Here is a 55,682-nt window from a genome sequence, read left to right on the forward strand (position 1 = left end):
AACGACGCCGGAACTGTGGAGCAGCTCGGCTTGATAGCTGGTGCCCACACATGAGGGCCTTCATCTACACCCGCAATGCAGAACCCAACCCAGCACAACGACACCGGCAGTATGAGCAGTGCAAGACAGTCGCCGAACAACACCATTACCAGGTGGTCGGCACAGCACACGACGACGGTCACGCGCGCTCAGGACTGGCCATGCTCATCGAGCGGCTTCGCGCCCACGATATCGACATCGTCCTCACCACCGACCACGCCCGCCTGGGACCCACGATCACTGCTCTGGCCGCGATGGTGGACGAGATGCACCGCGCTGGCGCTCAGTTGAGCACCTGCGAGGAACCCCCTATGCCCAACACGATCGCGAATATGCTCCTAGCATTCGCGCGGCACGGAGACTTCTCATCCGAGGCAGACTCGATTTCATGACCGCTCTCTCGTCGGTAGCATTTGTCATCAGCTGACAGAGCCCCTCTAGCCCCCCATTAGCACCCGCTATTACACGCAATCGAACTGTTCGCCGCTAGGTGCACTTTCCATTGGACGCCTCGTCGCGGGAGTTGTTCTACGTAGCGTTGACGCGCGGCGAACGCTGCAGCCACGCCTACGTGATCATGCCCGACCCTCATGAGGTCGATCCGCATCTCGACCAGCCCGAGTCGATGACTCTGACCGACCGGCTCGCCGAGGTGCTCGCCCGCAGCGTCGCCGACCTGTCTGCCACCGAAACCCTCGCACTCAAGGTAGACCGTCACGCCCTCACTGCCCACGCTGCTGGTCGAGTACGGCGTGCTCGCCCGCGAAGCACAGATTCACCGCTGGGCCCGCGCTACTCGATGTCGGACCGCTCCCCGAGAACGTGGCCGACGACGTTCTTACCAGCCCCTACTACGAACGTCTCGAAGCAGGCGACGAACAGACCGATCCAGCCGCGCGGCTCGCGACCATGCTCGACCAGGCGACTAGTCAACTGACACCGGGCAAGAACCGCAGGCGACGGGTCGCCGAATAAGCGCGCGCCCTCGGGGGTCAGTCCGTTGGAGCCGATGTTGATCAGCCGGCCGGGGAGCAGCGGTCTGCGCCCGGTTCGGAGTACTCCGCGCAAGGGCGTCGCGGCTTGCTCGCGCGCCTCCTCATTGACCTCCTTGAACACCGGCGATTCTTTCATTGTGCGCCGGATGATGTGGGCCGCGACGTTGACCAGGATGCTGGAGAGGAAGGTGAGCCCCCAGCCCCAGTCCTGGAGGGCCTCGGGAGACTTCATGCTCTGGACCAGCATCCAGACCAGCGCGGCGGTGACGAAACCAAACGCTGCGCCGATCCAGACCATAGAAGCAGTGCGTCCTCGACGGCCGGCAGGTGCGAATTCGGTCAGCAGCACGACTGCGCTCGCCATCTCCGCACCGGCCACGAAGCCTGCAGGAATCGGCACGCGACCAGCAGCAGCGGGGCGAGCAGGCCCACCTGCTCGTAGGTGAACAGCAGCCCCATCGCGAACGTGGCCATCCCCATGAGGTAGAGCCTGGTGACCATGACGAACCTGCGGCCGAGCCGGTCCCCGAAGAACAGTCCGCCCAGCGGGCGCGCCGAATCCGATCGCGAACGCCGCGAAACTCGAGATGTAGCCACGGCCGGGTCGAGTTCGGGAAGAACGCGCGGTTGAAGATGAGCCCGGAGGCCGTGCTGTAGACGACCCTGTCGAAGTTCTCGAGGAAGGTTCCCACGAACCCTGCCCAGCGGGCTCGGCGGAGGTCTCTGGCGGACGGGGCCGAAACCTCCGGGGAGGGGGAGGCCGTTGTGGCCGAGCGCGGTGGCCCGCCCTGTGGAGGAGTCGTGGCGTCAGACGTCGTCGTCGAATTCGCTTTCAGTGTTGGAGGAGGAGGGGTCCGAGGTTCTGGCGTGTCGGATCAGACCCGGCGACGGAACCGCTCGGAAGTCCGGGTCGCGGGGAGGAGGGTGTCCGCCTCCTCGAGGGAGAGCCCGTTCGTCTCGGGGAGGAAGAGCCAGACGAAAGCGATCGACACGGCTGCGAAAAAGGTGAAGATCCCGTAGGCTAGTCCAAGAGATATCCCCGCGACGACGGGGAACGAGGTGCTGACGAGGAAGTTGGCGATCCAGTGCATCCCGGCGGCAACTCCCATGGCCTTCGCGCGGAGCTTGTTGGGGAAGATCTCGCCGAGAAGGACCCAGAGCACCGGGCCCCATGTCGCGCCGAAGCACACGACGTAGAGGTTCGCCGCGACGAGCGCGACCGGGCCCCAGGCGCCGGGCAGGGACGGCGCTCCGGCGATCTCGATGGACTGGGAGAACGCGATCGCCATCGTCCCGAGCGTCAGCAGCATGCCCACGGATCCGATGAGCAGGAGCTTGCGCCTGCCGATCCTGTCGATGAGTGCGATTGCGATGAACGTGACGGCGATGTTGATGAGCCCGGTGAGCACGGAGATTCGGAATGAGTCCGACTCCGTGAAGCCGACCGACTGCCAGAGGGTCGTGGAGTAGTAGAAGATCGCGTTGATCCCGAGGAATTGCTGGAGCATGCCGGCGGCGATGCCGATCCACACGATCGGCTTAAGCCCGAGCGCGCTGCCTCGGAGCGTGCTGGTGCGCGCTACTTCTTCGTGGACCAGCGCCTCACGGATGTCGCGCAGTTCCCGGTCCATCTCCTCAGGAGTGACCATTCTGGACAGCACGGCTCGGGCCTTCGCCTCGTCTCCTTTGAGCATGAGGTACCGCGGGGACTCCGGGATCAGCAGCGCGACGACCCCATACAACACTGCTGGGAGTGCCTCGGCCATGAACATCCATCGCCAGGCGGCGAGGCCGAGCCACAACTCTTGCGCCGCGCCGGCTGCGATGTCGGCGAGGAACGCGTTGGTCAGGAGCGCTGCAAAGATGCCGACGGTGATGGCCAGCTGCTGCAGAGAAGCGAGGCGGCCACGGATCTTGCGCGGCGCGATCTCCGCGATGTAAGCGGGAGCGGTGACGGATGCGATGCCGATTCCGAGTCCGCCGACGACGCGCCAAAAGATGAGGTCCCAGACCCCGAACACGAGGCCGGATCCGATGGCCGAGACGAAGAAGAGGGCGGATCCGAGGAGCATCACGGGGATGCGACCCCACCGGTTGGAGAGCTGACCGGCGAAGTAGGCGCCCACGACGCATCCCAGGAGTGCGCTCGCGACGGCGAAGCCCGTGATCGCGGGACGCAGGACGAATTCGCCCTCGATCGCGTTGACAGCCCCGTTGATGACCGAGGAGTCGTAGCCGAAGAGGAAACCGCCAAGGGCTCCGGCAATCGCGAGAACCAGGACGCGGGTCTTGAGAGCGCGCGGCGACGGCTCGGACCGGGCTGGGGTAGCAGGTTGCGATGCGGCGCTGCGATGGGTGTCAGAGTTCACGGGTCATCTCCGGGTTGTGGTCGGTGCATAGCTGTGCGGCGTACCGGTCTCGGATGCGGGTCCGATCGGGGTAGGAGCTGTGCTCCAGCGCTCCTCGGCGCGTCGCTGCGGCTGTTGGGCGTCGTCACTTCGTCGTGCTCCTGACGCGCCCGTGTTCCATTCAGGTTAAGCGGACTGATTGTGATGGGCATCATGTGGTAACTATCACCTAACATGTGGTGGTCGCCACTTCAGTTGCTGAGTGAGTTTACCGGTGAACTGTTAGCGAGAGCCGAACGCTTTGATGGGATGGTAGCGACTGCAGACCCGGGCTCCGTACGGTCGGAACTTGGTACTCACACCGCCCCCTGTCTGCAGGTCGCCCCTCGTCGCCGTCGACATAGACGGGACGCTCCTGCGCTCCGACCACAGCCTGTCTCCGGCGGTCATCGCCGCGGTCGGCCGAGCCCGCGCCGCGGGGGTCGCGGTGGTGCTCGCCAGCTCGCGCCCGCTGGCCGGGATCCTTCCTTCGTTGAGGGTCCTGGGCCTGACGTCGGGTGATCTGTTCGTCGCCTGCCAGGGGGGGCGCTGATCGCATCGGCCTCGGGCGGGGCAGTCCGATAGCTCCGCGCGACGCCGCTCCCTCGCGAGTCCGCGCTTCGCGCTGCGGCGATCGCGGGCGGCCGGGGCCTGGCGACGAATTGGTACGCGGGTCAGGAGTGGTACGTGGATCGGATGACCGAGGCCGTCGAGAGGGAGACGGGGATTCTCGGGATCGCTCCGACCGTCGTCGACCGAGTTGCCGAGTGCCCCGATCCCGTCAAGCTGCTGCTGATCGCCCACGACGGGGCTGATGCGCCTGTCGTCGTTTCCGAACTAGACGACGATCTGAACGTCGCCACGTCCAACCCCACCTACATCGAGGTGACGCCCCAGGCGTAGACAAGGCGCAGGCTGTGGTCGAGGCGGCCGGCCTGCTGAGGATCGGGATGGAGCGTGTCGCAGCGATCGGGGACGGACGCAACGACGTGTCGCTGCTGCGCGCCTCGGGGTACGCCGTGGCGATGGGGAACGCGGCGGCCGACGTTGCTCGGGAAGTCGATGCGGTAACGACCTCGAACGATGAGGACGGCGTCGCGTTCGCGCTGGACGCGATGGTCAACCGTAGCCGCGGGACGGGCCCGGATCCATATCGTGTTGACTGCGGATCGGGTCGATCCGGCCCCAGTCAGCGGCGCACGGGGTCGGCCTCGGGCTCGGACAGCGCTGCGATGTCGCGGAGGCGCGGTGCGCCCTCCCAGTCGCCTGGGCTCATGCACGCATGGGCTCCGCAGGCGTTCGCTCGGTCAAGGCGCGCCTGGACATCCAGCCCATCCAGCCGGGCGCTGAGGTAGCCGGCGACGAAGGCGTCCCCGGCCCCGACAGTGTCGAGCACTGGAACCCGGTGCGCGGGCGACGAGGCGAGTGCCCGCTCGATGAGTGCCAACGCGCCGTGCTCGCCGCGCTTGCATACGCCCTCAGAGACGCCTGCCTCGGCGAGAGCGCGCAGCAGATCCTCCGCCGACGAGGGAGCGACGACGTCGGGCGAGCTCCCGAGGCCCTCTACCACGAGGGCGAGCTCGGCCTCCCCGCCGAAGACGATGTCCGACCGCGCGGCGATCTCTGCGAAGACCGGCGCGGCGTCGGCGCTGGTGGCCAGGGCCGTGCGGTGATTGACGTCGAAGCTGACGATCGTGCCGGCCGTGCGGGCTCGCTGGATCGTGTGGAGGACGGTGCGTCGCGCAGAGCTCGACAGCAGCGGGGTGATGCCAGTGAGGTGGAGCAGTTCGGCGTTCTCGATCATCCCGGCCGGGATATCTGCGGGATCGAGCGCGGAAGCTGCAGAACCGGCGCGGTAGTAGCTCACCGCGGTCGTGCCCGTGGTGGCGTGGGACTTGATCATCATCTGTCGGCCGGGCCGGGTCGGTGACTCCGACGACGTCGACGTCCTCCGCGCGGACTTCGCGCAGTATCCGCTCTCCAAGCTCGTCGTCGCCGACCCGCGTCACCCAGGCGGAGGCGACGCCGAGTCGGCTCAGTCCGATCGCGACGTTGCTCTCGGCCCCTCCGACGCCTATCTCCATGCTGGGAAGGTGCGCGAGAGATCCCACGGAGATGGATCGCAGGAGCACCATGGTCTCGCCGAAGGTGACAGCGCGGGCCGGCCTCATGCCCCGCCTCCCGCACCACAGACCTCGACGAACCGCTTAGCACGAGCAGCGAGCTGTCCGAGATCGCCGCCGTCGAAGGCATCTTCCAGTATGGGGCCTCCGACCGATACGGCGTCGGCGCCGGCGTCGAGCCATGCCCGGGCACCGTCCAGATCGACGCCGCCGGAGGGGATGACCCGCATCTCCGGGAACGGTCCGCGGAGGTCCTTGGTGTAGGCGTGGCCGACGACGCGTGCGGGGAACACCTTCACCGCGCTTGCGCCGTGGTTCCAGCTGCTGTGCAGCTCGGTCGGGGTCAGGCCTCCGGGGACGATCGCGACGCCGTTGTCGGTCGAGATGCGGATCAGCTCGGGGTCTGTGACGGGGGTGACGATGTAGGACGCACCGCTCCGGCAGGCCCGGATCGCCTGGCCGACCGTGGTCACCGTCCCGACGCCGATGTCGGCGCTCGAGCCGAACTCGTGCACGAGCGAAGAGAGCGACGCGAGGGTATCGGGGGTGGTGAGCGTCAGCTCCATGCTGCGCACGCCGGCCGAGATGAGGGCCTCGATGACGTCGAAGTACTGGGTGGCATGGTTCCCGCGCAAGACGGTGATGAGGCGAGTGGACGCGGTGAGTTCAGGCAGAGGGAGTCGGTAGACCACGGGGAGTCCTCGGGTTGAGTGGGTAATGTCTGGGGCAGGCGCGGGATCGTCGCGGGTGATGAGCTCAGACGGGGAAGGCCCCGGTCCGCTTGCCCGTACGGATGCTGATGCTCTTCAGCTCCGTGAACTCCTCGAAGCCGGCCTCGCCCATTTCGCGGCCGACGCCGCTGGCCTTGTACCCGCCGAACGGCATTTGCGGAGGAGCGTCGATGGTGGTGTTGACGTAGACGGTCCCGCTGCGCAGGGCCTTCGCGGTGTCCAGCACGGTGTCGGTGTTCTTGGACCAGATGGTGTTGGACAGGCCGTACTCGACGCCGTTCGCGAGCGAGATCGCCTCCTCCCGGGTGGAGAAGCGCAGGGCCCCGAGCACGGGCCCGAAGACCTCCTCGGTGAAGAGCGGGACATCAGCCCTGGTCAGCTCGACGACGGCCGGGGCCATGAACTGTCCGGCGCTCAGCGCGTGATCGGTGAGGGGCGCTGCGCCGGTGAGCACTGTTCCGTCATGCTCGGCGGCGTCCTCGACGTAGCCGCGGACCTTCGCGAGGTGGTCGGCGTGAATCAGCGCGCCGAGTTGGGTCTGCGGGTCCAGCGGCTGGCCCACGCGGATCCGTTCCATGCGTCGGACAACCTCGGCGAGGAAGTCGTCGGCGACCTGGTCCTCGACCAGGAGACGGGGCTGTCCCACACAGCATTCGCCGTTGTTGAACGTAGCTCCGTGTGCGACGGCCGCGGCGGCGTCCTCGAGGTCGGCGTCGGCGAAGACGAGCTGCGCCGCCTTCCCGCCGAGCTCGAGGGAGAGCTTCTTGAGGTTCCCGGACGAGGCCTGGACGACCTTGCGCCCGGTAGCAGTCGAGCCGGTGAAGGAGACGAGGTCCACGGCGGGCGACTCGGACAGCAGCGCCCCGGCGCGGCCGTCTCCGGTGACGAGGTTGGCCACACCCGCGGGCAGTCCGGCCTCGGCGATCAGGCCGAAGATCAGGCTCGCGCTGGAGCTGGTGAACTCCGAGGGCTTCACGATCGCGGTGCAGCCGGCGGCCAGGGCGAAGGGGAGCTTCTGGCTGAGGATCAGCGCGGGGAAGTTCCACGGGACGATGAGGGCGACGACGCCGATTGGCTCGCGCAGTACGAGGCCGGTGTGGTCGGGGCCGCCCTCGGTGAAGGTCTGGCCCTTCATCGTCATCGCGAGCGCCGCGGCGTAGCGCCAGAGGCCGGCAGCTCCGCCGATGTCGCCCCGGGCGGTGGTCAGGGGCTTGCCGACCTCCTCGGCGTCGAGGCGGGCGAGCTCCTCGGCGTGGTCGTCAATGAGGTCGGCGACGCGGTGGAGGAACGCCGCGCGCTCGGCGACCGTGGTCCGCGGCCATGGTCCCTCGTCGAAGGCGCGGCGGGCGGCGGCGACGGCAGAGCCGACCTCCGCAGCGTCGGCGGCCATGACCTGGCTGACGACCTCGTCGGTTCCGGGGGCGCGGCGGTCGATGGTCCGCCCTGCGGAGGCCGCCTCGACGCCGTCGATGACGTGACCGATGATTCGCGGGCCAGTGGCAGGGGTGGTGTGGGTGGCGTTCATGTCAGTGGTCTCCTTCACAGGGCGCGGCGGTAGAGGTCGGTGAGGTCCTGCAAGGACGCCTCACGCGGGTTGCCGGGCAGGTCGGCCTGTCCGAGGGCGTCCGCGGCCAGCGCCGGGATCGCGTCTTCGGGGATGTCGAGCTCGGTCAGAGTGCGGGGAACGGCGGTCTCCTCGGCGAGGCGGTGGACGCGCTCGGAGGCCCGGCGCGCGGCGTCCTCCGCCGAGAGGCCGGCGACGTCCTCGCCGAGTGCCTGCGCGATGCGGGCGAAGCGTTCCGGGGCGGCGGGGAGGTTGAAGTCCATGACGTAGGGGAGGAACAGCGCATTCGCGGTGCCGTGGTGGATGCCGAAATGACCGCCGAGCGTGTTGGCCAGGGCGTGGACGGCTCCGAGTCCGGCGTCGTGGAACCCGATGCCCGCCATGGATGAGGCCACGAGCATCTGGTAGAGCGCCTCCGGGTCGCCCTGGGAGGCGGGGACGAGGTTCTGGCCGATGATCTCGATCGCGCCGAGGTTGATGGCGTCGGTGACGGGGTTCGCGCCCTTGGCGACATAGGCCTCGATCGCGTGGGTGAGGGCATCCATGCCCGTGGTCGCGGCGATCCGTCCGGGGAGCCCGGCAACGACCCGCGGGTCCAGGATCGCGATCCTGGCGAACATGAGGTCGGAGACGATGACCATCTTGACGTGGGTGTCAGGGTCGGTAATGACCGCGCCCTTGGTGACTTCGGAGCCGGATCCGACCGTGGTGGGGACCACCAAGACCGGCAGCGGCGGGGTGGAGAAGCGGTCCACTCCCTCGTAGTCGCCAATACGGCCGCCGTTGGTGGCGATCACGGCCACGGACTTTGCGACGTCGATGCTGGACCCGCCGCCGATGGCGACGACGATGTCGGAACCGGCAGCCGCGCGGGCGGCGTCGGCCTTCTCGACGGTCGCGATGTCAGGGTTGCCCACGACCTCGGAGAACGTGTCGATCGGCAGGCCGCTGTCGGTGAGGATGGCGTGCACCTGATCGTGGATGCCGGCGGCGACGATGCCGGGGTCGGTGACGATGAGGACCTTCGTGCCCAACGAGGGGAGCTGCGTGGCGGCGGTCTCGAGGGCATCCTCGCCCATGATCAGACGGGGCGGGGAGGAGAAACTGCGGCTCATGACGGGTCTGCCTTTCGTACGGAGGACTTCTTGCGGTTCAGGAATGCTTCGACGGCCTCGCGCTGCTCGGGCGAGCTGCAGCGCTGGCCGACGAGCTCGGCCTCGCGGCGCAGTCCGCACTGGATCCCGGAGAGCTCTCCGGTACGGACGGCGTCCTTGGCGGCGGCGACGGCTCCAGGAGCATGGCGGGTGATCCGACTGGCCAGGGCGAGGGCCTCGGCCAGGGCGTCGTCCCCGACGGCGTTGACCAGGCCGCAGGCGAGGGCAGCCTCGGCGTCGATCGGATCGCCGGTGAGGATCATCTGCAGGGCGCGCCCGCGGCCGATGAGGCGGGGGAGGCGCTGGGTGCCGCCCCAGCCGGGGATGTTGGCCAGCGTGATCTCGGGCTGACCCAGGCGGGCGGCGCGGGAGGCGGTGCGGAGGTCGCAGGCCATGGCGAGCTCGAGCCCGCCGCCGAGCGCGACGCCGTTGAGGGCCGCGACAGTGACCAGGGGGAGTTCCTCGATGCGATCGAAGACGTCCTGGCCGTGGGTCATCTGGCGGCGTGCCTGGTCGGCGGTGAGGCCGCGCAGGGTGCTGATGTCCGCGCCGGCGGAGAACGCGCGGTGCCCGGAGCCGGTGATGATAAGGACGCGGGTCTGCGAGGGGTTTTCGTGCAGGCGCGCTGCGAGCTCGCCCAGGGCGTCGATCGTGGGCGTGTCCAGGGCGTTGCCCTTGGCAGCGCGGTCGATCGAGGCGACCAGCACCCCGTCTGCGTGCTCGGCGAGGGCGACGGTCATCGTGCGTTCTCCTTCTGCTCGGTCGCCGGCAGCCGTAGCGGGAACGATCCGTCGGTGAAGATGGCGGGGTCCATCTCGCACAAGTCGGGCGAGATGACAGGTCGGAAGCCCATGCGGGCGATGACGTCGCGCTCCGCGTCGAGCCCGGGGGCCACCTCGGTGAGGACAAGGCCTTCGGGTGAGAGGGCGAAGACGGCCCGCTCGCTGACGTAGAGCACGTCCTTGCCCTGTTCGGCGGCGAGGGCTCCGGAGAAGCTGATCTGTTCGACTTCCGCGACGAACTTGCGGGTCCCGCCGCCGTCGATCTCGATCGCCCCCTTCCCGTCCAGCCGCGGGGGAGCGCCGGCCTCGAAGGTGCCGACGAACACGACGCGCTTCGCGCCCTGGGAGATGTTGACGAAGCCGCCGATCCCGGCCAGGCGGCGGCCGAAGCGGCTGACGTTGACGTTCCCCGCCGCGTCGACCTGAGCGAAGCTCAGGACCGCGAGGTCCAGGCCGCCGCCGTCGTACCAGTCGAACTGCGCGCCGGCGTCGATGGAGGACTGGTGGTTGCGGGTCAGGCCGAAGTCGGAGCCGCCTGCAGGGACGCCGCCGACGTGGCCCTGCTCGACGGTGAAAGTCACTTCCTGGTCCAGTCTGGCCTCGGCCAGGACCGCGGCGACGCCGTCGGGCATCCCGAAGCCGAGGTTGACGATCTCCTGGGCCCTGACCTGCTGCGCTGCGCGGCGGGCGATCACCTTGCGCACCGTGAACGGGATCGGGGGGATCTCGATCGCCTCTGCCCGCTCGCGGCCCTCGAGCAGCGCGTCCCGGTCGGTCGCGTGCGAGAGGCGCTGCTGCGGGTCGACGATGATCGCGTCTACCAGGACCCCGGGGATCCGCACCGTGTCGGCGGCGATCTCACCGTACGGGACTCGGGTGCGGACCTGGACTATGACGAGGCCTCCGGAGGCCTTCGCGGCCTGCGCGGCGGCGAGGGTCTCCGCGAGAAGGCCCTCGCCCTCCATAGATATGTTCCCGCGCTCGTCCGCTGTGGTCCCACGGACAATGGCGACGTCGATCGGGAACGATGGGGTGTGGATCCATTCCTTCCCACCGAGCTCGACGATCTGGTTGACCGGGTCGACGGCGGAGCGGTTCAGCCTGCCGCCGTCCAGCCGCGGGTCCACGGATGTGCCCAGGCCCACTTGGGACAGAGGGCCCGGGCGGCCGCCGGCGATCTCGCGCAGTAGGTGGGACAGCGTCCCCTGCGGGAGGCAGTAGGCCTGGATTTTCTCGTCGACCGCGAGCTCTTGCATCCTGCGCGACCATGCCCAGTGCCCGCCGATCACCTTTCGGGTCAGGCCCTCGTGGGCGAGGTGGTCGATGCCATCGGCGTTGCCGGATCCCATGCCGGAGACGTGCAGCACGGTGAGGTCGCGGGGAGCCGCGGTCTCGAGGAACCGCCGCTCGAGGGCGGCGAGGACGGTGGCGGGCTCGTTCACCCCGCCGCCCGAGCCGTCGACGAGCACAGTCGCGGCGTCGGGGACTAGCGACACTGCTTCGTCGGCTGTGAGGAACTGCATCGTCGGTGTCCTTCCCTGCGCATTATGCGCCGCGGTGGGTGTCTTGGAGCCGGTCATCGCTGCCTGCCTCCGTGGATAACGTGGTGGAGAGCCTCGACGAAGTAGTGGTCGCCCCACATGACGCTCTCGTCAACACCCACGCCGTTGTTGTAGTGATAGGTGCCGTGCTTCAGCACGCCCTCCCAGCCCGATCCCGGCGAGGCGAGGAATTCGGGCCCGCAGAGCGCCGCGAGCAGGCGGAGCGCGTAGCGGCGGTATCGCTCCGTGTTCGCCGGGTCGGCGTCGCCGAGGCGGAGCAGGGCGGCCGCGGCGATCGCGCCGGCGGAGGACTCGTGCGGCAGCGGGGGCTGCGGGTCCTCCCAGTCGTTCGGGGGAACGAGAGCGTCTCCCGTGCGGTCTATGTAGGTGTCAGCGAGGAGACGCGCGGTGTCGAGCATGTCCGGGTCACCTGTCCAGACGAAGGCGTCGGTGAAGCCGTAGATGGCCCAGGAATGCCCTCGCACCCAGCTGGAGTCGGCGCGGTACCCCTGATGCGTCGCCGTGCGCTCGAACACGCCGGTGTCGGGGTCGAACCACCCCTCGTGCACGCTGGTCCCGTCGCCGCGAACGAGGAACCGGCGAGAAGTGCGGGCGTGTGCGTGGGCGATATCCGCGAGCTCGGCATCTCCGCTGAGCTGCGCGGCCTGGAAGATCACCTCGATGTTCATCATGACGTCGATGAAGGTGCTCCCGGGGGCGACCCAGGTGCTGAGGTAGCGGCCACGAGGGTTGTAGCGCTGGGCCATCGTCCGGCCGGCGGTGATGAGGACGTCGCGGGTGCGATCGTCCGGGAAACGTTGGTGCCAGCGGCCCCAGCTGGGGGTGAACAGGAAGCCGATGTCATGGGTGCCCGTGTCGTGCTTGCGAGGCTCCAGCAGGCCGCTGTACTCTTCGGCTCGCTCCCGCCACCACCCCGTGCCGTCGCTGTCGGAGAACATCCATAGCATGCCGGTGAGGAACCCGGCCGACCATGTCGGGGCCCACGGGTCCTCCTCGAAATCCCACCGCCCCGAACTGGTGAAGGTAGGGAAAGCCCGGGGGTACTCGTTGACCAGGCGGCGCACCTGGTGCCGGGCAGTGCTGTAAGCGGCTCCGAAGACCCCGCTCCCGGCGCGGTCGGCCGCACGGCCTCGGTCAAGTGCCAGTTCGCTCACTGCTGTGTGCCTCGCTTCGTTGTGTCGTGTGGGGCGCCACCCCCTCTGAGTCGGGGCAGCATGGGATCTCCTTGAAGGCTATTCTGATCAGCCCTTGCAGGTAACGAGTATCAGCGAATAGTGTTAGCGAACAGCTAACGGAGGAGGGGTCGTGAGTACTGCCGCTGTCAGCACCGCCGACGACGGGTACGCTGCGAAGTACGCGCCGAGGACCGTGCGGTCGGTGTCTCATGCCATCGAACTAGTGAGGATCCTGGCAGGGTCCGCCGAGGCGAGGACGCTGAGCGATCTGTCCCGCCGCGTAAGCCTCAGCAAGCCCTCCGTGTATGGACTCCTCAACAGTCTCGTCTCCGAGGGCCTCGTCCGGCGCGACGAGTGCGGGCACTACCGCGTCGGCTGGGGTGCTCTCGAGCTCGCCGCGCAGGTCGAGGAGCCGCGCGCCCTGGAGGCGGGCGCGCGGTCCGTGCTCAGCGACCTGGCCGGTGCGACGCGCGGTGCAGCACTACTCTCAGTCGCCAACCGGAAGCACGTCCTGTATGTTGGTCGCGAACAGCAGGACTGGTCGTTCGACACTGTCGCGACGATCGGCCATCGTTCGCCGTGGCACGCCACGGCATCGGGAAAAGTCCTCCTTGCCCACCAGTCGTCAAAGGTCCTGTCGCACGTGTTGGCGGAGCCGCTCACCCGGAGCACGTCCTCCACTCTCACTGAGCCGGGCGCGCTGCGCAGAGAGCTCGCGCGGGTGAAGTCGCACGGTTTCGCTACCTGCTGGGGAGAGCACGAGCCTCTGTTATCGAGCCTCGCGGTCCCAGTCTTCGACCGCCGGGGGACGATGCGGGCGGCGCTGGCCGTGGCGGTTCCGACCGAGTTCCTGCGTAAGGTCCCGGCGACCCGCGTGGTCAACCGGCTCCGCTCCGCTTCGCGGACGATCCGGGAAGCGCTGAACTGAAGGGGACGAACGGGAGACGACGAGGAGATGAGATCGATGGCCACCACAGAGACCGCCGCCAGCGCAGCCTCATCGCCGCGCACCGTCCAGTCCGTGACGCGGGCCGTGCGTCTCCTCAAGGAGATCGGCCGAGCGGCTGAGCCGAGCGCCCTGAGCGATCTGGCCCGCGAGGCCGGGCTGAGCAAGCCGGCCGTATACAACCTGCTCAAGACCCTCGAGATCGAGGGCCTCGTCCGTAAGGGCTCCGACGCCCGATACTCGCTGACCTGGGGGATCTACGAGCTCGGGACCGCGGCTCTGCGCGGCGTCGACGTCAGTCGTATTGCGCGCTCGCACCTGGACAGTCTGGCGGCGCGGACCGGCGAGGCGACGCTCCTGGCGATCCTCGAAGACGATGCCGTGCTCTACCTCGACCGCGGCCAGTCCGCGGAAACGTTCTCGATGATCGCGAACGTGGGACGGCGGTCGCCGCTGCACACGAACGCCTCGGGGAAGGTGCTCCTCGCGGGGCAGGACCCGATCGTCATCGATCGGATCCTGGACGGCCCGCTCGAGCGCAGCACGCCCTGTACCCATGTCGACCGGCGGGAGATCCTCAGCGAGCTGGAACTCGTGCGCCGCGAGGGCTTCGCCCTCTGCTCCCAGGAGCAGGAGATCGGGCTATCTAGTGTCTCGGTCCCGATCAGGGACCACACCGGATCCGTGCACGCTGCCCTCACCGTTGCCGGCCCGTCTACGCGAGTCGATAGGCGCGCGAAGCTCGACCTCGTCGACACACTTAAGTCGGAGTCCGCAGTGATCAGTGAGAAGCTCGGCGCACCGCAGCCGTAGGGCGATTCAGTGGCTGGTCAAGTCCCTGGAAGTGGTGCATCGATCCTTCGCTGAGGGGCAGGCGGTCAAGGGGGCAGGGAACTCGTTGTCACCTTCAAATCTCCGGCGTCGGAGACGACGGCGTGTTGGCAGCGGGCGAGGACAGTGAGGCCGAGGCAGCGGCGTGCATCAAGCCATTCATCGGCCTGTTCGGCCAGGACCGCGCCGACAAGACGGACGAACGCGTCCGGGGTCGGTCCGTCGGTGGATCTTCCTGTTTAGCCGTTCGGTGGGGCTGTTGGACCAGGTCTGGACCACACCTCTTTGCGAGCGCGATGAAAGCGAGGAGGTCCGCGCGGGCGGCGTCGAGGCTTTCGGCCCTGGCTGGGAGCTTCGCGCTGACGTAGTTCAGCGGTCGCTCGAACATGGCTTTTACCGGGGCGGCGTTGGGGTGGTCATAGACGTTGTGCAGCATCGCTTCCACCGCCGGCCGCATACCCTTCGGCGTTTCATGGCCATGAAGTTCGCTGCGAAGTGAGCGCGGCACCGCTGCCACAACGCGCCGGGCAGACGCGCAGCGATCGCCTCGACCAGCCCGACCTGAGCGTCGGAGGTGACCAGGCGGACGTCTGCACAACGCTCACGCTGTATACAGGAGTCAGTCGGGTAGACTCGGAGAGCGTGTTCATGATCTGCTGTGACGGTTGAACCGGCCCTCGGCGGGAGTGGCGCGCAGGAGGCACGGGTTGCCGATTGGGCCGCAGTATCTGCGAGATTGCAGGCTTCTCCTTAGAACTGGTACAAGTGACCCGAATCGTTGGTGACCCTTGCTATGACCGGTTGCTGGCCAGCCTGCCGCACCGTGCCGCCTACCGGCGTGCTCTGGGGTGGCCGATGGCTGTTCGCTGGTGGTGGTCTCATCCACCTGGGGGCCGCACTCCCTGCTCGGCCACGACTTGAGCCTGCCGGCCGCCGTGGCGGGTGCTCTTCCCTCACAGCACTACAAGGTGGTGACCGTTCCCCACCCGGTCATGTGGGCCTGGCACGGTCACCGGCAGGTCCGGGCGTGGCTTTCCCAGGCGCAACGGCAAGGATCGGGGCTGCTACCTCCGGAAGAAGGGTGGAGGGCAGCACTTGTCGCCTCCGACCTGGTCATTGGTGATCACGGGTCGGTGACGCTGTATGCCGCGGCCCTGGGCCGGCCGGTCCTGCTCGCGGCGTTTCCGCATGAGGAGGTGTATCCGGGCTCGGCCATTGAGCTGATGGGCCGGGCAACACCGCCCTTGGAGCGCGGCTCGGCGCTGGAGCCCCAGATACGCCAGGCCATCGACGGGCACGCCCCGCAGCGGGGCGACTGGTATGCCCCCCTGGTGTCGTCGGTGCCCGGGCAGGCGGCGGCCCGCCTCCGCGGACTCATGTACCAAATGATGCGGCTGACCGAGCCGGACACGGCAGCGCAGACCTCGCCGGTCCCGCTCCCCCGGCTCCTGCCGCGCCTGGAAGGGGAGCCGCGATGACGCCTACCGTAGCGCTTCGCGGTGCGCTGAGGGTGCTCGGGACTGGTTGCGCTGGTGTCGGTCCCACCGCCCACGGCGTGCGCCGCGTCATCGACGACCTCCTGTGGACACAGGCCAGTTCCTGTGGGCACAGGCCAGCGATGGCGCCGTTGGGCTCGGCACCGCCGATGTCATCACCCTCGACACAGATAGGCGGCGGTCGGCCCGGTCGGCCGCTGCCCACCTGCTCGAGGTGTGGCCTGGCTGCATGGCTGTGGCGGTGCCCGGCGACAACGGTGCGCTGGTGGCTGTTCGCGACCATGGTGAGCTGAGTGTGCCCGCACCGGTTGGCGAGGCTCAGTTCGTGCTCGTGTTGTCGTTGGTGCACACCTGGGTGGCGGCCGGGTACCGGGCGATGGAACTGGCCGACGTGGCGGGGGCACTGACCCCTGCCGTGCTCGATGCCATCAGGGCGGCCCTTCCTCAGGGGGTTCCTGGTCGCTCTCGCGCTCCAGCCCGGCAAGGTGTCCTCGTATGGTTTCGGCTTCGGGGGCGCCCAGTTCGCTATAGCGTGAGAGGGCTTGGTGCAGGTGGTGCCGCGATGGTGGAACGTGGCCACGGAGCATGTGCAGCTCCCCCAGCATCTGGTGCACTCGGGCGATCTCCATTCGTGCCCTGGCCCGCTGGCTGACCTGGAGGGCCTGCTCAAGCGTGCTCCCCGCCTGGTCCAACTCACCAGCCTTGATGTGGCAGTCCGCCAGGCCCACCAGGATTCGGCTGGTCACATAGTCGTCGTTGGTGGCGATGAAGTACTCGCAGGCGTGGGAGAGGTAGCGAATCGCGGTGTCGTGCTCGCCGGCGTCGCGGTGCGCCTCCTCCAGTCGGCGGTTCATCATGGCCACACCGCGCGGTTCGTCCTCCTCTTCGAAGATCCGCAGCGCCTCGGCGAAGCGGAGGATGGCGCAGCGCGGGGTGTTGCGGATGATGTCGGTGACGCCCAGATACTCCAGGGCCGCGGCCTGGCCAAGGCGGTGGCCGGCACGCACCCAAAGGTCGTGGGCCCGTTGCACGAGCTGGGCTGCGGTTTCGACCTCGTTGAGGTTGAGTCGGGCCACAGCCAGCGCCACCAACATCCGGGCCTGGGGCGCGGGCTCGCCCAGCTCCTCTGCGGCGGCGAGGCCGGTCGTGTGCGTCTCCAGCCACACGTCGTAGTGCCGGTGCAGGCTGAACAGTTCCCACATCGCTTCGCACAGCTGCCAGGCGGTTTCGTTACGGCCGCTGGTGCGGGCCAGCTCCACCAGCGCGCGCAGGGTGGGCAGCTCGGTCTCCAACCACGCGAGGGCCTCCTCGCGGCCGTCGAACACCGCGGGGCGCTCGCGGGCGGCCTCGAACATGGGGTTGAGGTGCCAGCGCCCCGGGCCCAGTGTGAGATCGGCGGCCACGGCGGTGCGCAGGTAGTAGCCGAGCAGGCGATCCAGGGCCGCCGCGCGCTCATGGGCGGGCTCGTGCTCGTGGGCCCGGTCACGTGCGTGGATGCGCACCAGGTCATGAAAGGCGAATCGGCCATCGCCGCGCTCGCCCAGCAGGCTCGCCGCGACCAGGTACTCCAGCTGCTCCTCGACATCGAAGACGTCGATGTCGGCCAACGCCGCCGCGGCTGAGGCATCGAAGCCGGGCCCTGGGTGCAGCCCCAGCAGGCGATACAGCCGCGCAGCGCTACGGGGAAGCGTGGAGTAGGAGACGTCGAAGACCGCCCGAACCGACGTCTCCTCTTCATATCGACTGAGCACCGCCAGCCGTCGCCGTTCCTCACCGAGTTCGGCCACCATGTGCTCGGCGGAACGCTGTGGGCGCATGACCAAACGGCCGGCTATCGCACACAACGCCAACGGGAGGCGCCCGCCCAGCTCGGCCAACTCCCGCGAGGTGCGCGCGCTCAGCGTGGCACGCCGCCCCGCGAGGAGGCCGTTGATCAGGCTGATGGCCGCCGCAGCCTCCAAGGGATGAATATCGATGAACTCGGGCCTGTGATCGATAAGCCCGGTCAGCCGCAACCGCGTGGTGACAACGACCAGGTGTGCGCCCTCACCGGGCAGCAACGAGCGCACCTGGGCCGAGGAGATGGCGTTGTCGAGAAGCAACGCCATGCGGCGATCCTTGGTGTGCTTGCGAAACAGCGCGGCGCGGGCAGCGAGTCCGTGCGGAATCTCGGCTGGAGCAACACCGAGCGCTCGCAGGAAGGTATCCAGCGCTTGCTCAGGCTCAACGGCCTCCGCCGGAGAAAACCCCGCAAGATCGGCATAAAGCTGACCATCGGGAAAGTCCGCCACCGTCTGACGCAGGAACGTGGTGGCCAGCGCGGTCTTTCCCACCCCACCGGTGCCAGTGACAATGACCAACCGTGACTGCCGACGCTCCTCGACCTCCGCACCGATGCGGGTGAGCAGGCGCAACTCCTCATTCCGGTCAGTGAACCCAGAAGGGGCCAGCGGGAGTTGACACAACACCCTCTCCCCGTGCTCTGGCCGGTGGATGTGCACACCGCCATAAATAGCCCCGGCCTGCACCGCAGCACCATGAACATCACCCGTTATCCGGGGTCCCGTCCCCGGATGCGCACCGCCCCGGTGAGAGCGCTGCGCCTCGCCCCCTGTCTCGTTATCACCGACCCGCATACATCAGATCCCCAGGTGTTGAAACGATCATTACAAGGTGACCAGAATATCCGACATGGTGTCGGATTTCGGACTGACCCCTTGATGGCCTGTGACCTGCATACCCACGAACGACAAACCAGAAAGCAATGTTCGGATCGCTAGCCGTAACGATCAGTTACACGCCCTGGTGGCGAAAAAACCTAAAGATTTTGGTCAGAGCACTCAGTTCCGGCCCCTGGGCCCGCCTTCTCGGCCGACCCCCAAAGATCAGGGTTCGAAGTCAGCCTCAAAGATCAAATCCGGCGCCAGTTTGAGGTACACCTGCACAATCCGGTCTGTCGTCGCCGCCATTCTCAACGGACGGGTCTTCTCATTCCCCTGTGGGATTGTTCGTTAACGTATCGGTAACCTTACGAACTTCCCGTTCTTCACCGCGTGGCGAAGGTCGGTGAGCATCTTGGTCACATGCTCGACGGGAATGAATCGTCTAGTGGCCGACCCCGGCCGTTCCGCTAACAGTCTGCGACGACCGGATTACTGCTGCCCCGTAGTACCCCGGCTACCTGGAGGACATCACGCGGAAGGTCCGCACCGTGTGCGGGCCATTCGTTTGCCTCGACTGCTCCGGTCTAGGGTGGCCGTGTGAGCGATTCCCAATGGACCATCCACGGTGAACGCCTCGTCGACGAGAACCGGCACCTCCGCCTGTCTACCGTTGACGTGGAGCTTCCCAACGGGGTCACGTTCACCCAGTACGTCGCGAAAATGCCTCCGGCCGCGATGACGCTCGTCGTCGACGATGATTGGCGGGTGCTTCTGATGTACCGCCACCGGTTCATCATCGACCGGTGGGTGTGGGAGCTGCCCGGCGGCTACGTCGACGGTGTCGAGGACATTACGCTGGCCGCGGCCCGTGAGGTGGAGGAAGAGACCGGGTGGCGTCCCCGCTCGATGGAGCACCTGGTGACGTTCCAGCCGGCGATCGGGTCGGTGGACCAGCCCCAGATCCTCTACCTCGCTCGCGGCGCCGACCTCACCGACACCGTTCCCGACGTCAACGAAGCCCAGAATGTCGCCTGGTTCCCCTTGGATGAGGCGGTGGGGATGATCGAGAGTGGGCAGATCGTGGGCGCCTCCACTGTGGTGGCGCTGTATCGGGCGCTCAGCCTGCGGTAACCACCTGGCGGGCGCGCTCTTCGAAGTCGGCGACCTCTGGAAGCTCGGCGTGCGGGCGCAGCCGACGCTGCACCCCGCGCAGATAGGACAAGGCGCGCCGTGACTTCAGCCCTTCCACCAGGTCCAGCGCTTGAGAGGCGACGCGTACCGCTTCCTCCGGGGCACTGTCGGCGTGCGCCCAGGCCAGCATGAGCAGGTTGAACGCGCGCCCGCGCACATAGTCGGTGTTCATCTGCAGCGACTGCTCGGCGTAACGTGCAGTTTGGATATCCACTCGCAAGGCGCGGAAACAGTGGGCGATCTTCGCCGCCAGGTAGGCCCCGTCGAAGTAAGCCAACCACTCCGGCGGGTCCGGGGCATCGGTCTCGAAGGCGCGCTCCCCAGCCAGCAGCGCCCGCGAGGTCGCCCTGCCATCGCGGCGTCCGGCGTGGCCGTGCGCCTCGATCAGATGGCATTCGGCCAGACCGCGCCGACGAGGGTTACTCGCACACGGTCGATCACTTTGGGAAGCAACGAACGTCGGACCGTTGAGCCCGGATCCGGTGGACGCGTCACCGGAAACACTGACGGATCTGGCCGCGTACGCGCACAGCGCGCTTCCCAGCAGCGGCACGACGGTGAGCCCGGCACTGGTGGCGACCGCCCCGGTCTCCGGGAAGCAGGCGCGGAGCGAGGGCGAGAAGCACCACGCCGACCGGAATGTTGATCAGGAATGCCGGGCGCCGGCTTATGTCGAACAGGTCGGCGCCCACAATCATTCCGCCCGCGACCTGCCCAAGGGCGACGCCGAGGGCGAGGACCATCGAGTACAGGGCGATCGCCCTGTCGCGGACCCGGCCCTCATAGCTGAGCTGGATGATGGACAGCACCTGCGGAATCATGAGCGCACCGCCGCAGGCCTGCACGATTCGACCGCCGACCAGGACCGACGCGTTCGGGGCCAGTCCGCATAGCAGTGAGGCGGCCACGAAGCCCACCCAGGTGGGAGGTTCAGGTGCCGCGCCCGGCGGGTTCGGGGCGGAGGGCCGCGGCGACGTCGGCGGCGAGGGAGGGCGCCTCGGCGGGGTCGAGCTCCGCGGTGGTGATGCGGACCCCCGGCGGTCCGGCGACGCGGAACCGGGCACCGGGGGCCACGGCCCAGCCGCGGTCCTGCAGCCGGCTCACCGCCCCGGTCTCTTCGGGGACGGGCACCCACACGTTCAGCCCGCTGCGGCCGTGGGCGGGCACCGCGTCCCGGGCGAGGGCGTCGAGCAGGGCCTGCCGGCGCCCGTCGTAGCGGGCCGCGACCCGCCGCGGCCGCTCCCCCGCCTCCCGCCACAGCTGCGCCGCGGCGCGCTGCAGCGCGTGCGAGGTCCAGCCGTGGGTGACCCGCTGCCGGGTGCGCACTCCCGCCACGGTCTCGGGATCCCCGACCAGCGCCGCGGTACGCAGGTCGGGTCCGAGGGACTTCGAAACCGAGCGCACCAGCATCCAGTCCCGGGCCGCCGGGGCCAGGCTGTGGAACGGCGCGAGGTGAACGCGAACCCGTGGTCGTCCTCGACCAGCAGCACCTCGGGGTGGGCCGCCAGTACGCCGCGCAGTGCCTCGGCCCGTTGCCCGCCCAGTGCGGACCCGAACGGGTTCTGCGCCCGCGATGTCACCACCGCAGCCCGCGCCCCAGCGCCCAGGGCGCCTTCGAGCTCGCCGGGCAGCGGCCCCTCGTCGTCCACGCGCACGCCGTGCGGCTCCAGCCCGAGCAGCCCGAGCAGGTCGAGCAGAGCGTGCCACCCGGGATCCTCCACGGCGACGCGGTCTCCCGGGCGCAGCCGTGTCAGCAGCGCCTTCTCCACCGCATCCAGCGTTCCGCAGGCGACGGCCACCGTCCCGTCAGGCACCCCGTCGGCGCGGAACGACTCGGTGGCCACTCGGTGCAGCCCGCCGTCCTCGGCGGGCTGTCCGTAGAGCACCGGCTCGGCATCCCGGGCCGCGTCACCAAGCGGTCCGCCAAGCGCGGGCAGCAGGCGGGGGTCAGGGTTCCCGCTGGACAGATCGCGCGCACCCTCGGGAACGGCGGCCGCGATGTCCTCGCGCAGCGCCGAGCCGAGGCGGGGACGGACCCGCGTGCCGCGGCGGCCCGCCGTCTCCACCACGCCCCGGCGGCGCAGCGTCTGGTAGGCGGCGGAGACCGTGTTCGGGTTCACCCCGAGCTCGGCCGCGAAAGCGCGGATCGGGGGGAGGGCGCAGCCGGCGGTGAGCACGCCGGCGTCCACCGCGCGCTCCACCCCCGCGACGATCCCCGTGGCACTGCGGCGATCGGCTATGTAAGCTGTCCACCAAGAATCATCTAGCACAAAAATTATTGTGTACTAGTTTGAAGGGGAGTGCAATGACCACCACCCCCGCCCGCTACGCCCCGACCCCCCGCACCACACCCACCCGCAAGAACGACCGGGTCGACTACGACCGCACACTGGTGCACGAGATCCTGGACGCGGAGTACCTGTGCCACGTGGGCTTCGTCGCCGACACCGCGCCGGTGGTGCTGCCCACGCTGTACGCGCGGATGAACGGCCATCTCTACCTGCACGGCTCCAGCGGCAGCCGGCTGGTGCTGCTGGCCCAGGAGGCGTGTCGGTGTGCGTGACGGTCACCTGCGTGGACGGCCTGGTGCTGGCACGTTCGGCCATGCACCACTCGGTGAACTACCGCTCGGTGGTGGTCCACGGGACGGCCTACCGCGTCACCGGCGAGCAGGAGGCCCGGCTCGCGCTGGACCGCATCGTGGACCATGTGGTGCCGGGTCGGACCACGGACATCCGACCTCCCTCCGCCAAGGAGCTCGCCGCGACCGGGGTGCTGCGCCTCGACATCGCCGAGGTGTCCGCAAAGGTTCGCAGCGGCGGGGTGAACGACGACCCTGAGGACCTGCACCTGCCGCACTGGGCCGGGGTCCTTCCGGTGCGGCGCGCGGTCGGCTCCCCCGAGCCCGACCCGCAACTGTCCGACGAGGTCGCGCTGCCCGGCTACCTGGAGCCGTACACCACGGGATAGCCGGGCGTTCGATGACACGGCGACGGGCACCTGTCCACCGGACCGAAACGCGACCGGCCGAACACCCGGCGGATCCGCTGACGCGTTCGGCGGTCCGACCGAGCCCATGGCGTGCCCGGTCTCTCCTGGAGCGAGGCCGCCCGGCCCGGATGCGGCCCGGACCTGGTGGAACGGCGGAGTTACTCCGAGGGCTCGGGAAGCGTGGGGCAGTCGATCTCCGGATTGACCCCCATGTAGTTCAGCGGCCCGACGAACACCGTGGTCAGGGTGCTCCCGAGCGTCGCGCAGGATTGTTCCGAAGCGAAGAGATAACCGCGTTGCACAGTGGCGATAACACCGATGAGCAGCCAGATCGCAACGAACGCCGAAAAGGTGATCTTAAGACGCACCACTGTCTCCCTTGTGTCTCATGACGTGTCTGGGGGCATCGGGGGACACGCGCCGGCACGGAACCCGCCGGGGCCGAGCAGGGAGAAGGCCGCAGCACCCCGCTGCCCGGTGCGCTTGCCTCATGCTTGCCTCGCCGTCGTCGGTGCAGTAACGATCAATCAAGCGGAGTTATAGCCAAAGCAACGAGAAATACACCATAGCGCGATTTATACCGATATGAGCAGGGGAAACGTTCACGTCTCGATCACGATGCGCACACGCCGCGGCCCCCAGCCGGCGCTTCTGGTCGGAGCGGAGAGGAGAGCCAAAGGTCGGCCGGCGGTTCGCACCCGGAACCGCCGGCCGACCGGGGCGCTCCCCGCGGGGCACCCGTGGACACGGCCGCCGGCGACGGCGCCACCCCGAGACCAGCGCCGCCCCGGACGCGGGCGGCCGTCCCCGCGCCAGGGGCGGGGCGGCAAGTTCCTCGTGCCCGGGCGACTGGAGCGATCCGCCATGCCCGCCTCGCCGACATCGGGTGGACCTCGGGTCCGGTGTCCGTCTGTTCGCCCTCGGGTGTAGAAGCACTGAGTGCATCCAGTCACAATCGCGTCTCTCGCGAGGGGAGCGCGCCGGACAGGCACCGCGAACGACGAGGCCTACTCCTCTGCGGTCCGGGCCCGTCCGCGCCTACGCCATCGGGGCCCTCTACGGGTACGCCGCGGACGGACATCGGTCCCGCAGCCACGCCGCCGGAGCGGCCTGACACCGACTTCGAAGCGGCAGCCGCATGCGGTCACGCGTGGCCGAGCCCGTACCGCCGAACGCCGTCGTGCTCGTCCACCCCCAGGTGTCCGCCGTCGACCAGGACATCGAGGTGTGCCACGGTCTCGCACACGGCCAGCATCCGGTTGAAGGCGTCGAGCTCACCAAAGGCACGCTCACGACGGGTCCAGGTCAGGCCTGTGGCCACATCGAACGCTGTGGAGCCCGATGCGACCACGTCCAGACACGCGTCGAAGCGTTGTTCGTGGTGCCTCAGAAGGTCGTGCACACGGTCATGGACCGAGTCGGTCACGGGTCCGTGCGCGGGCAGCAAGGCGCAGTCCGGCAGCCTGAGCACCCGGTGAAGTGACTCCAGGTAGTCCTTGAGCGGAAGCGCTCCCCCGCCCAGCTCGAACCCGATCGAGGGGGTGATGTGTGGGAGAACGTGGTCGCCGGAGAAGAGCAGCGATCGGCTCTCGTCCCGGAAGACCAGATGCCCCTGGGTGTGGCCGGGCGTCGAAACCGCCTCGAGCCGCCCCACGACGTCACCGTCCTCCAACCACACGTCGGGCGGCTTCCATACCGTCGGGTCATACGGCGGCCAGTCCACCGCCGCGAGCTCGTCGAGCAGCCCATCGGCACCCCCGGACCGGAGCCTGTCGAACGCATGCGTCGGCAGGTTCGTCCTGATCCGGCGCAGTTCCTCCAGACCCGGGCGCTCATCCGCTCCGAGCAGCACCCTGAGCCTGTATCGGTCACGCAACCACACCGCCTGGGTGTAGTGGTCGCGATGAATGTGGGTGACCATGACATCACGCAGGTCGCCGACACAGTAACCAAGCTGGTTCAGCGAGGTGTCGAGCACCTCGAACGCGCCAGTGAGTGCCCAGCCGCCGTCGATCAGGGTCAGCCCCGCGGAGTCCTCGAGCACATAGACGTTGACCGCCTTGAGCCCGTCCTCGGGCAGCGGCAGGGCCACGCGATGCACCCCGTCGACGACCGTCTCCACTCCTGCTTCGTCCCAGCGCACGGTGTCATGACGAAGGGACGCACGGGCGGAGCTCACGCTGCTTCACCTTCTGACGGGCCCACCAAGCGGAACTCCTTGTCGAAGTACACGAGGTAGCGCTGGACCAGGCCGACGGCCGAGAGCGTCGCCGACGCAAGGAAGGCACCGGTCTCCACATCGTCGTCGGTCACCACTCCATAGACGGCCTCGAAGTCGCCGTCCGAACTCTCCCGGGTGATGTGGTGCCGTCGGGTGACGGCGGGCCGGTCGGACACGTACCCCCATAGCTCCTCACGTGACGTTCCGCTGACCGGCCCAGAGGGGAGCGCCAACAAGAAGCTGACGTGCGGCTCCACGAGATCCATGGCCGACTGCGGGTCCTCGCTGTCCAGCCGGGCCATGTACTCACGAATCGTCATCAGCTCTCCCTGTTCGATCGGTCGCGGCAATGACAAGTTTCGAGTTTACTTCAGTTTGGTTTACTTATCGCGCAAGCGGTCGGAAAAGACTAGAGGCGTTCGACGAGTGTCGCGTTCGCCATGCCGCCGCCTTCGCACATCGTCTGCAGGCCGTACCGCCCTCCGGTCCGGCGCAGATGATGGACCATCGTGGTCATGAGCCTGGCCCCCGTCGCACCCAGTGGGTGGCCCAACGCGATCGCACCGCCGAGCACGTTCGTCCTGTCCAACGGGGCACCGGACTCTTTCTTCCAGGCCAGAACGACGGAGGCGAATGCCTCGTTGACCTCGAACAGATCGATGTCGTCCAGGGTCAAGCCAGCCTTGGCAAGCACCGCGTCCGTGGCCGGGATCGGACCGGTGAGCATGAGGACCGGGTCAGAGCCGACGACCGTCATGGCATGGATCCGGGCCAGGGGGGCCAGTCCGTGAACTCGTACCGCCCTCTCGGACGCCACGAGCATGGCTGCCGCCCCGTCGGAGATCTGGCTCGACACGGCGGCCGTCAGCCGACCCCCCTCCCGGAGCGGGGCGAGTGCCGCCATCTTCTCCCGTGAGCTGTCGGAGCGCGGTCCTTCGTCGTGGACTACCTCACCGAGCGGCACGATTTCCTCGGCGAACAGACCGGCGCTCGTCGCGGCGACGGCGCGCTCATGGCTGGCCAGTGCGAGCTCCTCCATGTCCTCCCGAGAGATGTTCCACTTCTCCGCGATGAGCTCTGCGCCGCGGAACTGGGAGATCTCCTGGTCGCCGTACCGTCTCCCCCAGCCGGCGCCGCCGTAGGGGAAGCCCATCCCCTCGCGGTGGCCCACGAGCGCGGGGCCGGCCATCGGCACCCGACTCATAACCTCCACGCCACCGGCGACGACCAGGTCCTGGGTCCCGGACATCACCGCTTGGGCCGCGAAATGGATCGCCTGCTGAGCCGAACCACACTGACGGTCGAGTGTCGTGCCCGGGACGGTCTCCGGCAGACCGGCACTCAGCCACGCGTTGCGTGCGATGTTCGCCGCCTGCGCACCCATCTGGTCAACGCATCCGAAGATGACGTCGTCGACCGCTGTGGGGTCGATGCCGGTGCGGCCCACCAGCGCAGTGAGCACGTGTCCGCCCAGGTCATTCGGGTGCACGGCGCTGAGGCCGCCGCCACGACGACCGACGGGGGAACGAAGCGCTTCGACGATGTAGGCCTCGGGCATGGGCACCTCCGGGAGCCGATGGGGTGACTACGGTGAGGGAAGCGACCGGGCGCGGGTCAGCGACCGGTCCACTTCGGATCGCGCTTCTCGAGGAACGCGGCGACACCCTCACGCGCGTCCTCGGACTGCAGCGTCACGCCCACGGCCAGCCGCTCCATCACCATCATCGACTGGACCGAGGCGTCCAGGCTCTGGTCGATCGTCATCTTCGTGACCTGCATCTGGAACGGGCTCTTGTCGGTGAGGTTGGCGATAAAGTCCTCGACGACCTGGTCGAGCTCGTCCTGCGGCGCCGAAGCGTTGATCAGGTTCCAGTCGGCGGCCTCAAGGCCGGTGAGCAGCTTGCCGGCCAGCATCAGCTCCTTGGTCTTGCGCAGGCCGATCATCCGAGGCACCCGGTAGATCGGCCCGGCGCCGCCGAACAGAGCACGACGGATGTGGAAGTCACCGATGAGCGCATCGTCTGATGCGATGGCGAAGTCGCAGGAGATCATCAGCTCGAACCCACCGGCCGTGGTGTAGCCCTCGAGCACCGCAACCGTGGGGGTCTTCATCTGGTAGAGGTTGTCGCAGATCCGTGCCGAGTCGACCGCGACGGACCATCCGGTCGTCGACCCGACGTAGTCCGACTGGAGCTCGTCGAGATCGAAGCCGGAGCAGAAGGTGCCCTCCCGGCCGCGAAGGACGAGCACCCGCAGCTCCGGGTCGTTGTCGACCTCGGTGATGATCTCGTCGAGTCGGTTGAGGATAGCGAGGTTCACGCTGTTCCGCTTCCACGGACGGTTGAGCCACACGCGCGCCACATGCCCGTCGCACTCCAGCTGGATGTCGTCTTCCACGGCCATATTCGAACTCCTTAATGAACTGAATTCAGTACAAGTTTCACATCGCGGCGACGAGGCTGTCAAGACGTCCGCGCGCGGCCTGGCTTGTCCGCCCAGCCGACGTCGGTCGTACGCCGGCCCGGTCAGGGCACCAACGCCGCCCTCCCCCTGACCCGGCCGTGCCGCAGGTCGTCCAGCGCCTCGGCGTAGTTGTCGAGCGCGTACCGCACCACCTGCGGGCGCACCAGGCCACGCCCCGCCATCGACACCACGTCGACGAGGTCTCCGCGTGTTCCCCAGAACGGCAGGGATACCTGCAGACCCGGCAGAACACCCGGTTTCGCCAGTCGGAGCGCACCGCCGGCGCTGCCGACGATCGACAGGTGGGCGTTAGTTCGGAGAACCTCTCGGGCCAGGTCCAATGTGGTCTGTGCTCCCACCATGTCCAGCACGACGTCGTAACCGGCAGGCGACAGCTCGAGCAGGTCCTTGCGGAGGTGCGCGCTGTTCGCATCCACTATGTGGTGAGCGCCGGACTGGCGGGCGAGGTCGAGCGCTTCGACGCGTGCGTCGACGGTCACGACCACCGCAGGGGTAACGGCGCGCAACAGTTGGACGGCCAGGTGGCCGAGCCCGCCGATGCCGATCACGAGGGCTGCCCCGCCATCTGCAAGGCGATGGCCAGCCTGTCCGAGCGCATGCCATGACGTCAGCCCGGCATCGGTCAGGGGCACCGCGTCGAGCGGGTCCAAGTCGCCGATGTCGATGATCCGGGACGCCTCCACGGTGACGAACTCGGCGAGTCCTCCGTCCGTGCCCAGACCCAGGCCGGCGATGCCGGACGTCCCAGAGCGATCACAGTAGTTCAGCGCACCGGACCGGCATCGCTGGCAGGTACCGCATCCCCACGGTGCATAGACCACGACCATGCTGCCCACAAGCGTGGAATCACCAGGGGCGTCCACCACCTCACCGGCGATCTCGTGCCCGAGCGTGAACGGCGGTTCAAAGGGAAACGTCGCCGGCCCAGAGTCGAGGACATGGATATCGGAGTGGCACAGCCCCGCGGCCCGCACGCGGATGAGGACCTCCCCGTCCTGCGCCACCGGCGCGGGCACATCCATCAGCCGAGCCGGCTTGCCCCAATGCAGCAGACGGAGGGCCCTCATCTGGACCGTGCCGGTTCAGAGCTGGTTGAGCACATTGCGTCCGCCAAGCAACATCGCGACCACCACGCCCAATGCTGTGACGCAGGTCATGACCATCGCGATGGCCGCCACCATCGGATAGGAGCCGTTCGTCCACAGGTCGAAGAGCACCGTGCCCATCACCTGTGTGGTCGCCGCGCGTACCAGCAGGGACGCCGCGAACTCGTGAGTCAGAAGGATGAACATCAAGGCGACGGCACCGAAGATGGTCGGACGCAGCAACGGCAGGACCACGCGCAGGTTCGTCGTGAGGAAGCCCGCTCCGCTCGTCCGGGAAGCCTCGTTGTAGGAGTCCCCCAGCGAGAGCATGGCAGTCATCTGCATCCGTGTGGAGAACGGAACCATAAGCGCGACATAGACGAGGATGATGACCGCTTCGTGCCGTACAGGACCAGGGGTGGCTGGGTGTAGGTGAGCAGGAAACCGACACCGAAAATCACCGCCGGGATGCCCAAGGGCAAAGACGTGACAAGATCTCCGATGGCCCGCAGGACGCGATGGCGCCTGCCACGAACAAGCAGCGTCGCAGCGACGAAACCCAGCGGAAGACAGATCGCCACGGCAACCGACGAGGCCACCAAGCTGGTCAGGATGGCTTGAACGAGGTGAGACGAGTCGAACAAAGCACTGAAGTTGTCCATGCCCAGCTGCCCCCAGAGGATCGACGCGGACCAGTAGGGCGACAGCGCGACGATGAGCAGCCCGATGAGCGGCAGAAGGAGCGCGAAGAACCCGTAGACGAGGATGGTCACGGCCGCCCACGGGGACCGGGTCCGGGAGGCGACGAAGGCCTTGCCGCCGTGCGTCACGAACCGCCCCTGGTCGCCGAGCAACATCTTCTGCACCACCACGACCGCGATGCCGAAGAGCACCAGCGGCGAACCCATCGCAGCCGCCGCGGCGTAGTCGATGGGGGACTCGGTGACGCGGCGGTACATCTCCGTGGTGATCACGTCGACCCCGGAGTTGAGACCGAGCAGAAGCGGCGCGGTGAACTGCCCGAGCCCGAGGAGGAGGGCCACCCCGCCCCCGTACACAAGTGCGGGTCGAAGCAGCGGCAGGACTACGCGGAAGAACACTCCAAGCGTCGATGAGCCACTGATCTGTGCCGCCTCCAGGTGCTCCGCGCTGATGTTCTGGATGCCCGCGCTCACGAACAGGTACACGAACGACGTCAAGCCGAACCCGGTGATGATGACGATCCACGGCGCGCTGTAGATGTCGACGGGTCCGCTCTCGAGGTGGTTCCACCACGGCAGGCCGCGCAGGAGGGCGTTCAGGTAGCCGGGGCCGGGTGAGAGCAGGAAGGCCCAACCCACCACGTTCGCGACCGCAGGCATGACGATCGGCAGTACCGGGATGGCCCGGAGCAGGCCGTAGCCCGGAGGTAGGCGGCTGGCGGCGAAGGCGAGCACGGTCCCGAACACCAGGGCGATGACCAGGGAGCCGAGCGCCAGCGCCGCCGTCATCCAGAGGACCTCGCCGGCGTCGGTCAGGTCGAGGGCGGAGCGGTACCCCTGTGCGTTTCCCGCGAAGGCCATCGACTGCAACCGGACCAGCGGAAGGACGATCAGGTAGCCGACGGCCAGCAGGAACGCCGTGTAGCCGATGCGCGACATCCAGGTCCGCTGAGTGAAGGTCGGTGCCGTGAACAGGGTGGCCACGTGGATCACTCCCCCACGCCGACGCCGACGCCGACGGTGACGGCGTCGGCGGACGTGGTGACGGCTGTTGAGCCGTCGCTGTAGTAGCGGGCATTGCTCGGAGCGAAGCTGACGGTGACGTTCGTCCCGGGCGCCAGGTCACCCACCCACGTGCCGTCTGCGCCGATACTGGACTTCAGGTACAGGGTGTGTCCCGCGTATTCGACGGTGACGTCGTAATGTCGCCCCCCGTACTCGGCCGTTACCAGGGTCGCCGGCAGCCGGACATGGCCGGCCGGGACCGTGGTGGAGTCGCGGTGGACGGCGATGTCGTCGGGCCGCAACCGGGCGACTGCCTGGTCTCCGCCGATCCGCGCCGATCCGATATCGACCGGCTCGCCCGTGGTCGTCTGCCATCCAACGTGGCTACGAACGAGCGGCAGCCGGTTCGCCATGCCGATGAACGCCGCGACGTACTCCGAGACCGGGGCCTGGAAGACCTCCCAGGGGGTGCCCATCTGCTCGATCCTGCCCTGGTTCATGATCGCCAGCCGGTCTCCCAGCGCCAGCGCTTCGGACTGGTCGTGCGTGACGAACACCGCGGTAAAGCCCAGACGCTGATGGAGCTGATGGATCTCGGTCCTGACCAGATCGCGCAGGCGGGCGTCCAGGTTGCTGAGCGGCTCGTCGAACAGCACCAGCTCCGGCCGATGCACCAGGCCGCGTGCGAGAGCAACACGCTGCTGCTGGCCGCCACTGAGCTGGGAGGGGAGTCGGTCCAACAGCTCGCCGCAGTGCACCATGTCGGCCATGCTCTCCACCGCCCCTTCGGCCATCGCCTTCTTCATGCGCCGGACCTTGAGCGGGTAGCGGATGTTCTGGCGGACCGTCATGTGCGGCCACAGCGCGTAGGACTGGAACACCATGCCGATGTTGCGATGGTTGGGGGCGATGTCGACCTTGCGGTCCGCGTCGAACACCGGCCGGTCGCGGAACGAAATCGTCCCCGAACTCGGCGTCTCAAGCCCGCCCAGGCAGCGCAGCGTCGTCGTCTTGCCACAGCCGCTAGGCCCCAAGAGCACCAGGAACTCCCCCTGCTCGATCTGGAGGTGGAGATCGTCGACCACGGTGTTCCGGCCGAACCTCTTGGTCAGCGCTGAAACCTGAACCTGCGTTGTCACCTGTGATCCCTTCAATCGGCTGATCGCGACTGCACAACGCATGGTCGGCGTCGCATTCGACCACCTATCTGTGGCGGTTGCATCTGTGGCTATGTCGTCCCGGCTGTCATGGGGATCCATGAAGTGAACTTAGTTCAGTTCACAGTAGCCCGAGCGGTCGGGGCTGGCAAGCGCTGCTTTCGACTTTCCAAGGACGCCGTCTGGGTGGCACCCCGGGACGGGCGCGCCACCCAGACGTCGGATCGAAGCAGCGGGCGGCTACTCGAACATCGCCTCCCACTCCTTTTGGTAGGCCGCCACGGCATCCGTGGTCTGCAGCCTGGCCTCCAGGTCTGGGATCTCCTGTGCGTCCGCCACGGCACCCTCCACGGGGAGCACCGAGGCGTAGTCCTTTCCTTGAGCCACCTGGCCCTCGTGGCTGACCATGAAGTCGGCCATGAGCTGTGCCGCGTTCGGATGTGGAGCCGCGGACAGGACCATGGCCTTCCACGGAGCGCCCCACACCGGGTCAGGAAGTGTCCAGTCGACCGGGGCTCCGTCCTCTTGCTCAGGGACTAGCGGTTGCACCACCAGGGTGGCGGCCAGCTCGCCAGAGGTGAGCGCCTGGGTGATGGGAAGCGTGCTCGGATAGACGCGCGGGTCGAGCTCGGCGAGCTGGGGGAGGAAGTCGTCTCCGGCCTGTTCCGTCACGAAGTTGTAGAAGTCGACGTACGCCCCGGATGTGGGCTTGGTGATGCCGATCTTTCCCTCAAGCTCGGGGTTCAGCAGGTCGTCGTATCCCTCAAGCCCCTCCGGGAGGAGCTCGGTGTTCCAGCCGAGCCCCAGGACCGCGGCGCTCACGAGGAAGTACTTTCCGTTGTCGACGGTCTGAGCCTGGTTGTAGTCGGGGGTGTCGAAGTGCGGGCCCTGGACGTCGACCGCGAAGTCGCCCGGCTCGGCAACATCGGTGATCCACTGCTGCGCCGCGGTCACGTACACGTCGGCCGTGCTCCGGCCGGTCTGCTTCTCCGCCTCGACCTTCGGCCCTAGGTCGGCGTCCACGCCGCGCACGAACTCCACGGTGATCTCGGGGTACTCGGTCTGGAACGCCTTCTTCAGTGGCTCGAGGTTCCTCGGGTGCTGACTCGAGTAGACCGTGACGCTCCCCTCCTCCTTGGCCGCGGCCACGACGTCTTTCCAGCTACCCGACACCGCGGCGCCGTCTTCCGCCTGCGTAGTGCCGCAACCGGCGGCGATGACCGCAGTCACCGCGACTGCCAGGGCGAGTCTCACTCGGTTCGATTTCATCGAGCTGTCCTTCCCGAAGCGCATTCAGCACGTCATCGTCTGACGGGGTGTCCACCAGCCGATTGGACAAAGTGAACTCAGTTCAGTGTTATGACCATAGCGATGTTGTGGCGCAGCGCACAAGGGTGGAGGTCGGTAACCTGTCGGGAGCCCGTTCCTCACGCCGTGAACCGGCCACCGTTGGCGAGCAACACCCCGCCGACCACGTTCACGGCATCCTGCGACGCCAGGAAGAGCGCCAGTTCGGCCATCTCGTCGGCCGTGGCGTACCGGGAGACGGCCGAGCCAGGCGCGGCCTGCTTCAGGATCTCCGGCGTGCGCTGGGCCATTCCCGTGTCGGTGGGTCCCGGAGCGAGGATGTTGACCCGCACGTCGTGCGCGATGACCTCCTTGGCGACCGACTGACCCAACGCGTGCACGCCGGCCTTCGCAGCCGAGTAGTGCGGGTGGGACACGGGGGCGTCGAACGTCGCCGAGGAGCCGACGAGGACCACACTCCCCGACTTCTGGGCACACATGTGTCGTACCGCGGCGCGCAGGAGGAAGAACGCGCCGTCAAGGTTCACGGCCAGCATCCGTCTCCACGACTCGTCCGACAGCCGGCCGATGAGCTCGAACGGTTGGCCGGTCTGGACGGCGTCGGCCAGCAGATGCTTGGCGCCGGGGTCGTCGATCCCGGCGGCATGGACCACGACGTCCAGGTTGCCGTGGTCGTCGACGACCGAGTTCACGAGGTCGTCGACGTTCGTGGAGTCCGAGACGTCGAGCCCGACCGCGCTGGCCCGCTCGTACCCCTTAGCGGCGCAGGCCGCAGCCTGCGCGTCGATGTCCGCAAAGACCACGTGGGCGGCTCCGCGCTCGGCGAGCTGGCGGGCCGCGGCGCGGCCTATCCCACTCCCCGCCCCAGTGACCAGGGCGACATTTCCGCTGAAGGCCGACGAGTTGCTGCTCACCTCTGTGACTCCTGTCCGTACGGCACGAGCGCTGCCCGTGTCCTGTGGTCTGTGGCTAGTGAGTGGCCGCCCGGTCGGCGGCGGCGCGGTCGGCGGCAGTCAGACCGAAGACGAGCGCGGGCGCGATGCCACCGGCATAACTCCGGTAGTACAGCCCGCCCGTATCGGCGCCGGCAGCGAAGAGCCCCGGGATCGGACGACTCATCCGGTCGAGCACCCGGGCCTCCTCGTCAATAAGGACGCCGTGGAAGGGGAACGTGATGGCCGGACGAACCTCGACCACGTAGTAGGGCGCCTCCGCGAGCGGGGAGTCGTCGTTCGCCCGACCCGGCACCATCGGCTGCCCGCGCGCCGCCTGGTCGTTGTACGTCCGTACACTCCGCGCGAGCTTCTCGCCGTCGTACCCCCACTCCGGTGGCAGCAGCCCGAGGTCCTCGACGGAGTCGGCCACTCCGAGACGATCCGTCCGCTTCTGCGCCAGGGCGAACTTGTCGGTGCTCGGGGCCCCTTCGACGTACTGTGCGCTCATCCAGTCACGGTGCACGCGCGCGTCGGCGACCAGCAGCCCTCGTGCCTCCGGCTGCTCGAGCAACGCCATCGTGGTCAGATGGTCTCCCAGCGTCTCGTCCGCGAAGCGTTCGCCAGCGAGGTTGAACAGCAGCGCGTGCTCGCTGTAGTACAGGGCGAGGCTGACGAAGTCGTCGTCGCCGAGCCTGACCCCCGCCGGCACGAGGTGGCCGTAGAAGCCTGCGCCGTCCTTGCCGGTCCCGGCTCCGGCCCGCTGCGCGAGCCGCAGACCATCGCCGCGGCTCATGGGGTTGGACCGGAGCTCAACCGTGCTCGCGAGCGGATGGATGTGCCGGTCGACCAGGTCATGATCTGCCTGGAACCCGCCGGTGGCCAGGATGGTGGCAGAGGCCCGCACAGTGCGCCGGCTCCCGTCCGCCAGCACCAGGCCGGCGCCCACCACGGCACCTTCGTCCATGACCAGTGCGCTGGTGCTGGTGTGCGTGAGCAGCTCACCCTCCGCGCGGATGATGCGTCGACATTCGTCGATGTAGTGCGGCGCGTCGAACTGGTGGCCGCGCCCGAAGCCGAGCATGAGCACTGCGTCCTTGCACTCCACACCCAGTGAGCGGATCCACTCGACCCCGTCGTCGAGCCCGTCGACGAGCCTGTTGCGCAGGCGCTTGTCCCCCAGCGGGTTGACCCGGGCCATCGTCTCGCGGTCAGGGGCCGTCCAGACGTACCCCGCATACTGCGCGGAGCCGCCGACGGACGTTGCCGATTCCACGAGCAGCACCCGCGCCCCGGTCTTGATGCTGCGCACTGCGGCGGTGAGCCCGGCCATGCCGCCACCGATCACCAGAACATCGACGTCATCGGGCACGGCGTCTCCTCTCTATGGTCGGGTGTCCGACGTTAATAGAAATGAATTCAGTTGTATAGTCCGGGTGTGCGTGGCCGTGGCCGACACAGACGAGTCCCTGGCCGGCTTCTAGCGCAGACGCGAACGGGCGAACAGTGTGCGGATCAGCGAGGCGGCAACGGTCCCTTGGGCACCAACGCGGCCGTGACAGTGGCCGCAACCGCTGCGAACGCGCAAAGCAGGAAGGCAGTCGCGTAGGGAGCATCCCCTGCCCCTGCGCTGACGACCGCGGCGGTGGTCTGTACCCCCAGCGCGTTGCCCATGGCACGGACCACCGCGTTAACACCAGTCGCTTCTCCGGTCGCGCCTGCGGGCGCGTGGTCGACGATGAGGTTCGCGGTCGAGGCGAAGGAAAGGCCCAACCCGAAGAGCACGAGAGCCGTCGGAGCGAAGAGCGCCATCAGGGTTGCGCGGTCATGAGCCAGGAACAGCATCCCGACTGCGATCAGCGTGCTGCCCATGGCCATGGGGATCTTGTCGCCTGCCCTGCCGCCCAGTCGAGCCGAGAGCGGACCGGCGAGGACCATGACGATGCATCCGGGCATCATCAGCAGCCCGACCTGGGTCGCGTCGCTGGTGAAACCGAACCCTACGGAGCGCGGAGTCTGCGCATACTGCGGCACGAGCACGAACACGCTGAAAGCGGCGAAACCGACCAAAAACGCGGCGACGTTTCCCAGCAGCACCGAAGGGTGCACGAGCAAACCGATGTCAAGAAGCGGTTGTGGCACGCGCCTCTCCACCACCCCGAAGACGATGAGCAGACCTAACCCTGTCAGTGCCAGCAAGGTGGTGCGCGGATCGGCGACTCCCCACGTGTTCAGCTGACCCACCGCCAGCATGACCGCGAACAGGCCGGCGCTGAGCCAGGAGATTCCCCACCAGTCGACCCGTCTGTGGCCGCCCGACGTGGACTCCGCGAGGAGCAGGCGCACCGCGGCGGCGGCGAGTGCGGCCGTGACTGCGACGCTCCAGAAGATCGCCTCGAACGAGAAGAGGTCGACGAGGACACCGCCGAGGACGAGGCCGGCAAACGACGAGACCAGACCGATCGCTGTGGCCCGGCGTGCCGCGGGGACGTGGTCTCTGATGAGTCCGAAGGACAGCGGGATGATCCCCCCACCGGCGCTTGGACGACCCGCCCAAGGATGACGACGTCCATCCGCGCAACGGTTGCGGCGACCAGCGCACCCAGGGCGAACAGGCCCAGCACGATCGCCAGCAGGCGGCGCTTGCCGAACATGTCCCCCAGGCGACCGACCACAGGCGTCAGCACGGCGGCGGAGACCATGTACGCCGTGAACGACCACGCGGCCGTCTGCGTGGTGGAGCCGAGGTCACGCGCCATCTGCGGGATGGCCGGAGCCACCGAGGTCTGCGCGCTGGCGAAAACGAGCACCGCCAGGCAGAGAACCCCGGTGGTGAGGGACGGTTGTCGATCGCCCTTCATCACGTGTGGCCCGGGCGGCTGAACGGCCCATTCGCCTGCGATATCAAACCAAACTCATTTCAGTTCTTTGCGAGTACATCCAGCAGGCGCGTGCATGTCAAGGCGAGGCAAGAACGCACGGATCACAACCTGGCCCGCGGCCATTACGGCTGCTAGCCTCCCTTGAACTGAACTTGGCTAGGGAGGTGCAGGTGTCCCAGGCCCATACCCAAGTGCCGGATCTCGCGACGCCGTTCACGGTGAGGGGCCGACGGCTGCGCAACCGGATGGTCGCCACCGCGCACGCTTCCGGGCTGATCTCCGACGGCCTGGCCCAGGACGGCGATGCGGACTACTGGACGCGGGTGGCCGGCGGTGGCGTAGCGATGGTGGTCAGCGGCGCCACCATCGTCTCGGCGGAGTCGACCGTCCGGACCGGAAATCTCGTGGTCGCCTACCGCGGCGAGGCCAAGTACGGACTCGCGAAACGAGCGCAGGCCATCCGGGCAGGCGGTGCGGTCCCGATCTCGCAATTGATCCACCTTGGCCGCGAGACGCTGGGGGCGGAGTCGTGGTACGCCCCGGCGGCGCCCTCGGCCGTGAGGACGTCCCGCTCGCCTTCCCCGCCCCGGGTCCTCACCGGCAAGGAGATCCCTCGTCTGATCGACGACTTCCAACGTTGTGCCGCGAGCTGCGTGGAGGCCGGCTTCGAGGGCGTGGAGCTGCATGCCGCTCACGGCTACCTGCTCGAACAGTTCCTTTCTCGGGACGCCAACGAGCGCCACGACCGATACGGCCCTGGCCCCCTCGGCGGCATCAAACTCATCAGCGATATCGTCCAGAGCATCCGCGAGACCACCCCGAACGCGATCGTCGGAGTGCGGCTGTCCGCGATCGAGTCGCTGCTGTCGTTCGAGGACGTCTGCCGGGTGATGGAGCAACTCCCTGCCGGTGCCGACATCGACTACCTGAACATGGCGGTCGGGGATCGCGGGCGGTACGTGGCGGACATGGCCACGAGTTCACCACCGTTGCTGCCGGTGGTCGAGCAGCTCGCCGACGCGACAGCACTGCCGCTGCTGGTCTCGCAGTCCTTCCGCACCGACGAGGACATCAACACCGCGTTGAGCCAGGGCGCCGACCTGGTGGGGATGTGTCGGACGGTGATCGCCGACCCTGAAGCTCCCAAGAAGTTCCTCGCCGGCCGCGCACGAGAGGTACGGCCGTGCACCAACTGCAACGAGGATTGTCGGCTGTTCACCCCGTGTCTCCTGTGCTCAGTGAACCCGCATCTGGCCCCTCCCCCGCACCGACGTCGTCCCGCGGCTCCGCTGCTGTTGCAGACGGCACGGCCCCGCGGCCAGGGCAGCGTGTCGGTCGTGGGAGGTGGGCCGGCCGGGCTGGAGGCCGCGCTCGTGCTGGCCGAAGAGGGCAGGCCCGTCGTGCTGTACGAGGAAACCGACCGTCTCGGCGGACAGATCGCGACCGCTGGCGACGCGCCGCACCGCATGGGCTGGCGTCGCCTGATCGGCTACTACACCGGTCGCCTGGACGACCTCGGCGTCTCGGCGCGACTTGGGAGGGTTCCATCCGCACAGGAGCTGGAGGAGTTCGACGACGTGATCGTCGCGGTGGGCGCCGAGGAGACGCTGTCCGAGTACGGGAACGAGGTGGACGCCGTCACCTGCTCGGCGGCATTGGAAAAGGGCGCGGAAGGCATGGCCGGCGTCGACGAGCTGGTAGTGGTCGACGACGGCTTCGGGTGGTGGCCCGCCGTGAGCGCGGTGGAGCTCGGGATCGCCGCGGGCGTGCGCGGCATCACGGTCCTGGCGCCCAGTGGCGCCTTCGCCGCGGGCATCCCGGCTGAGAGCCGAACCCAGTTGCTGCACCGGCTGCACGGCACGGGTGTCGCCATCCACGGCTTCCTGCTCCCGATCGGGCGCAACGGACGCGAGTTGACCGCCCGCTCACTCACCGGCGTCGAGACCACCCTGGGCGCTGACCTGGTGGTCGTCGCCGGCCCCCGCGTACCTCGGAAAATCCCGCCTGTTCCCGAAGGGGCCCGCGTCCAGATGATCGGCGACTGCGTGAGCGCCCGCAAGGTCGCCCATGCCGTCTCCGAGGGCCGGGAGGCGGGCTGCCGTGTGCTGGGCGCCTAAGCCGCGGTCCAGCCCCCGTCGGCATAGATCTCGGAACCCGTCATGAATGAGGAGTCGTCGCTGGCCAGGAAGGCCACCACGGCAGCGATCTCCTCAGCCGTGCCGAGTCGCCCCATGGGGGTGTGGGTAAGCATGGCCTCGTGACGCTCGGTGCCTGCGTACCTCTCTAGGAGCTGACTCGTACCGATGAACCCCGGATGGAGTGAGTTGACACGCACCTCGGACCGGGCCCAGTGCAGTGCGGCGTTCTTGCTCATGGTGCGCACCGCCCCCTTGGCGGCGTGGTAGGCCACACTGTTCCCCAGGCCGCCCACCGTGCCCAGAATCGAGCACATGTTGACGATGGAGCCTCCACCGGTGCGCTCGATGGCGGGGCCGACGTGCTTCATGCCGAGCCAGACGCCGGTCTGCCCCACGGCGATGACGCGCTCCCAGCGGTCGAGGTCCTCCTGATCGACGGTCGCGATGCTCCCGAGGGCAGCGTTGTTGACCAGCCCACTAAGGCCTGAGAACTCGCGCTCGGCAAGCGCCACGACGGTGCGCCAGGCATCCTCGCTGGATACGTCGAGGGCATAGCACAGGTGCCTCTCAGTGCCCCCGGGCAGCTCGGCGACCAGGTCACGGCACGCGGACTCGTCCACGTCCGTCACCACCAGCCGCGCGCCCTCTTCGGCCAGCCTTCGGGCGATCGCCGCCCCAAGGCCACCGGTGCTGCCGGTGACCAGCACCGCCTTGTCCACCAGTCTCGACCGCACCGCGCTCATGCTTCACCCCTTGCAAGGACCGGGAAGCGCGCACACAGCCACGCACACCCAAGGTTAGAACTGAATTCATTTCATCATCACTGAACCGCGCGCAACCGTCAACGGGGTGCCCGGCGCACCGAGCCGGCATCGGAGGGCGCACTCGACAGGACTTCGCTTAATGAACTAAATTCAGTTTATGACATCCTCAGCGACTCCCTTCCTCGACACGTGGTTCGCGGTCATGGACTCGGACCACCCCGACCGCGTGCTCGACCTGATCAGTGACGACTTCCATCTGTCGGTGCAGTTCTCCACGGGCAGCGGAAGGGCCGCAGAGTTCACCGGTGACAGGGCGGGGCTGGTGTCGTACCTGGCCCAGCGCGAGAAGGGCACCCGTGTGCACCACGTCGTCCGGTCCGCTCATAGCGGCGATGTCGAGATGGCGCTGGGTCGGGTCACGCGTGACGGCGACTTCGAGGCCTCCTTCAACGCAAGCGCACTCATCGCGCCGGAGACACAGAAGTGCCGGAGACTGCTAATCTGCCGCACACCGGAGATCGAGTTCCCCGTGTGAGACGGTTCCGGGCGCTCAGTGTGCTGGCGAGGCGGTCGCGGATCTGGCGGAGCAGCCGGTCGTGGTCGAGGGCATTCCCACCGTGATCCCGTTCCACCGCACGGTCGTCGACGGCCCGGCGTTCACCGCGCTCGACGGCGAGTTCGGCGTCTACACCCGCTGGATCGAGCCGAGTTCGACAGCCCGATCCGGCCGTGGACTGGGGAGAGCCACGGCGGCGGCGCGGTCCGCGGGGCGACACCCTCACCTCGCCGATGCGGGGCACGGTGGTGAAGGCGACCGCCGAGGAGGGGTCCACGGTGGTCGAGGGCGACCCGATCATCGTGATCGAGGCGATGAAGATGGAACGACCGGTCAAGGCACACAAGACCGGCGCTGTCACCGGGCTGTCCACCGAGGTCGGCGCCACCGTCACCTGTCGGATCAAGGACTGAGCGGCGAAAAGATGAGCAACGGCGAGCGGCACCCAGTCAGCGCGAGAGGAACCGCTCGATCAGCGCCTGCGCTGCGTCGGTGTCGACCATACGGGCGATGGTCTCGGCCTCGTCCCTTCCGCTGGCGGCGCGAGAGACGGACCAGGATCGGCGGACCAGGCGTTTGGCCTCCCCTAGGGCAAGGACGGGACCGGCCGCCAACTGCTCGGCGATCCTCATCGTCTGGACGGCCACCTGGTCGTCGTCGACGACCTCGGTCACCAGTCCCCACTCTCGGGACTCACCGGCCGTGAGCACACGGCCGGTGAGGGCTAATTCGAGTGCGCGCTGCTGCCCCACCGCCCGGGGCAACAGGTAGGAAACACCACAGTCGGGGCTCAGCCCGACGCCGGCATACGCCATCAAGAACTTCGTCGACCGGCCGGCGACAGTCAGGTCAGAGTTCAGCAGGAACGCCAGGCCAGCACCGGCCACCGCACCGTGCACGCCGGCGACCACCGGCTTGGCCAGGTTTGAGAGCCGCTGCAGATGGTGCTCCAGCACGGACGCAAGCTCGAGCACGTATGAGGGACGGTCGGAGGCCTCAGCGAATGACGAGACATCGCCACCTGCGCAGAACCGACTCCCCTCGCCGGTCAGCGTCACCACGCGCACCGCAGTGTCCTCGGCTGCGGTCACGGCTCGCCCGAACGCCTCGGCCGCCGGCAGATCGAGCGAGTTCGAAGCCTCCGAGCGTTCCAGCACGATCCGTCCCACGGCGCCGTCGACGTCGAATCCGACACCCCGCGGCTTCGTCACAGTCTTCCGATCTCCGGCCACTACCCACCGCCCTCAGTCTCTGACGCGTCCACGCTGCGGGCGCCCAGATGTCGCCCTCAACCACCGCCCACCGTCGATCCCCATTTGACAGAGAGGACCGGCACGGCGAAGATGAACTGAATTTAGTTTAGCACAGGTGTTGCCGTGGCCTGCGGCTCCCCGTAGTCAACGCAATGTCGAATGATGCCGACACGTTTAGGAGAACGGATGACCAACGCGCATCGACGCACGGCGATCGTCACGGGCGCCGCGCGGGGCATTGGCGCTACCGTGGCCAAGCGACTGGCCGTCGACGGCCTCGCTGTCGCGGTCCTGGACCTCGACGAGGGGTCCTGCAAGCAGGTGGTCGCCGATATCGAGGCCACCGGTTCCCATGCCGTCGGCGTCGGCGTCGACGTGGCCGACGAGACGGCCGTCGAGGCCGCGGTAAGCCGGGTGGCCGAGGAGCTGGGCGAGCCGACCGTGCTGGTCAACAACGCCGGCATCACCCGCGACAACCTGCTGTTCAAGATGACCGCGCAGGACTGGGACGCGGTGATGAACGTGCACCTGCGCGGGTCCTTCCTGACGAGCCGGGCGGTGCAGAAGTACATGGTCGAGGCCAAGTGGGGCCGGATCATCAACATGTCCAGCAGGTCCGCGGTGGGCAACCGTGGGCAGGCCAACTACTCCGCGGCCAAGGCCGGCCTGCAGGGGTTCACCAAGACGCTGTCGATCGAGTTGGGCAAGTTCGGCGTCACCGTGAACGCGATCGCGCCCGGCTTCATCGTCACCGAGATGACCGAGGCCACCGCCGCCCGGGTGGGTGCGTCGTTCGAGGACTTCAAGGCCGCGGCGGCCACGCAGACGCCGATGGGCCGGGTCGGCTACCCCGACGACATCGCCCACACTGCGTCGTTCCTGGCCAGCGAGGGCGCAGGCTTCGTCTGCGGCCAGGTGGTCTACGTCGCCGGCGGGCCCGTCGACTGAGCCCACCGGCCATACCCCACCCCTCCAACCGACAGGAGCAGGCATGCGCGTCTTCAACGGAATCGACGAGCTCAAGCAGGCCGTCGGCGAGCACTTGGGCTACAGCGACTGGCACACGATCACTCAGGAGCGGGTGAACCAGTTCGCCGACGCGACCGGCGACCACCAGTGGATCCATGTCGACCCCGAACGGGCCAAGGTGGGGCCCTTCGGCGGAACCATCGCGCACGGGTACCTGACGCTGTCGCTGGTGCCGATGCTCAACGCGCAGATCTACCGCGTCGACGGGCTGTCCATGGGCATCAACTACGGCACCAACAAGGTGCGCTTCCCCGCGCCTGTGCCGGCCGGCTCGCGGGTGCGCGCCGGCGCGGAGATCGCGGAGGTGACCCCCACGCCACAGGGCGCGCAGGCCGTGGTGCGCACCACCATCGAGGTCGAGAGCGGCGACAAACCCGCCTGCGTGGCCGAGAGCGTCGTCGTACTCGTGTCCTGAGGAAGGAAGGAAACCGCGTCGCCATGAGCCAGCCGCCCCTGCCTCCCGATGTGGACGACCTCCGCCGGCGCACCCGCCGGTTCGTCCGCGAGGTCGTCATCGAGGAGGAGCCGGTGCCGGGAGAGCGCCTGCCACAGGCCACGCGCGTGCGGCTGCAGCAGGCCGCCCGGGAGGCCGGTGTGTTCGCACCCCACGCGCCGCAAGAGTACGGCGGACAGGGCCTGTCGATCGAGCACTGGTCACCGATCCTCCAGGAGGCGGGGTACTCCCCCATCGGTCCCAGCGTGCTCAACTGCATGGCGCCGGACGAGGGCAACATGCACATGCTCGAACTGGTGGCGACCGACGAGCAGAAGCGCCGCTACCTGGAACCGCTGGCCCGTGGGCACGTCCGCTCCTGCTTCGGCATGACTGAACCGCACCCGGGCGCCGGGTCGGACCCCGCCGCTCTGCAGACCACAGCGTCGCGCCGACCAGGCGGCTGGAGGATCAACGGCCACAAGCGGTTCACCAGCGGCGCGATCGGCGCTGCCTTCTGCATCGTCATGGCCCGCACCGACGTTCTCGACGACGCACCCGCCGGGGCGACCATGTTCCTGGTCGACATGACCAACCCCGGGGTCACGATCGGGGAGCCGATCCACACCGTGGACCGCTATATCGACGGCGGCCATCCGCACGTCCGCTTCCAGGACTGCGAGATCGGTGACGAGGCGGTGCTCGGCTAGGTCGGCCGCGGGTTCTCCTATGCACAGGTACGGCTGGGCCCCGCGCGCCTCACACATTGCATGCGCTGGCTGGGGCTGGCCCGGCGGTCCATGGACATCGCGTTGGACCGGGCAGAGACCCGGACACTCTTCGGCACGCCGCTCACCGACCTCGGGCCGGCGCAGAACCTGACCGCAGACTCGGTGATCGACATCGAGACGTGCGACGCGATCGTCGCCAAGACCGCGGGCCTGCTCGCCGTCAACCCCAAGGCCGGGTCGGCGATGTCCTCGGTCGCGAAGGTGCACTGCTCCGAGGCGATCTTCCGGGTGATCGACCGTGCAGTCCAGATCTGCGGGGGCGACGGTGTCTCCGACGGGCTTCCACTGGCGCAGTTCCTCAACGAGGTCCGGCCGTTTCGGATCTACGACGGCCCCAACGAGACCCACCGCTGGGCTATCGCGCGCCGGGCCTCCTCCGATCGACGAGCCGCGGTGAAGGCCGGGGAGCGTCACCAGGGCGAAGCGTGGTTCGGAGCGGGAGCGGTCACTGATGCACACGGTGCCGGATGGCGTCGAGGTGGTCGCCACCAGCAAAGACGCCGAACGCCTGGACGCCCCGCCGCTGCTGGTACTCGAGCCGCTCGCCGAATTCCTCGACACCCACGGCATCGGGCGTGGACCACTGGCCTGGGAACGGATCGGTGAGGGGCAGTCCAACCTCACCTACCGGATCCGCCGTGGGTCCGACAGCCTGGTGTTACGGCGCGGCCCCCGTCCCCCGCTGCCGAGGTCGACCCACGACATGGTGCGTGAGGCGCGTATCCAGCAGCTGCTGCGCCCTCATGGCGTGCCGGTTCCCGAGATCGTCGCGGTGTGCTCAGACGACTCGGTTCTCGGCGTCCCGTTCTACCTGATGGAGTCGCTCGACGGGGTCGTGATCACCGACACCGTCCCTGTCGCCCTCGACACCTGCGAACAGCGCCGCGCCACTAGCATCGCGCTGGTGGAGGCCCTGGTGCTGCTCCACGGCGTCGACCCCGCCGGGGACGCGGAACTGCAGTCGTTCGGCCGGCCGGAGGGCTACCTACGGCGCCAGGTCGACCGGTTCTCCGCCCTGTGGGACGTCAACACCACGCGCACCGTTCCCCAGGTCGCGAGGCTCGCCGACTGGCTCGGCGCAAACCTGCCTGTCAGCCACAGCGCGGCAGTGGTGCACGGTGACTACCGTCTGGGGAACCTGATGTTCCGTCCGAACGCGCCCGCGTGTGTCCTGGCGGTCCTGGACTGGGAGATGGCCACTCTCGGTGACCCGCTCGCCGACCTGGGCTATCTCACCGCCACCTACGCCGAGGCGGGCGGCCCGACGTCTCCGCTGCACCTCAGTACGGCGACCCGGCGGCCCGGCTATCTGACCGGTCGCCAGCTTGCCGAGCACTACGCCGAACGCACCGGGCGCGACCTCAGCGCACTGCCCTGGTATCAGACGCTCGCGCTGCGGAAGGCCGCCATCTTCTGCGAAGCCATATACACGCGCTGGCTCAATGGTGAGCGCCCACACGACAGGAGCTTCGCCCCCACACTCGAACACGGTGTTCCCGCCCTGCTGGAGGCCGCGGGGCATCACGCCGACCTCTCCCCGCGGTCCTGAGACGACTGCGTCCCACGCGCCCGGTGACGCCCGAAGGTCAGAAGGTGGACTGCTCGGCGAGCATGGTCTGCTCCTCGCCCATCACGATGATCCGGCGCCCCCGCATGCTGCCGACGTGCTCAACGGCCCTTTTCCACTCCTCGCTGACAAGCGCGGCATCCAGATCCTCGCGGGAGTCGAAGCTCAGGATGGAGATGCCGTCCCAGCCCGCCGAGCGCTCGTCCACCGTGTCCAGCACCTCCGTGTGCAGCCACCGACGCAACCCGGGCAGCGGGTACGTCATCTCGGCGTGCTCACCACGCCACCAGTTGATGAACTGCTGGTGCGTCCAGTCGCTCGGACGTGACGCCAGGACGATCAGGTTGTACACAGGGGTCCTCTCCGTAGGCCGGCCTCAGCGCTTCCGGGTCTTTCTGGCAGTCGTGCGGGCGGGCGTGGAGCCGTCACAGACGATGCGCAGACAGGCGTCGGTGACCACCTCCGTGATCTCGTCCAGGCTCATGGAACCCTCGGCGCGGTACCAGCGCCACACACTGACCACCAGCCCGAGCACGAGCCGTGCCGTGACCTGCGCGTCACGACGCACGAAGGCGTCTTGGTCGATGCCGCGGTGGATCAGCGCGGTCCATTCTGCCTCGATGTCCTTGACGAGGTCGCGACATTGCTGCCGCTCCGCTTCCTCTCGCTGGGACTGTCGGGGTGTGGCGAGCAGGTCCATGTGGTTGTGCAGGATTCGCCGCTGCAGCGCCTCCCGCGGCGTGGCCTCGTACGCCGCGGCAACGCCGGCCTCGAAGGCCTTGGTGCGTCGGAGACACCGGACGTCACCTCGCGGAACCGGGTCAGGCTCTGGTCGAGCTGCATGCGCATGATGGTGAGCAGGCAGTGTGACTTGGATTCGAAGTAATGGTACAGAGCGGTCTGCCCGATGCCGACCTCGTCGGCGACGGTGGCCCACTTGGTGTGCTCGAACCCCACCTCACCGAAGTGGTCGATCGCCGCGTCCAGGATCACCTTGCGCTTCGATCGCGAGCTCTCCCGGCCCGTCGCTGTCGCTGTCGACATCCTTGATCCCATCTGTCGCAGGTCGGACTGAGGTCTGTCACCATCCTAACCAAGTTGACCTGAACTCGGCTTGATCCGGGTGCGAAGGTCGTTGGCGAGCTGTGTCGCATCGGGGCGCGACAACTTGCCCACGCGGTTCTGTGGCAGGTCCGCCACCGCGAAGACGTACTCCGGCCACTTGGACTTCGGGAAGCCACTCTCCTGAAGCCAACCGGTCACGTCTTCCAACGAGAGCACGTCTCCCTCGGGGACCACGAGGGCCGCGACACGTTCACCCAGCATCTCGTCGGCCACCGGCACCACGCACACCTGGGCGACGCCGGGCATCCGACCGACGGCGGCCTCCACCTCATTGACGTCGACGTTGCGGCCGCCTCGGATGATGACCTGCTTCTGCCGTCCCATGAGGCGGACGGTGCCGTCCTCCCCCACCTCCACCAGGTCGCCGGTCGGGAGGAACCCGTCCGAGGTCAGCGCGGGGCGGCGCGGACTCCCCTCCCGGGCATACCCCACGAAGAGCGAAGGACCGCGGACCTGCGCCTCTCCCACCTCACCTACCGCCAGCGGACGTCCCTCGGCGTCCACCGCGCGCACCGTCGTGCCGGGGAACGGCCGTCCGTCTCGGCCCAGCCGCACCTCGGGCGGGTCGGTGGGCAGCGGCGTGGTGTGGCCCAGGCACTCCGACATGCCGAACACGCGAAGAATCTTGCGTCCAGCAGTGTCTCGGCGCGGCGCAACGCACTGGCATCCATCGGCCCACCGCCGACCGTCATCGCGGTCAGGGACCTCAGGGAGCCCTCGGCACCCGGCTGCACCGACAACTGCAGGGCCATAGTAGGTACGAGCATCGTCCACCGCACGTCATGCTCTCTCATCAGGCTCAGCGCCTGTGCGGGGTTCCACTTGTCCAGGCAGACCGCGGGGGACCCCAGCCGCGCGGGCAGGTACATGCCGAAGCAGAAGGCCGCCACGGAGGACCAGGGCACCAACGCCGCGACCGGGTCGCCGGGCCGCAGCCGGACTGTCTCGATGGTGCACCGCCCGGCGTACCAAAGCGCGTCCTCGGACTGGATGACGCATTTGGGACGCCCGGTGGAACCGGAGGTCATGGCGACCACGGATCCGCCGACCCACCGGCCGACGTCGCTGACCGGGCCCTGGCCGGCACGCAGCCGCCAGCCGGCCAGGGCCGACAGCTCGGTCGGGAAGGCGGACGCCGGCAGCTGCCAGGATGCGAGCGTCTCGTCGGAGGCCACCACGGCGTCCGGACGCAGGTCATCCAGCGCGAGGGCGATCTCTGAGGCATGGGCGTGCCTGCTGGTGACCGCCATCAGTCCCCCACGCAGTCCCACCGCAACAGCAGAGGCCAGTGTCCGCCAGGAGTTGTCCGCCTGCACCAGCACGGTCGGTGATCCGCCCAGCGTGGTCTCAAGCTGCTGGGCGAGCCCGGTCGCCTCGGCCACGACCTCGGCCGCGGTGTGTGCTCCTGTCGCATCGACGACCACGACCTCGTCCGGGCCCGTCCTCGCCCGCTTGGTGAGCTCGGCCGACAGTTCCTTCACCTGGTGACTCCTTTACTGGACCGACGAAACCTGGACTGCTATCGGGCGGTCCACCCGCCGTCGACCACGATCGCCTGGCCGGTGACGTACGAGGACGCAGCCGACGCCAGGAAGAGCAAGGCCCCGTCCACCTCGCCCGGTCGCCCGCCCCGATTCAGCAACGTGTTCCGTCGTACCCAGGTCGCCGAGCGCTCGTTGTCGAACAGACCGTCGGTCATCTCGGTGTCGAACCAACCGGGAACGATCGCGTTGACGCGTATTCCCCGGCGTCCCCACTGGCCGGCCAGCTCGCGGGTGAGGCCGAGGATCCCCGCCTTGGACGCCGCGTAGCTCGCGCCGCCGATCGGGGCCGTGGTGACCATGCCGACCACCGACGAGACGTTGATGATGCTGAGGTCCGTCTGTTCCGGGGCCGAACTCGCCACGGCGGTGGCCAGGTGGAAGCCCGCCGCCAGGTTGACGTCCAGGACACCGTGGAAGTCCTCGGGCGTCTCGTCCTCAGCTTGTGGTGGTCCCGACACGCCGGCGTTGTTGACGAGGATGTCGATGCGGTCGCCGTGTCTGACCGCGCGCTCCACCAGTGCGCACCGGTCGTCGTGGACCGTGACGTCGCACGCCACGGGAACGACCGCGTCGTGTTCCTTCGCGAGCGCCTCCAGCCGGTCGAGTCGTCGGGCGGTGGCGAATACGGTCGCGCCTGCCTCGGCCAGCGTCCGGGTAAAGCCCTCTCCCAGCCCGGAGGACGCCCCGGTGACGACCGCGACCCTGCCATGCACGTCGAAGAGCCCGGCGGCGCCGTCGGCCGCTCCCGCAGTGTGGCTGGTCATGCGATCCGGCCCTTCCGCCTGGCGCTCTCGCGCTTCTCCCATGTTCGGCTCCCATCCCCGGTCAGTACACGGCCGTCCGGCCGCCGTCGACGGGGATCACCGCTCCGGTGGTGTAGCCGGAGCGGTCGGAGGCCAGGTGCACGACCATGCCGACGATCTCGTCCGGCCGTCCGAGACGGCCGACCGGGAGCCGGTCGACGGCCTTGCCCACGAAGGACTCGTCCCAGGTCTCGGCCATGTCGGTGGCGAAGGCGCCGGGCATCACGCAGTTGACGCGTACGTGCGGGCCGTACTCCTGGGCGAAGGCCATGGTCAGGGCGTTGAGACCGTTCTTCGCCGCCGCGTACACGGCTTCGGGGGGGCTGGGCCGGTGGGCTCCGATGCTCGAGATGTTGATCACCGAGCCGCCGTCGGCGGCGGCCATGCGGGCCCCGGCCACCGCGGTCAGCCGGAACGGGCCCTTGAGGTCGACCGCGATCGTCTTGTCGAACAGTGCCTCCGACACCTCGAACAGCGAGGGCGCGACCGGCGCGATGCCCGCGTTGTTGACAAGCACGTCGAGACGACCGTGGCGTGCGTACACCTCGTCGACAGCGGGCTCGAGCGCGTCCCACTTCCCCACGTGCAGGGCGAGCGCGTCGACGAAGCCGCCGGTCTCCTCAGCGATCCTCCGGGCGGCGGCGTCACAGGAGTCCTGCTTGCGGCTGGAGACCACGACCGTCGCCCCTTCGGCCGCGAGGCCGTGGGCGATCGCGTAGCCGAGCCCGCGGGTCGCTCCGGTGACGAGGGCGACCTTGCCCGCCAACTCCTTTGCGTCGTTCATGCCCGGCCCCTCTCGGTATGCCGCTGCAACTCCAGCCTGGCGATGGTGCGCAGGTGCACCTCGTTCGGGCCGTCGGCGATCTGCAGGGCGCGGGTAATGGCGAACAGCCGGGCGAGCACGGTGTCGTCGCTGACCCCGGCCGCGCCGAACGTCTGCACCGCGCGGTCGACCACCCGGTGCGCGGTCTCCATCGCCGCTACCTTGATCGTGGCCACCTCCGAGCGCGCGGCGGCGTTGCCGCGCGTGTCCATCAGCCATGCGGCCTTCAGCACCAGCAGCCGGATCTGGTCGATCTCCATCCGGCTGCGGGCGATCCACTCGCGCACGACACCGCGGTCGGCCAGCGGTCCCCCGAACGCCTGTCTGCCCAGTGCGCGCTCGCACATCAGGTCCAGCGCTCGCTCGGCGAACCCGATGGCGCGCATCGCGTAGTGCATGCGGCCGGGCCCGAGGCGACCCTGGGCGATGCGGAAGCCGTCACCCTCTTGGCCGAGCATGTTCTCCACCGGCACGCGTACGTCGCTGAAGTCGACCTCGCCGTGCCCCAGCCGGTCGCGGTAACCGAACATCGGGAGGTCCCGCAGCACCGTGATCCCGGATGCGTCGGCCGGGACCAGCACCATGCTCTGCTGTCGGTAGGTCGGTGCGTCCGGGTCGGACTTGCCCATGAAGATGATCAGCCGACAGTCCGGGTCGAGGACGCCCGAGACGTACCACTTGCGGCCGTTGAGCACATACTCGTCGCCGTCACGACGGATGGTCGAGGCGATGTTGCGGGCGTCCGAGCTGGCCACCCCCGGCTCGGTCATCGCGAACGCCGACCGGATCTCGCAGTCCAGCAGGGGGCGCAGCCATCGCTGCTGTTGCTCCGGGGACCCGTACATCGCGAGGATCTCCATGTTCCCCGTGTCGGGGGCCGAGCAGTTCACCGCCTCGTTGGCGATGACGGAGCGGCCGAGTACCTCTGCCAGTGGTGCGTACTCCAGGTTGGTGAGGCCGGCGCCCCAGTCCCCGTGTGTCATGAACAGGTTCCAGAGGCCGAGTTCGCGGGCCGCTGCCTGCAGACCACGCATGACCTGCGGCTGCTCGTGCGGATCGTCGTTGGCCTCGATCTGCGCGTCGTACAGCTGCTCGGCGGGGTAGACGTGCTCGTCCATGAACGCCTGGAGCCGCTTCAGCAGCTCCTCGGCACGTGGTGAGTGGGCGAATTCCATCGGTGTCTCCTACGACGCGCTCAGGCCACCAGCTCCCGGCCGGTGTCGATCAAGTGCTGGATCGTGTCGGGCAGGCGCTCCTGCTCCGGGTCGTGATGACGCCCCTCGCGGTGCCGCCGCAGGTTGTGCCCCATGATGGCGGCCATCTTGAACCGTCCCAGGGCCTTGAACCAGTCGAGACCGGGCAGATGCCAGCCGTGACCGACGTACCGCTGCACCAGCTCGTTCTCGGAGGCAGATCGGGTACGTCGCGGCCGGCGCCGGGGAAGTTCGCACCGTCGGCGAACACCAGGAACCAGCCGAGCTCGACCCGGGGATCGCCGATGCTCCAGATCTCCCAGTCGATGAGCGCCACTGGCTCGGTCGTCCGAGCGATCAGGTTGCCCAGCCGGTAGTCGCCGTGCACGAGTGTGGGGTGTACCGCCGCCGGGGTGGTCCGTTCGAGCGCGTCCTGGAGCTTCTCGGCACCCTGCACCAGCTCCGGTGGTACGGTGGCCATCGTGCGAGCCCACCGCGCGAGCTCGTTCGTCGGGCTGAGCGGCACCCCGTCGACGGGCAGGTCCTGCAGCGGCACCGCGTGTAGCAGCGTGAGGACCTCGGCAGCGCGCCGCATCCGGGCGGTGGCCACCGCAGGTTCCACGGCCGGGTCGTCCAGGACCGGCTCGAGCGACTCCCCCTCCACGAACTCCATTGCGAACCACGCCGGGTGCCGGTCGTCGACGACCACGATGTCGGGCACCGGAACCGGCGTAGGACCCAGTGCCTGCATGATCCGGGCCTGACGCACCATGTCGTGTCGGCCGATTGGCTTCTGCCCCGGCGGGACCGCCTTGACCACCAGCCGCCCGCTCTCGGTGGCGGTGGCGTAGGTCAGCCCGGAGTGGCCCCCGGGCAGGACCTGCAGCGGACCGACGTGGTCGAGGCCGTTATCGCGCAGGACCTCGGTCACACGCGGCTCGAGATCGCGGAGGTACTCCTGGGCTTTCACGCCTGCGGCTCCTTGGGCAGGCCGAGGACACGTTCGGCCAGGATGTTGTGCTGGATCTCGTCGGTACCGCCGGCGATCCGGTAGCCGGGCGCCCCCAGCACGTGCTCGGTCCAGGCCCAGGTGCCCCACCGCCCGGAGTCGACGGTCAGCTCGGGCCCCAGCAGCATGCGGGCCACCTCGGAGGTGCGGGCCATGGTGTCGGTGGCCAGGAGCTTGCCGACCGACGCCTCCGGGCCCGGCTCCTTGCCGGCCCCCAGCGCGGCTGCCACCCGCATCCCGGCCAGGCGTTGGACGTAGCTGCGGGTGACGAGATCGGCGACCCGGTCCCGCTCCAGGGCGTCGAGCGGACGCCCCAAGTGCCGGGCGAGCTCGACGGCACGGTCGGCGTTGGGCAGCCCCAGGTTGCCGGAGTCCAAGCGCTCCGCCGACAGCACGGTGAGCGCGACATTCCAGCCCTTGCCCACCGGGCCGAGGCGGTAATCGTCCGGCAGCTCGACCTCGTCCAGGTACACCTCGTTGAACGACGCGCCGCCGGTCATCTGTCGGACCGGACGCACGGTGATGCCGGAGCTGTCCATCGGTACCAGGAACACTGTCAGCCCGGCGTGCTTCGGGGCGCCCGGGTCGGTGCGGCACACGGCGACGCCGATATCCGCCACCCGGGCACCCGAGGTCCAGACCTTGTGGCCGGTGAGGACCCACCGGTCGTCACGCTGCACCGCCCTGGTCCTCACCGCCGCCAGGTCGGAGCCCGCCTCGGTCTCGGAGAACAGCTGGCAGGCGATCAGGTCCGCGCGCAGCATCGCGCGCACGTACCGATCCCGCTGCTCGGCGGTTCCCCACTGTGCCACCGCCGGCGCTACCAGCTGCTGGGTCACCGAGAACATCTCGGTGCGCCGCGGAACATCGAAGGCCGCCTCCTCACGCCGGAACGCCAGTACGTACGACACCGGCAGATCCTGGCCGCCGTGCTCCTCCGGCCAGTCGAGCGCCCCCCAGCCGGCGTCGAACTTCGCCTGCTCGTAGGCGCGGATCCGGTCTGTCTCCGCATGTTCCTGCTCGGCGGTCCAGTTCTCGAACACAGCCACCGAGTCAGACCCCACGCCCCAGGCACGGGTGGCCCGCGGTGTGGCGACGGAGGCCAGCCAAGCGCGGGCCTCGGCCACGAAGGTGTCCATGTCAGGCAGGGTCGTCTTGGACATGTCCGCCACTCACCTCTCCAGCACGGTGCACGCACTGATCCCGGGCGCGCCGTAGACGTGGGTGAAGCCGAGCCGTGGCCGCCCCGATACCTGACGGTCGCCAGCGCGGCCGCGCAGTTGGGTGACGACCTCGTGCACCTGACGCAGGCCTGATGCGCCGATCGGCTCGCCGTTGGCGATGCAACCGCCGTCGGTGTTGACGGGGAGCCGCCCGCCGATCTCGGTCTCACCCTCGGCGATGAGCTTCTCCTGCTCGCCGTGCTCGCAGAAGCCGCACTCGGCCAGGTGCATGACCTCGGCACCACTCTCAGTGTCCTGTAGCTGTGCGACGTCGATGTCGCAGGGCGCAACGCCGGCGGCCTCGAACACCGCGGTGGCGGCGTCGCTACTCACGCTCGACGGCGTACCGGTGCCCTGGATCGCCGGACTGAACACCTCGAACGATCCGAACCGTCTGGTGCGGGTGGCGGCGGCTCGCAGCCACACCGGTGCGTCGTCCAGTTGCCGGGCCGCGGAAGGGCTCGCCAGGAGCACCGCGGCGCCGCCCTCACCGGGCGAGCAGAACATGTACCTTGTGAGCGGGTCGTTCACCATGTCGGCAGCGGCGATGGCCTCGGCGCTCAGCGGCTGCCGGCGCCAGGCATTCGGGTTGACGGAACCGTTGCGGTAGGCCTTCTCGGCCACCTTCGCCAGCGTTGTCGGTGTGATGCCGTGTTCGCGCGTGTAGCGGGCGATCTTGATCCCGAAGAACTGGGTGGTGACCATCAGGCCCGCCTCACCGTAGCCCGCCGGGAGCCCCCACTCCTCCGGCAGCGGGTCGAACGCGCCGCGCGGGTGTTTGTCGAAGCCGACGGCCAGCGCGAGGTCGGCGGCGCCGGAGCGGATCGCGCTCATCGCCGACAGCAGGGCGCTACCGCCGGTGGCACATCCGTTCTTGACGTTCATGAACGGGATGCCCGTGAGTCCCAGGTCGGAGACGAGCGTGTCGGCGAGTCCGGAGGAGTCGCTGCCGCCAAAGGCGATCTGGACATCCGGCCAGGCGACCCCGGCGTCGTGCAGGGCTTGCTGGACCGCCTCGACGGCGAGCCGCCGCCCGGACTTGTCCGGCTGGCGGCCGAACCTGGAGAGCCCGACCCCGACGATCGCGACGTTCGGCATCAGACCGCCTCCCCCTGGTGGGAGACGGTGGCGAACCGCGGCACCGGCTCGGTGGCGACCAGTGACACCGGCGACCCGGCATCCAGATCCGTGAACTCCTCGCAGTCGAGGACGGCCTCGACCTTGATGCCCTCCGGCAGTTCCACGTAGCCGACCGCGAACGGACGAAATCCCTCGGGCGGGGGCACGTACGGTGGAGACTTCGGGGGGAACCGCTGGATGGTGTACGCCCACACCCGGCCCTGCGTACTGAGCCGGATCCTCGAAGCACCGTACACGCCGCAATGCATGCATCTTTCGGATGGCGGGAACGCGACCGCGCCGCATCCTTCGCACCGGCTGCCCGCCAACGCGACGGTTTGCTGAGTCGACGCCACATCTCCTCCTGGCCACCGACGTGCTCCGACTTCGGCGACACGCCACGTTCTATGCTGAACTGGATTCACTTCAATTTAGCATCGCGGGCATGGACGGGTCAACGTTCGGGGTCACACGCCCACCTGCTCTGCGATGCGTGCGCGGGCACCACGGGCGTCCCCGAACAGCGGCTCGTCGCCGAGGGCGCGACGGACGTAGTAGTGCGCCTCGTGCTCCCATGTGAAGGCGATGCCACCGTGCAGCTGTACCGCGTCGGCGGTCGCGCGCAGCGTCGCTTCCGTGCACACGGCCGCCGCGACGTCGGCGGCCAGGGAGGCCCCTTTCGGGTCATCGGTCCAGACCGAGGCCGCGTACCGCGCCGCCGAGCGGCTCCGCTCCAGGTCGACGAGCATGTCGGCCAGGCGGTGCTTGATGACCTGGAAGGATCCCAGCGGCCGACCGAACTGGTGCCGCTGGCTGACGTGGTCGAGCGTCATCGACAGCATCCGGTCGACCACCCCGACGTGCTCGCAGGCGAGGGACGCCCGCGCGAGGTCATGCAGCACGGCAGTGGCCTCGTGGGCACGCTCGGGTGGGACAAGGAGCGCGGCCGAGGCTCCCTCGAAGATCAGCGCGGCCTGACGGCGCCTGAGGTCGATGGTCGTGAGCTCCTCCCGCCGCACCGGCGCATCACGCAGGTCCACGGCGAACAGAGCGGGCCCGGCCTCTGTTCCGGCGAGAAGCATCACGGCGTCCGCGGCTCCTCCCTGCAGGACCCGCGGCAGTCGGCCGTGTACGGCCCAGCCGTCACCGCCCACGGCCACGGCATCGACGTGTCCGGGCTCGAGCGGCGCCATGGTGACCACGACGTCCCCTCGTACCGCCGGCTGCAGGAGTTCCTCGGCCACACCCTCCGGCGCTCGGAGCAACGACTGGACACCGAGGACCGCCGACGCGAGGACCGGCTCACACACCAGCGCGCGCCCGCACTCCTCCAGAACGACCCCGAGCTCCCGCAGGCCGTATCCGAGTCCACCTCGCGCCTCCGGAACCGCCAACGCGCTCAGGCTCATCTCCTGGTTCAGCAGCTTCCACAGCTCCGGCGCGTACCCCAATGGGCTCTCCGCGGACACCCGGACCTTCTCATGTGACGCGTGGTCGTCGAGGATCTGCCGGACGACCGCGCGCAGGTCGGCATGCTCGGCGACAGGCGCGAGCAGCGACGGCGACGCCTCCGGCCAGGGACGGGCAAGGGACTTCATGGGCCACTCCAACTGAGTTGAGATCAGTTCAGTTTATGGACCACGCGTCGACGCGGCAAGCAACGGGCCCGATCACACAGACGGCAGAGGCACAGTGACTCCGCAGCGGCGGGCACTGGGGCCCGGCGCCGGCGAGGCCAGGTCCGACTCCGGTCCGTGACTCTCGGCGGTTGACTTGTCAGTGGACAATGGGCTTAAGTGAGACTAATTCAGTTCAACTCTCTGGGAAGGACGGCCGAGGTGTCCTTCGTTCTCGTCCACGGCGCCGGAATGGGCGCCGACTGCTGGCACCGGCTCGCTCCACTGCTC

The 55,682-nt window shown here is 68.4% G+C and carries 59 protein-coding genes and 7 pseudogenes (1 of these 66 running past the window's edge); 19 read left to right on the forward strand and 47 right to left on the reverse strand.

Features of this window, described 5'->3' with window-relative positions; all coding sequences use genetic code 11:
- Positions 1-50: 50 nt before the first annotated feature.
- Positions 51-431: a recombinase family protein gene (locus tag VS93_RS28110; protein ID WP_082126845.1), complete on the forward strand. Its 381-nt coding sequence runs from the start codon at positions 51-53 to the stop codon at positions 429-431.
- A 400-nt stretch (positions 432-831) separates the two neighbouring features.
- Here VS93_RS28110 and VS93_RS26975 read toward each other — a convergent pair whose 3' ends face one another.
- The 3 genes from VS93_RS26975 to VS93_RS12780 form a co-directional block, all read right to left on the reverse strand.
- Positions 832-1,383: an MFS transporter gene (locus tag VS93_RS26975; protein WP_162231678.1), complete on the reverse strand. Its 552-nt coding sequence runs from the start codon at positions 1,381-1,383 to the stop codon at positions 832-834.
- A complete protein-coding gene (locus VS93_RS29145; RefSeq protein ID WP_156184808.1) occupies positions 1,374-1,631 on the reverse strand; it encodes a hypothetical protein in 258 nt (85 codons plus the stop codon). The genes VS93_RS26975 and VS93_RS29145 overlap by 10 nt, the downstream gene beginning before the upstream one ends.
- Positions 1,632-1,909: 278 nt before the next feature.
- Complete coding sequence (locus VS93_RS12780) at positions 1,910-3,403, reverse strand: sugar porter family MFS transporter (protein ID WP_082126846.1); 1,494 nt, start codon at positions 3,401-3,403, stop codon at positions 1,910-1,912.
- A gap of 328 nt (positions 3,404-3,731) precedes the next feature.
- Here VS93_RS12780 and VS93_RS12785 point away from each other — a divergent pair, with 328 nt between their 5' ends.
- From VS93_RS12785 to VS93_RS33385, 3 genes and pseudogenes are all read left to right on the forward strand, one after another.
- Positions 3,732-3,974 (forward strand): HAD hydrolase family protein, encoded by a 243-nt coding sequence (locus VS93_RS12785; protein WP_046470172.1) that lies wholly within the window; start codon positions 3,732-3,734, stop codon positions 3,972-3,974.
- Positions 3,975-4,108: 134 nt separating this feature from the next.
- The gene (locus tag VS93_RS12790; RefSeq protein WP_156184809.1) at positions 4,109-4,324 is read left to right on the forward strand and encodes a hypothetical protein; all 216 of its coding nucleotides are present in this window, start codon (positions 4,109-4,111) and stop codon (positions 4,322-4,324) included.
- A 47-nt stretch (positions 4,325-4,371) separates the two neighbouring features.
- A pseudogene (locus tag VS93_RS33385) lies at positions 4,372-4,470 on the forward strand (HAD hydrolase family protein); the annotation flags it as partial.
- A gap of 140 nt (positions 4,471-4,610) precedes the next feature.
- Here the strand turns inward: VS93_RS33385 and VS93_RS12795 are convergent.
- The 8 genes and pseudogenes from VS93_RS12795 to VS93_RS12825 form a co-directional block, all read right to left on the reverse strand.
- Positions 4,611-5,327 (reverse strand): sugar kinase, encoded by a 717-nt coding sequence (locus tag VS93_RS12795; RefSeq protein WP_201776628.1) that lies wholly within the window; start codon positions 5,325-5,327, stop codon positions 4,611-4,613.
- A 31-nt stretch (positions 5,328-5,358) separates the two neighbouring features.
- Positions 5,359-5,592, reverse strand: a pseudogene (locus VS93_RS33390) (PfkB family carbohydrate kinase); the annotation flags it as partial.
- A complete protein-coding gene (locus tag VS93_RS12800; RefSeq protein ID WP_046470174.1) occupies positions 5,589-6,236 on the reverse strand; it encodes a bifunctional 4-hydroxy-2-oxoglutarate aldolase/2-dehydro-3-deoxy-phosphogluconate aldolase in 648 nt (215 codons plus the stop codon). The pseudogene VS93_RS33390 and the gene VS93_RS12800, both read right to left, overlap by 4 nt.
- A 64-nt stretch (positions 6,237-6,300) precedes the next feature.
- Positions 6,301-7,800 (reverse strand): aldehyde dehydrogenase family protein, encoded by a 1,500-nt coding sequence (locus tag VS93_RS12805; protein WP_046470175.1) that lies wholly within the window; start codon positions 7,798-7,800, stop codon positions 6,301-6,303.
- A gap of 14 nt (positions 7,801-7,814) precedes the next feature.
- Positions 7,815-8,954: an iron-containing alcohol dehydrogenase gene (locus VS93_RS12810; RefSeq protein WP_046470176.1), complete on the reverse strand. Its 1,140-nt coding sequence runs from the start codon at positions 8,952-8,954 to the stop codon at positions 7,815-7,817.
- Positions 8,951-9,733, reverse strand: a complete 783-nt coding sequence (locus tag VS93_RS12815) for an enoyl-CoA hydratase/isomerase family protein (RefSeq protein ID WP_046470177.1) — start codon at positions 9,731-9,733, stop codon at positions 8,951-8,953. The genes VS93_RS12810 and VS93_RS12815 overlap by 4 nt, the downstream gene beginning before the upstream one ends.
- The gene (locus VS93_RS12820) at positions 9,730-11,298 is read right to left on the reverse strand and encodes an acyl CoA:acetate/3-ketoacid CoA transferase (protein ID WP_046470178.1); all 1,569 of its coding nucleotides are present in this window, start codon (positions 11,296-11,298) and stop codon (positions 9,730-9,732) included. The genes VS93_RS12815 and VS93_RS12820 overlap by 4 nt, the downstream gene beginning before the upstream one ends.
- A 53-nt stretch (positions 11,299-11,351) precedes the next feature.
- Entirely contained in the window at positions 11,352-12,491 is a 1,140-nt protein-coding gene (locus VS93_RS12825) for a glycoside hydrolase family 88 protein (protein WP_082126848.1), read from the reverse strand.
- Positions 12,492-12,642: 151 nt separating this feature from the next.
- On the opposite strand from VS93_RS12825, the gene VS93_RS12830 reads away from it, so the two are divergent.
- Complete coding sequence (locus VS93_RS12830; protein ID WP_046470179.1) at positions 12,643-13,440, forward strand: IclR family transcriptional regulator; 798 nt, start codon at positions 12,643-12,645, stop codon at positions 13,438-13,440.
- A gap of 36 nt (positions 13,441-13,476) precedes the next feature.
- Positions 13,477-14,271, forward strand: a complete 795-nt coding sequence (locus VS93_RS12835) for an IclR family transcriptional regulator (protein WP_046470180.1) — start codon at positions 13,477-13,479, stop codon at positions 14,269-14,271.
- Between the two features lie 65 nt (positions 14,272-14,336).
- On the opposite strand, the pseudogene VS93_RS29150 reads toward VS93_RS12835, so the two are convergent.
- A pseudogene (locus VS93_RS29150) lies at positions 14,337-14,877 on the reverse strand (transposase); the annotation flags it as partial.
- 260 nt (positions 14,878-15,137) lie between these two features.
- On the opposite strand from VS93_RS29150, the gene VS93_RS29155 reads away from it, so the two are divergent.
- Positions 15,138-15,767, forward strand: coding sequence for a hypothetical protein (locus tag VS93_RS29155; protein WP_156184811.1), 630 nt, complete (start codon positions 15,138-15,140; stop codon positions 15,765-15,767).
- Between the two features lie 446 nt (positions 15,768-16,213).
- Here VS93_RS29155 and VS93_RS12850 read toward each other — a convergent pair whose 3' ends face one another.
- Positions 16,214-18,421, reverse strand: a complete 2,208-nt coding sequence (locus VS93_RS12850) for an NB-ARC domain-containing protein (RefSeq protein WP_156184812.1) — start codon at positions 18,419-18,421, stop codon at positions 16,214-16,216.
- A gap of 624 nt (positions 18,422-19,045) precedes the next feature.
- On the opposite strand from VS93_RS12850, the gene VS93_RS12855 reads away from it, so the two are divergent.
- Positions 19,046-19,579 carry an NUDIX hydrolase gene (locus VS93_RS12855; protein ID WP_046470182.1) on the forward strand — a complete coding sequence of 178 codons (534 nt, stop codon included), beginning with the start codon at positions 19,046-19,048 and terminating at the stop codon, positions 19,577-19,579.
- On the opposite strand, the gene VS93_RS12860 is transcribed toward VS93_RS12855, so the two are convergent.
- The 4 genes and pseudogenes from VS93_RS12860 to VS93_RS32975 all read right to left on the reverse strand — a co-directional run.
- A complete protein-coding gene (locus VS93_RS12860) occupies positions 19,566-20,192 on the reverse strand; it encodes a hypothetical protein (RefSeq protein WP_236700519.1) in 627 nt (208 codons plus the stop codon). The genes VS93_RS12855 and VS93_RS12860 overlap by 14 nt on opposite strands.
- Positions 20,131-20,547: an MFS transporter gene (locus VS93_RS12865; RefSeq protein ID WP_201776638.1), complete on the reverse strand. Its 417-nt coding sequence runs from the start codon at positions 20,545-20,547 to the stop codon at positions 20,131-20,133. The genes VS93_RS12860 and VS93_RS12865 overlap by 62 nt, the downstream gene beginning before the upstream one ends.
- A gap of 22 nt (positions 20,548-20,569) precedes the next feature.
- Complete coding sequence (locus VS93_RS31590) at positions 20,570-21,043, reverse strand: hypothetical protein (RefSeq protein ID WP_236700525.1); 474 nt, start codon at positions 21,041-21,043, stop codon at positions 20,570-20,572.
- A 689-nt stretch (positions 21,044-21,732) separates the two neighbouring features.
- Positions 21,733-21,909: pseudogene (locus VS93_RS32975) on the reverse strand (hypothetical protein); the annotation flags it as partial.
- A 35-nt stretch (positions 21,910-21,944) separates the two neighbouring features.
- Here VS93_RS32975 and VS93_RS32980 point away from each other — a divergent pair.
- Both VS93_RS32980 and VS93_RS32985 read left to right on the forward strand, forming a co-directional pair.
- Complete coding sequence (locus VS93_RS32980) at positions 21,945-22,202, forward strand: pyridoxamine 5'-phosphate oxidase family protein (protein ID WP_338022732.1); 258 nt, start codon at positions 21,945-21,947, stop codon at positions 22,200-22,202.
- Positions 22,199-22,609, forward strand: a complete 411-nt coding sequence (locus tag VS93_RS32985) for a pyridoxamine 5'-phosphate oxidase family protein (protein ID WP_338022733.1) — start codon at positions 22,199-22,201, stop codon at positions 22,607-22,609. Before VS93_RS32980 ends, VS93_RS32985 begins: the two co-directional genes overlap by 4 nt.
- A 179-nt stretch (positions 22,610-22,788) precedes the next feature.
- Here VS93_RS32985 and VS93_RS12880 read toward each other — a convergent pair whose 3' ends face one another.
- The 14 genes from VS93_RS12880 to VS93_RS33400 all read right to left on the reverse strand — a co-directional run bounded on the left by VS93_RS12880 (position 22,789) and on the right by VS93_RS33400 (position 36,384).
- Positions 22,789-22,998 carry a hypothetical protein gene (locus tag VS93_RS12880; RefSeq protein WP_046470209.1) on the reverse strand — a complete coding sequence of 70 codons (210 nt, stop codon included), beginning with the start codon at positions 22,996-22,998 and terminating at the stop codon, positions 22,789-22,791.
- A 776-nt stretch (positions 22,999-23,774) separates the two neighbouring features.
- Positions 23,775-24,809 (reverse strand): MBL fold metallo-hydrolase, encoded by a 1,035-nt coding sequence (locus VS93_RS12885; protein WP_236700520.1) that lies wholly within the window; start codon positions 24,807-24,809, stop codon positions 23,775-23,777.
- Positions 24,806-25,171, reverse strand: a complete 366-nt coding sequence (locus tag VS93_RS12890) for a hypothetical protein (protein ID WP_046470184.1) — start codon at positions 25,169-25,171, stop codon at positions 24,806-24,808. The genes VS93_RS12885 and VS93_RS12890 overlap by 4 nt, the downstream gene beginning before the upstream one ends.
- 89 nt (positions 25,172-25,260) lie before the next feature.
- Positions 25,261-26,409 carry an acetyl-CoA C-acetyltransferase gene (locus VS93_RS12895; protein WP_046470185.1) on the reverse strand — a complete coding sequence of 383 codons (1,149 nt, stop codon included), beginning with the start codon at positions 26,407-26,409 and terminating at the stop codon, positions 25,261-25,263.
- Between the two features lie 56 nt (positions 26,410-26,465).
- Positions 26,466-27,254 carry an enoyl-CoA hydratase/isomerase family protein gene (locus VS93_RS12900; RefSeq protein WP_046470186.1) on the reverse strand — a complete coding sequence of 263 codons (789 nt, stop codon included), beginning with the start codon at positions 27,252-27,254 and terminating at the stop codon, positions 26,466-26,468.
- A gap of 122 nt (positions 27,255-27,376) precedes the next feature.
- Positions 27,377-28,402, reverse strand: a complete 1,026-nt coding sequence (locus VS93_RS12905; RefSeq protein WP_046470187.1) for an alcohol dehydrogenase catalytic domain-containing protein — start codon at positions 28,400-28,402, stop codon at positions 27,377-27,379.
- 15 nt (positions 28,403-28,417) lie between these two features.
- Positions 28,418-28,759, reverse strand: coding sequence for an ABC transporter permease subunit (locus VS93_RS30415; RefSeq protein ID WP_236700521.1), 342 nt, complete (start codon positions 28,757-28,759; stop codon positions 28,418-28,420).
- A complete protein-coding gene (locus tag VS93_RS12910) occupies positions 28,756-30,105 on the reverse strand; it encodes an ABC transporter permease (protein WP_201776630.1) in 1,350 nt (449 codons plus the stop codon). The genes VS93_RS30415 and VS93_RS12910 overlap by 4 nt, the downstream gene beginning before the upstream one ends.
- 5 nt (positions 30,106-30,110) lie before the next feature.
- Positions 30,111-31,265, reverse strand: a complete 1,155-nt coding sequence (locus VS93_RS12915; RefSeq protein WP_046470188.1) for an ABC transporter ATP-binding protein — start codon at positions 31,263-31,265, stop codon at positions 30,111-30,113.
- 258 nt (positions 31,266-31,523) lie between these two features.
- A complete protein-coding gene (locus VS93_RS12920) occupies positions 31,524-32,552 on the reverse strand; it encodes an ABC transporter substrate-binding protein (RefSeq protein ID WP_046470211.1) in 1,029 nt (342 codons plus the stop codon).
- Between the two features lie 158 nt (positions 32,553-32,710).
- The gene (locus tag VS93_RS12925) at positions 32,711-33,505 is read right to left on the reverse strand and encodes an SDR family NAD(P)-dependent oxidoreductase (protein WP_046470189.1); all 795 of its coding nucleotides are present in this window, start codon (positions 33,503-33,505) and stop codon (positions 32,711-32,713) included.
- Between the two features lie 55 nt (positions 33,506-33,560).
- On the reverse strand, positions 33,561-34,895 hold the full coding sequence (locus VS93_RS12930) for an FAD-dependent oxidoreductase (RefSeq protein WP_082126852.1): 1,335 nt from the start codon (positions 34,893-34,895) through the stop codon (positions 33,561-33,563).
- 143 nt (positions 34,896-35,038) lie between these two features.
- Complete coding sequence (locus tag VS93_RS33395; protein WP_052745725.1) at positions 35,039-35,869, reverse strand: MFS transporter; 831 nt, start codon at positions 35,867-35,869, stop codon at positions 35,039-35,041.
- On the reverse strand, positions 35,755-36,384 hold the full coding sequence (locus tag VS93_RS33400) for an MFS transporter (protein ID WP_156184814.1): 630 nt from the start codon (positions 36,382-36,384) through the stop codon (positions 35,755-35,757). The genes VS93_RS33395 and VS93_RS33400 overlap by 115 nt, the downstream gene beginning before the upstream one ends.
- 191 nt (positions 36,385-36,575) lie before the next feature.
- Between VS93_RS33400 and VS93_RS12940 the strand changes: the two genes are divergently transcribed.
- Positions 36,576-38,522, forward strand: a complete 1,947-nt coding sequence (locus VS93_RS12940) for an oxidoreductase (protein ID WP_201776631.1) — start codon at positions 36,576-36,578, stop codon at positions 38,520-38,522.
- Here VS93_RS12940 and VS93_RS12945 read toward each other — a convergent pair.
- Entirely contained in the window at positions 38,519-39,286 is a 768-nt protein-coding gene (locus tag VS93_RS12945) for an SDR family NAD(P)-dependent oxidoreductase (RefSeq protein ID WP_046470190.1), read from the reverse strand. The two genes, VS93_RS12940 and VS93_RS12945, sit on opposite strands and share 4 nt — an antisense overlap.
- Before the next feature lie 178 nt (positions 39,287-39,464).
- Between VS93_RS12945 and VS93_RS12950 the strand changes: the two genes are divergently transcribed.
- Positions 39,465-39,842 (forward strand): hypothetical protein, encoded by a 378-nt coding sequence (locus tag VS93_RS12950; RefSeq protein ID WP_046470191.1) that lies wholly within the window; start codon positions 39,465-39,467, stop codon positions 39,840-39,842.
- Between the two features lie 194 nt (positions 39,843-40,036).
- On the forward strand, positions 40,037-40,276 hold the full coding sequence (locus VS93_RS31605; RefSeq protein ID WP_046470192.1) for a biotin/lipoyl-containing protein: 240 nt from the start codon (positions 40,037-40,039) through the stop codon (positions 40,274-40,276).
- Positions 40,277-40,312: 36 nt separating this feature from the next.
- Here the strand turns inward: VS93_RS31605 and VS93_RS12960 are convergent, their stop codons facing one another.
- Entirely contained in the window at positions 40,313-41,074 is a 762-nt protein-coding gene (locus tag VS93_RS12960; RefSeq protein WP_046470193.1) for an enoyl-CoA hydratase/isomerase family protein, read from the reverse strand.
- A 228-nt stretch (positions 41,075-41,302) separates the two neighbouring features.
- Here VS93_RS12960 and fabG point away from each other — a divergent pair, with 228 nt between their 5' ends.
- The 5 genes and pseudogenes from fabG to VS93_RS12980 all read left to right on the forward strand — a co-directional run bounded on the left by fabG (position 41,303) and on the right by VS93_RS12980 (position 44,918).
- Positions 41,303-42,064 carry a 3-oxoacyl-ACP reductase FabG gene (gene fabG / locus VS93_RS12965; RefSeq protein WP_046470194.1) on the forward strand — a complete coding sequence of 254 codons (762 nt, stop codon included), beginning with the start codon at positions 41,303-41,305 and terminating at the stop codon, positions 42,062-42,064.
- A gap of 43 nt (positions 42,065-42,107) precedes the next feature.
- Entirely contained in the window at positions 42,108-42,560 is a 453-nt protein-coding gene (locus tag VS93_RS12970; protein ID WP_046470195.1) for a MaoC family dehydratase, read from the forward strand.
- A 23-nt stretch (positions 42,561-42,583) separates the two neighbouring features.
- The gene (locus VS93_RS30420) at positions 42,584-43,288 is read left to right on the forward strand and encodes an acyl-CoA dehydrogenase family protein (RefSeq protein WP_201776632.1); all 705 of its coding nucleotides are present in this window, start codon (positions 42,584-42,586) and stop codon (positions 43,286-43,288) included.
- A gap of 15 nt (positions 43,289-43,303) precedes the next feature.
- Positions 43,304-43,729 (forward strand): annotated as a pseudogene (locus tag VS93_RS31610) (acyl-CoA dehydrogenase family protein); the annotation flags it as partial.
- Positions 43,730-43,820: 91 nt separating this feature from the next.
- The gene (locus tag VS93_RS12980) at positions 43,821-44,918 is read left to right on the forward strand and encodes a phosphotransferase family protein (RefSeq protein ID WP_052745728.1); all 1,098 of its coding nucleotides are present in this window, start codon (positions 43,821-43,823) and stop codon (positions 44,916-44,918) included.
- Between the two features lie 37 nt (positions 44,919-44,955).
- Here VS93_RS12980 and VS93_RS12985 read toward each other — a convergent pair whose 3' ends face one another.
- From VS93_RS12985 to VS93_RS13035, 14 genes and pseudogenes are all read right to left on the reverse strand, one after another.
- Positions 44,956-45,288, reverse strand: coding sequence for an EthD domain-containing protein (locus VS93_RS12985; RefSeq protein WP_046470196.1), 333 nt, complete (start codon positions 45,286-45,288; stop codon positions 44,956-44,958).
- Between the two features lie 24 nt (positions 45,289-45,312).
- The gene (locus VS93_RS30425) at positions 45,313-45,636 is read right to left on the reverse strand and encodes a hypothetical protein (protein WP_201776633.1); all 324 of its coding nucleotides are present in this window, start codon (positions 45,634-45,636) and stop codon (positions 45,313-45,315) included.
- Positions 45,534-45,980, reverse strand: coding sequence for a TetR/AcrR family transcriptional regulator (locus VS93_RS12990; protein ID WP_201776634.1), 447 nt, complete (start codon positions 45,978-45,980; stop codon positions 45,534-45,536). Before VS93_RS12990 ends, VS93_RS30425 begins: the two co-directional genes overlap by 103 nt.
- Positions 45,981-46,025: 45 nt before the next feature.
- Positions 46,026-46,385 (reverse strand): AMP-binding enzyme, encoded by a 360-nt coding sequence (locus tag VS93_RS33405; RefSeq protein WP_269082852.1) that lies wholly within the window; start codon positions 46,383-46,385, stop codon positions 46,026-46,028.
- A gap of 159 nt (positions 46,386-46,544) precedes the next feature.
- Positions 46,545-47,542: pseudogene (locus VS93_RS31625) on the reverse strand (class I adenylate-forming enzyme family protein); the annotation flags it as partial.
- Positions 47,543-47,580: 38 nt separating this feature from the next.
- On the reverse strand, positions 47,581-48,369 hold the full coding sequence (locus VS93_RS13000) for an SDR family NAD(P)-dependent oxidoreductase (RefSeq protein WP_046470197.1): 789 nt from the start codon (positions 48,367-48,369) through the stop codon (positions 47,581-47,583).
- A gap of 61 nt (positions 48,370-48,430) precedes the next feature.
- Positions 48,431-49,192, reverse strand: a complete 762-nt coding sequence (locus tag VS93_RS13005; protein WP_046470198.1) for an SDR family NAD(P)-dependent oxidoreductase — start codon at positions 49,190-49,192, stop codon at positions 48,431-48,433.
- Complete coding sequence (locus tag VS93_RS13010) at positions 49,189-50,406, reverse strand: acyl-CoA dehydrogenase family protein (protein WP_046470199.1); 1,218 nt, start codon at positions 50,404-50,406, stop codon at positions 49,189-49,191. The genes VS93_RS13005 and VS93_RS13010 overlap by 4 nt, the downstream gene beginning before the upstream one ends.
- Before the next feature lie 49 nt (positions 50,407-50,455).
- Positions 50,456-51,394, reverse strand: coding sequence for a phosphotransferase family protein (locus VS93_RS13015; protein ID WP_201776636.1), 939 nt, complete (start codon positions 51,392-51,394; stop codon positions 50,456-50,458).
- Positions 51,391-52,596, reverse strand: coding sequence for an acyl-CoA dehydrogenase family protein (locus VS93_RS13020; protein WP_046470215.1), 1,206 nt, complete (start codon positions 52,594-52,596; stop codon positions 51,391-51,393). The genes VS93_RS13015 and VS93_RS13020 overlap by 4 nt, the downstream gene beginning before the upstream one ends.
- Positions 52,597-52,605: 9 nt before the next feature.
- Entirely contained in the window at positions 52,606-53,754 is a 1,149-nt protein-coding gene (locus tag VS93_RS13025; RefSeq protein ID WP_046470200.1) for a thiolase family protein, read from the reverse strand.
- Positions 53,754-54,032 (reverse strand): OB-fold domain-containing protein, encoded by a 279-nt coding sequence (locus tag VS93_RS13030; protein WP_236700522.1) that lies wholly within the window; start codon positions 54,030-54,032, stop codon positions 53,754-53,756. The genes VS93_RS13025 and VS93_RS13030 overlap by 1 nt, the downstream gene beginning before the upstream one ends.
- 9 nt (positions 54,033-54,041) lie before the next feature.
- A pseudogene (locus tag VS93_RS33410) lies at positions 54,042-54,200 on the reverse strand (hypothetical protein); the annotation flags it as partial.
- A gap of 42 nt (positions 54,201-54,242) precedes the next feature.
- A complete protein-coding gene (locus tag VS93_RS13035; protein ID WP_046470202.1) occupies positions 54,243-55,373 on the reverse strand; it encodes an acyl-CoA dehydrogenase family protein in 1,131 nt (376 codons plus the stop codon).
- 240 nt (positions 55,374-55,613) lie between these two features.
- Here VS93_RS13035 and VS93_RS13040 point away from each other — a divergent pair, with 240 nt between their 5' ends.
- Positions 55,614-55,682, forward strand: the beginning of a protein-coding gene (locus VS93_RS13040) for an alpha/beta hydrolase family protein (protein WP_082126855.1). It continues 714 nt past the right edge of the window; only the first 69 of its 783 coding nucleotides appear in the window; it begins with the start codon at positions 55,614-55,616; its stop codon lies off the right edge, out of view.

It is taken from the genome of Allosalinactinospora lopnorensis (assembly GCF_000981225.1).
Classification (GTDB): domain Bacteria; phylum Actinomycetota; class Actinomycetes; order Streptosporangiales; family Streptosporangiaceae; genus Allosalinactinospora; species Allosalinactinospora lopnorensis.

What these genes read in the sequence shown, in the direction of transcription:
- VS93_RS28110 (WP_082126845.1), top strand. Translation starts at nt 51, where the DNA reads ATGAGGGCCTTCATCTACACCCGCAATGCAGAACCCAACCCAGCACAA.
- VS93_RS12795 (WP_201776628.1), bottom strand. Translation starts at nt 5,327, where the DNA reads ATGATGATCAAGTCCCACGCCACCACGGGCACGACCGCGGTGAGCTAC.
- VS93_RS12805 (WP_046470175.1), bottom strand. Translation starts at nt 7,800, where the DNA reads ATGAACGCCACCCACACCACCCCTGCCACTGGCCCGCGAATCATCGGT.
- VS93_RS12810 (WP_046470176.1), bottom strand. Translation starts at nt 8,954, where the DNA reads ATGAGCCGCAGTTTCTCCTCCCCGCCCCGTCTGATCATGGGCGAGGAT.
- VS93_RS12815 (WP_046470177.1), bottom strand. Translation starts at nt 9,733, where the DNA reads ATGACCGTCGCCCTCGCCGAGCACGCAGACGGGGTGCTGGTCGCCTCG.
- VS93_RS12820 (WP_046470178.1), bottom strand. Translation starts at nt 11,298, where the DNA reads ATGCAGTTCCTCACAGCCGACGAAGCAGTGTCGCTAGTCCCCGACGCC.
- VS93_RS12835 (WP_046470180.1), top strand. Translation starts at nt 13,477, where the DNA reads ATGGCCACCACAGAGACCGCCGCCAGCGCAGCCTCATCGCCGCGCACC.
- VS93_RS12850 (WP_156184812.1), bottom strand. Translation starts at nt 18,421, where the DNA reads ATGCGGGTCGGTGATAACGAGACAGGGGGCGAGGCGCAGCGCTCTCAC.
- VS93_RS32980 (WP_338022732.1), top strand. Translation starts at nt 21,945, where the DNA reads ATGACCACCACCCCCGCCCGCTACGCCCCGACCCCCCGCACCACACCC.
- VS93_RS12890 (WP_046470184.1), bottom strand. Translation starts at nt 25,171, where the DNA reads ATGACGATTCGTGAGTACATGGCCCGGCTGGACAGCGAGGACCCGCAG.
- VS93_RS12895 (WP_046470185.1), bottom strand. Translation starts at nt 26,409, where the DNA reads ATGCCCGAGGCCTACATCGTCGAAGCGCTTCGTTCCCCCGTCGGTCGT.
- VS93_RS12900 (WP_046470186.1), bottom strand. Translation starts at nt 27,254, where the DNA reads ATGGCCGTGGAAGACGACATCCAGCTGGAGTGCGACGGGCATGTGGCG.
- VS93_RS12905 (WP_046470187.1), bottom strand. Translation starts at nt 28,402, where the DNA reads ATGAGGGCCCTCCGTCTGCTGCATTGGGGCAAGCCGGCTCGGCTGATG.
- VS93_RS30415 (WP_236700521.1), bottom strand. Translation starts at nt 28,759, where the DNA reads ATGACTGCCATGCTCTCGCTGGGGGACTCCTACAACGAGGCTTCCCGG.
- VS93_RS12920 (WP_046470211.1), bottom strand. Translation starts at nt 32,552, where the DNA reads ATGAAATCGAACCGAGTGAGACTCGCCCTGGCAGTCGCGGTGACTGCG.
- VS93_RS33400 (WP_156184814.1), bottom strand. Translation starts at nt 36,384, where the DNA reads ATGAAGGGCGATCGACAACCGTCCCTCACCACCGGGGTTCTCTGCCTG.
- VS93_RS12945 (WP_046470190.1), bottom strand. Translation starts at nt 39,286, where the DNA reads ATGAGCGCGGTGCGGTCGAGACTGGTGGACAAGGCGGTGCTGGTCACC.
- VS93_RS12950 (WP_046470191.1), top strand. Translation starts at nt 39,465, where the DNA reads ATGACATCCTCAGCGACTCCCTTCCTCGACACGTGGTTCGCGGTCATG.
- fabG (WP_046470194.1), top strand. Translation starts at nt 41,303, where the DNA reads ATGACCAACGCGCATCGACGCACGGCGATCGTCACGGGCGCCGCGCGG.
- VS93_RS12970 (WP_046470195.1), top strand. Translation starts at nt 42,108, where the DNA reads ATGCGCGTCTTCAACGGAATCGACGAGCTCAAGCAGGCCGTCGGCGAG.
- VS93_RS30420 (WP_201776632.1), top strand. Translation starts at nt 42,584, where the DNA reads ATGAGCCAGCCGCCCCTGCCTCCCGATGTGGACGACCTCCGCCGGCGC.
- VS93_RS12980 (WP_052745728.1), top strand. Translation starts at nt 43,821, where the DNA reads ATGCACACGGTGCCGGATGGCGTCGAGGTGGTCGCCACCAGCAAAGAC.
- VS93_RS30425 (WP_201776633.1), bottom strand. Translation starts at nt 45,636, where the DNA reads ATGGACCTGCTCGCCACACCCCGACAGTCCCAGCGAGAGGAAGCGGAG.
- VS93_RS12990 (WP_201776634.1), bottom strand. Translation starts at nt 45,980, where the DNA reads ATGTCGACAGCGACAGCGACGGGCCGGGAGAGCTCGCGATCGAAGCGC.
- VS93_RS33405 (WP_269082852.1), bottom strand. Translation starts at nt 46,385, where the DNA reads ATGGGACGGCAGAAGCAGGTCATCATCCGAGGCGGCCGCAACGTCGAC.
- VS93_RS13000 (WP_046470197.1), bottom strand. Translation starts at nt 48,369, where the DNA reads ATGACCAGCCACACTGCGGGAGCGGCCGACGGCGCCGCCGGGCTCTTC.
- VS93_RS13005 (WP_046470198.1), bottom strand. Translation starts at nt 49,192, where the DNA reads ATGAACGACGCAAAGGAGTTGGCGGGCAAGGTCGCCCTCGTCACCGGA.
- VS93_RS13010 (WP_046470199.1), bottom strand. Translation starts at nt 50,406, where the DNA reads ATGGAATTCGCCCACTCACCACGTGCCGAGGAGCTGCTGAAGCGGCTC.
- VS93_RS13020 (WP_046470215.1), bottom strand. Translation starts at nt 52,596, where the DNA reads ATGTCCAAGACGACCCTGCCTGACATGGACACCTTCGTGGCCGAGGCC.
- VS93_RS13025 (WP_046470200.1), bottom strand. Translation starts at nt 53,754, where the DNA reads ATGCCGAACGTCGCGATCGTCGGGGTCGGGCTCTCCAGGTTCGGCCGC.
- VS93_RS13035 (WP_046470202.1), bottom strand. Translation starts at nt 55,373, where the DNA reads ATGAAGTCCCTTGCCCGTCCCTGGCCGGAGGCGTCGCCGTCGCTGCTC.